Below are 55,831 nucleotides of genomic sequence, written 5' to 3' on the forward strand. Positions count from 1 at the left end.
GGTTTCCAGTTGGTTGCCGTGGTATTCGACATTGCTGGGGGACAGGTCGAAGATGCCGTTCACTTGCAGCAGCACGTCATTGAGGTGTTTGTAGACTTCCCGGGGGTGGGTGCTGGTGCCGGGGGACGCCACCAGGAAGATCGGTATATCAAAACCGGTGCGCTGAATGACGTCGAGGGAACCGGCCAGCACATCATTGACCGACACCACGGCCACGGCGACGTCGGTGAAGTCGGTGTGACCGAGCGGGACCACCTCCCGGGCGTTCAGGAAACAAGCGGATGCGCCTTCACTGGCGGCGATTTTCAGGGCTTTCATCGGTGGTGTCTCCTGGCGGGCACTCAATTGTCCGCTGCATTTTTAGAGATCAACTTCCGGGAGAGCCTTCCAGTTCCCCTGATCGGAAATCGTGTCACCACTGGTTATAGAGCATATTCCTGATCTGTCAGGCTTTTACCGCGACCTTGCACATCTTGACGCCTCGCGACCGGCCGGTCAGGCGTGTACCAGCGCAATGGTGAACGAGACCACGATCATGCACGCAAAAGCAAAATTGATATTCATGAGGTTTCCATCCGAAACATGAGTGACGGCGCCATCTTGAACAGGTCACGGGAAAATAAAAAATTCGGCGTAATGATTTGAAAAATCGAAAAAAATGATACCTGGCCGGTTCGGCACCAGATCGCGCGTTCGCTGCCGGTGGAAACCACCATTACCGGCGTGCACACGCTGATCACCGAACGGCATTTGGCGTCTGGCAATGTCGAGGACTATCGGGCGCTGGGGATTGAGGTGGTGCAGGCTTGAGTGGGGCCCTGTGGGAGCGAGCTTGCTCGCTCCCACAGGGGTTGATGTCGACCACAAATATCGAGGCCGGCAAACGAACCCTGTGGGAGCGGGCTTGCCCGCGAAGAGGGCGGCACAAACAACATCAATGCTGGATGTGCAACCAATGGCTCAGCGCAATCGCTCAAGCATCTGGTAGTACCACATGCCGGCGGCGAGCATCGGGTTGCCGAGCAGGTCGCCCATGGGCACGCGGATGTGCTGGCAGGCGGCGAAGGTGTCGAACTGTTCCAGTTTTCCTGTGATCGCCCGGCCCATGATTTCGCCCATGATGTGGGTGGTGGCGATGCCGTGGCCGGAGTAGCCCTGGCAATACCAGACGTTGTCCGACAGCTTGCCCAGTTGCGGGATGCGGTTGATCACGATGCCCATCGCGCAGCTCCACTGGTAGTCGATGGCCACGCCTTTGAGCGCCGGGAAGGTCTGCTCGATGCACGGGCGCAGTTCGGCGGCGATGTCCCGCGAATCCTTGCCGCTGTAGTTGGCGCCGCCACCGAACAACAGGCGACCGTCGGCGGTGAGGCGGTAGTAGTCGAGCACGAAACGGCAGTCGTAGACCGCCAGGTCTTCGGGGTTGATCTGCCTGGCCAGATCGCCCAGGGGCGCGGTGGTGACGATGCCGCCCATGGCCGGGAAAATCTTGCCCTTGAGCTTGCCCGGTTCCAGCTTGTGGTAGACGTCGCCGGCCAGCAGCACCTGGCTGGCGTCGATCTGCCCGTGGGCGGTGCGTACGCCCGGGCTCTTGTGCAGGCCATCGCCGTGGATGATCTCCAGCACTTCGCTGTTCTCGAAGATCAACGCGCCCAGGCTTTCGGCTGCTCGGGCTTCGCCGATGCACAGGTTCAACGGATGCAGGTGCATGTTGCGGGTGTTCTTGATCGCGCCGTGGTAGAGGTCGCTTTGCAGCAGGTCGCGCACCTGGCTGCGGTCGAGCAGGCTGACTTCGTCGCCCATGCCACGGTGTACCGCCTCTTCGTAATCCTTGCGCAAGCCGACCATGTGCGCGGGTTTGTACGCCGCGTGCAGGTGACCGTGCTTGAGGTCGCAGGCGATGCCGTATTTTTCCACGCGCTGCTGGATGATCTGGTGCCCGCGCCAGCGCAGGTTCCAGATAAAATCGTCGACCTCATCACCGATGCTGCGGCGCATCTGTTTGCGCATGGCCTCGTCGCCCGACAGGCTGCCGGTGACCTGGCCGCCGTTGCGCCCGGTGGCGCCCCAGCCGATCTTGTGGCTTTCGACGATGGCGACCTTCAGGCCTTTTTCCGCCAGCTCGACGGCGGTGGCCACGCCGGTGAAACCGCCGCCGATGATCACCACGTCAACCCGGTGCCGGCCTTGCAGCGTCGGGTAATCGGTGTCCTGGTTGAGGGTGGCGGTGTAGTAGGAATTGCAACGTTGAGTCATGTCGGTGTCCAGGCAGAATTGGGAGAAACCAATGCCGGTCAGGTGAGCGCAGTCATTGTGGGATCGCCGCACCGCCGCTCCCACAGGTTCTGTGTATGGCTGAGCTTCACGCGGACCGGGATAGCGAAGGAGGGGGCTCGCCGATCAGGCGGGCAGGATGCTATCCGGCGGACGTGCGGAGTGACGCAGTTTGGAGCGGCGCAGGGCCATGGGCAGGTTGACGATGCGCTTCATGCAATGCCGTCCACGGCCAGCAGCGAGGTGGCCAGGTTCGAGAGGTTCAGCAGGTGCTGTTCTGACGGCAAAGTACGCATGGCGCAGGTTTCCGGCGGCGGAAATCGTCGGTGGCGAGTGGAACAAGCCATCCGGGGATGGCTGGATACTAGGGAGGATTGGGCCGCGTGTAAATGTTTGATTCAGAACATCAGGTGCACGACAAGGCCGATCAATCCGCAGCCGATCAACACCTCGATCACTCCGCGCTTGAATCCAAGCAATGCAACGCCCGCCACCATCGCGATCAGCAGCGAAGGCCAGTCCAGTGCTCCTTCGAAGCCTTTGGGCCACAGCACGTGGTAGCCAAAAAAACAGGCCAGATTGAGAATCACGCCCACCACGGCGGCTGTAATGGCCGTCAGCGGCGCGGTGAACTTGAGTTCGTTGTGTGTCGATTCCACCAACGGTCCGCCAGCGAGGATAAACAGGAACGAGGGCAGGAAGGTGAACCAGGTCACCAGCGTGGCGGCCACGGCACCGGCGACAAACGCTTGATCCGGTCCGAAGACCTGAAGCACGTAGGCGCCGATGAACCCGACGAAGGCGACGACCATGATCAATGGACCTGGCGTGGTTTCACCGAGTGCCAGGCCGTCGATCATTTGCGTCGGCGTCAGCCAGGCGTAGTGACCGACCGCGCCCTGGTAGACATACGGCAGCACCGCGTAGGCGCCGCCGAAGGTCAGCAACGCGGCCTTGGTGAAGAACCAGGCCATCTGGGTCAGCGTGCCTTCCCAGCCGAACAGCGCGGTGAGCAGGGCCATGGGCAACGTCCACAAGATCGCACCGATAATGGCCAGGCGCGCCAGTTTCCAGCCACTGAAACGGGCGTGTCCGGGGGTTGGGGTGTCGTCGTCGATCACGGCCGGGCCGAAGGACTTTTTCGCCGCGCTGTGACCACCGGTCCTGAATTTTTCCGGTGCCAGGCGTCCGCCGAAAAAGCCGATGACCGCTGCGCCGAGCACGATCAACGGAAACGGCATATTGAGCACGAAGATGGCTACGAAGGACGCGGCGGCGATGCCCCATAACCAGCCGTTCTTCAGCGCCCGCGAGCCGATCCGGTGAGCTGCCTGCACCACGATTGCCGTGACCGCGGGCTTGATCCCGTAGAACAGTCCGGCGACCACGGGCACTTCGCCAAAGGCGATGTACACCCAGGACAGCGCAATCAGGATGAACAGCGATGGCAACACAAACAGCACGCCAGCGATCACACCGCCCCAGGTCCGGTGCATCAGCCAGCCGATGTAGGTCGCCAACTGCTGAGCCTCGGGCCCGGGCAGCAACATGCAATAGTTGAGGGCATGCAGAAAGCGTCGCTCGGAGATCCAGCGCCGGCGCTCGACCAGCTCCTGATGCATGATCGAAATCTGCCCGGCCGGCCCGCCGAAACTGATGAAGCCAAGCTTGAGCCAGAACAGGAAGGCTTCGCGCAGGCTGATGGACCGGGGTTGCGGCACATCCTGTTGGGTGATCGGGGAGGGCGTGGGGCTCAAGCGGAAATTCCTTGTGCAGAAAGCTTGGAGCCAATGACTGTAGCTACGCCGGGGCGCGTTGCATAGTCGTCTGATACTGCGTATCTGCCCAGCGCTCGAGGGCCGAGCGGTCGCTGTCACGGGCATCGACCCAGCGCGCGCCGCTCGCCACGTCTTCGCGTTTCCAGAACGGCGCGTCGGTTTTCAGGAAGTCCATGATGAACGCACAGGCCTCGAAAGCCGCTTGACGATGAGGGCTGCTGACACCGACAAACACGATCGGCTCGCTGACCGACAACGGGCCGATCCGGTGCACGATCTCCACGGCCCGGAGTGGCCATCGGGCCCTGGCGTTGTCGATGATTGTTTGCAGCGAGCGTTCGGTCATGCCCGGGTAGTGCTCCAGAAACAACCCGGTGACCGCCTCACCCTGATTGATGTCGCGCACGTAGCCGACGAAGTTGACCACGGCACCCACCCCCGGATCGTTCGCCTGCAGGCTGTCGATCAAGCGGCCGACGTCGAACATTTCACGCTGGACCCGAACCGTCATGCCTCAACCCCCGGTGACCGGCGGAAAAAAGGCGATCTCGTCGTAGTCCTCGATCACCCGGTCCGGATGGCACAGCTCCTGGTTCAGCGCACACATCAGGTTGTTTTCACCCAGCACATGGCTCCACAGCTCACCGCGAGCCATCAGCAGTCGGCGCACGTCCTCGATGGTCTTGAGGCTGTCGGTCAGGGGCAGTTTTTCGCCGCCCAGGTTGAGCTGCTCGCGGTAACGGGCGAAGTAATTGATCAGGATCATTGTGCGTCCTCGAACTTGAAATGACCGGAGCGGCCACCTTGTTTGCTCTGCAGGCGGATGTCGTCGATGACCATGCCGCGGTCTACCGCCTTGCACATGTCGTAGAGGGTCAACGCCGCCACGCTGACGGCGGTCAGGGCTTCGAGTTCGACCCCGGTCTGGCCCTCGACGCGGCAGGTGCCGACGATTTTCACGCTGTCCGGTGTGCAGGCCTTGAGTTCGACGTGGATCGAACTGAGCAGTAGGGTGTGGCACAGCGGGATCAGCTCATGGGTTTTCTTCGCCGCCATGATTGCGGCGATCCGCGCCACGGCAAATACATCGCCCTTGGGGTGGCCGTCGCTTTGAATCAGTTTCAGGGTTTCCGGGCGCATGCGCACCCAGGCCTGGGCCTGGGCTTCGCGCTGCGTCGGGGCTTTTTCGCTGACATCGACCATGTTGGCGCGACCCTGGCGGTCGAGGTGGGTCAGGCCATCGGGGGATGCATCTGCAATGTCTGTCATGGAAGGTTCCTGCGCTTGCCGGCGCGGTGATCGGGTGAAGGCATCATGCCGGGCTGTAAATGCGTGGTGCGTTGCGGTGGGGGACGTGAATCAGGTTGAGGCGTCGCCTGACAAACTGACGCGGCATTGTCGTATTCGCGAAAGTTCACACCCGATGGTTTTGGCGCGGGAGCGTTAGTACCGCTTCGAACATCGGCTTGTTCAACTTTGCACAACATGAAAAGAACCTCGAAGCGCTGGATTAAGTTCAGGCTACGGGTAACTTTTAAACGCGTCTAATCGCTTGTTCCGATGTGCTGATTGGTGATGTCTATCAAGCCGGGCAAACATGTCCGGCTCGGTTTATATAAAACCGAAACTCGATCAGTCGGTCCGGCTGAATAACGTTCGTGCTTCGGCGAAACACTTCTCGGCAATCGCCGAGCGCGGTTCGGTCTTGCGCATCACCAGACCCAGGGGCGCGAGCACGCTGGCATCCGGCAATTCGATGAACGACAGGTGTTCGATGGGCTCTTCCAGGCCGCTGTCCAGTGGCATGATCGCGCAGCAGAAACCCTCGTGGATCGCCTGCAGCAACTGGTAGGTCGAATCGCTTTCGAGGATCGGCTGCGGGTCCAGTCCGCGGCTGCGAAAGCTCAGGTCGATGGATTTGCGGTAGTGCATGCCGTTGCTGAGCATCCCCAGCGGCAGCTCGGCGGCGTCCTCCCAGCTCATTTGCGTGCCGTCGAAATGGAAGTGGCGATTGTCGTACAGCAGGCCGACGCGGGTCTCGCCGATCTCGAAAAACTCGAAATAGCTCGGGTTGACGTGATCGAGGTAGCACACGCCCAGGTCCAGCTGATTGTTGCCTAGGCCCTCGATGATCTGGTCGGAACTCAAGGACGACAGGCTGTACTTGAGCTCGGGAAAGCTGCGGGACAGGCCCTGGATGTAGGTGACCGGGTTGAAGCTGCTCAGCGGCACCAGCCCCAGGCGCAGGTTGCCGACGAGCTGGCCCCGGCACGCGGCGGCCTCGGCGAAGAGCCCGTCGTGGGCGGCCAGCAGGGTCCTGGCCCACGCCAGCACGCGCTCGCCGGCCTCGGTAAAGCCCTCAAAGCGCTGGCCCCGGGTGACCAGCACCAGGTCCAGTTCATCCTCCAGATTGCGCAGGCGCATCGACAGCGTGGGCTGGGTGATGTGGCAGCGCGCGGCCGCCTGGCCGAAGTGGCGGGTCTGCTCCAGGGCGATCAGGAACTTGAGTTGTTTGATGTCCATGACGGCACCTGCTGGAGTGGGAGTGAGGGGGTAAGTATTGACTCAGGTGCGCAAGACACAAGGCGAGGCAGCAATCGTGAGGTGCAGACGATCTCATTGTCCTTGGCGGGCGTCCAATCACTACTATCTAAGGGGTTATCGATGGGCTCTATCATTGATGTGGTTCGTGGTCTTTTTATATTGATAGATCGGCTCGATAGTCTGGTTGGTTAGAGTGATTAGACAGGGCTTTATTTGTCGAATTAGTCTCCGGAAGTCTTTTAATCAATATCTGCCGGAGAACCCCATGAGCGTCAAACCGGATGCATTGTTTATACCTTTGAATATTGCCGTGCTGACCGTCAGCGATACCCGTGAATATGCCAATGACACCTCCGGCCAACTGCTCGTCAGTCGCTTGCTGGAAGCCGGCCACACCCTCAGCGAACGCAACCTGCTCAAGGACGACCTGTACAAGATCCGCGCGCAGGTGGCGAACTGGATTGCCGACGACGGCATCCAGGTGGTGCTGATCACGGGCGGCACCGGCTTCACCGGCCGCGACAGCACGCCCGAGGCCGTGGCCTGTTTGCTGGATAAGCAGATCGATGGCTTCGGTGAGTTGTTCCGGGCGATCTCGATTCTCGACATCGGCACCTCCACGGTGCAGAGCCGGGCCCTGGCCGGGCTGGCCAATGGCACGCTGGTCTGCTGCCTGCCGGGTTCCACGGGCGCCTGCCGCACCGCCTGGGAAGGCATCCTCGCCGAGCAGCTCGACGCGCGCCACCGGCCGTGCAATTTCGTACCGCACCTCAAGCCGATGCAAGCCTGCGGGACGCGGGGATGAGCACTTCACCGCTGATGTCGGTGGAGCAGGCCATCGACCGGCTGCTGACCATGGCTGAGGCGCAGTGGATTGAAGACAGTGAGGCGGTGCCGCTGAGTGCTGCCAGGCAACGGGTGTTGGCCAGTGATCTGGTGGCGAGCCTCGATCTGCCGCCGTGGCCGAACAGCGCCATGGACGGCTATGCCCTGAATCTAGACGGTTGGGGCGGGGAGCCACTGATCGTGTCGCAGCAGGTATTTGCCGGTCACGCCCCTGAAGCCCTGGCACCAGGAACCTGCGCGCGGATCTTCACCGGCGCGCCGGTTCCGCCGGGTGCCAACTGCGTGGAGATGCAGGAGAACACCGAGGTGCTGGATCGCGGACGTATCCGCTTCAAACAGCCCCTGAGCGCCGGCAGCAACATCCGCGCGCAAGGCCAGGAGAACCGCGTCGGCGATGTGCTGTTGCGCGCCGGCAAGCGCCTCGGCCCCTTCGAACTGGCGGTCGCGGCGGCGCAGGGCTGCACCCATGTACAGGTCGTGCGGCGACCACGGGTGGCGTTGTTGTCCACCGGCGATGAACTGGTCGAGCCGGGCACGCCACTCAAGCCCGGCAGCCTCTACAACAGCAACCGCACCTTGTTGAGCCATTGGTTGAGTGCGTTGGGTTGCGAGGTCATCGAGGCCGGCATTCTCCCCGACGAGCCACGCCAGACGCGGCTCAGGCTTGAACAGCTGCAACACACGGCGGACCTGATGCTCAGCACGGGCGGCGTGTCCGCCGGCGACGCCGACTGCCTCGGCCAGGTGCTGCGCGAGTGCGGCAAGCCGTTGCTGTGGAAACTCTCGATCAAACCAGGCAAGCCGTTGACCGTGGGCCACTTCGGTCGCGTGCCGGTGATTGGCCTGCCGGGCAATCCGACATCGGCGTTGGTGACTTTCGGCCTGTTGGCCCGGGCTTATCTGTTGCGGATTCAGGGGGTCGAAGACGTCGAGCCTTTGAGCTTCCCGGTCAGTGTCGGCTTTGCCTGGCCCAAACCCGGAAGCCGCCGCGAGTACCTGCGGGCGAAACTCGAAGGCGGTCAAGCGGTGCTCTATCCGAACCAGAGCTCAGGCGTTTTGCTGGGGGCATGCTGGGCCGATGGACTGGTGGAGGTGCCGGAAGGCTGCACCCTGGAAGCGGGCGACACGGCGCGATTCATACCCTTCAGCGAACTGTTCTGAATTCCGCAAACAAACTGTGGGAGCGAGCTCGCGATGAGGCTGGCAAATCCAATAGAGATGTTGGCAGGCAGACCGCTATCGCGAGCAAGCTCGCTCCCACAGGTTTTGTGTGTTTCTTGAGTATCAGTTCAACACAAAATCCACCGGCTCCAATTGTGGCGGCAACTCCGTCACACCCAGGGCCGCCAGTACATCACGCTCGATATTGCGCACGATGGCGTCGGTGGGCAGGTCGTTTTCGTCGCGGCCGAAGGGGTCTTCCAGTTCGTCGGCAATCGCATCCAGGCCGAAAAAGGTGTAGCTGACAATCGCCGTGAATATCGGTGTCAGCCAACCCAGGGGTTCAGCCATGGCAAACGGCAGGAGGATGCAGAACAGGTAGATGGTGCGGTGCAGCAACAGGGTGTAGGGGAACGGCAGCGGGGTGTTCTTGATCCGCTCACAGACGGCCTGGGCATGGGTCAGACTGGTCAGATGGTTGGCCATGAGCGTGTAGCGCCAGTCGTTGATCGCCCCGGACTCGTTGAGTGCCGAACACTGTTGACCGACCTGCATCAGGATCTGCCCGCTGATGTCGGTGGAGTTGCTCTTGGGCATCGGGTGCAGCCAGTCGCCACTGGCGGCCATTTCGTTTTCCTGGCGCAGCCGCGCGTTGAGGGCATGGGCGAAGCCGCACAGGTTGCTCAGGATCGTGTGGCGTTCAGCGGTGTCCTTGATCACCAGGGTTTCACGAATCATCGAGCGGACGTCCACGATCACATCGCCCCACGCCTTGCGCGCTTCATACCAGCGGTCGTAGCAGGCGTTGTTGCGAAAGCTCATGAAGATCGACAGCGACAAACCCAGCAGCGTGAAGGGCGTGGCGCTGACCTTGGAGAAGTAGCTGGGGTGCAAGGTTTCGATAAGCACGATGGCCGAGGCGAGCAGCGTCACCATCAGGCTGCGCCAGGCGATGCGTTTGGCAATCGAACCCTTGAGGGACGTCAGCACGCCGATCAGGTTGGGTTTGGGTCTTACGATCATGGGGTTCAGCCGCCCGTCATGTTCATGAAGCGAACAACCTGAACATCGTCGTTCACTTCGAAGTTGTGTCGATAAGGCTTGAGCTTCATCGCCTCGATAATGGCTTTCTCCAGGCGCTCGGGCTGTCCGGGGTGGCTGCGCAGGACTGCCTTGAGATCCACGGAGTGCTCATTGCCCAGGCACAGCAGCAGACGTCCTTCCACGGTCAGCCGCACCCGGTTGCAGGTGCCGCAAAAGTTGTGGCTGTGGGGCGAGATGAACCCCAGGCGAATCTGCGGCGCCTCGGCCAGGCGCCAGTAGCGCGACGGCCCCTGGGTCGACTCGGCGGAATCAATCAAAGTGTAGCGTTCGGCGATGCGTTCGCGGACCTGGCTGCTTGCGAAAAACGCTTCGGCGCGGCTGTGCTCGTCGATGGTGCCCAACGGCATTTCCTCGATGAAGGAGATGTCGAGGTTGCGGTCGATGGCGAAGCTCACCAGATCATTGATCTCATGGTCGTTACGGCCTTTCATCACTACGCAATTGAGCTTGGTGTTGCGAAATCCGGCCTGGATGGCCGCGTCGATGCCCTTGATTACCTGCGCCAGGTCACCGGTGCGGGTCAGTTCGCGAAAACGTTGCGGGTCCAGGCAGTCGAGGCTGATATTGAGGCGCTTGACCCCGGCGTCGAACAACGGCCCGGCCAGTTTGGCCAGCTGCGAACCGTTGGTGGTCATGCACAGTTCACGCAGGCCGGGCAGGGCGGCGATCTTCTCGCACAGTTGCACCACCCCCGGACGGATCAGCGGCTCGCCTCCGGTCAGGCGAATCTTGCGGGTGCCCAGCGCCACGAAGCTTTGTGCCAGTTGATAGATCTCTTCCAGGGTCAGCACCCGTTGGCGCGGCAGAAACTGCATGTCCTCGGCCATGCAATAGACGCAACGGAAATCGCAGCGGTCGGTGACCGACATCCGCAGATAGTCCACTCGCCGGGAGAAGCCATCGATCAAGACTCGTTCTGACATGACACCCTCGCTTGGCGTTTTTTTGTATGAGGTTTCCGTCACTGACGGACTTTGTTGAGCGCAGGCTAAGAGCAACTTCAGCGGGCGTCCAATCACTATTGATGACCGGCTGATCGAGCGGATCTATGATGAACTTTATTTTGTGGCTTAAAGAGTTTTAAGTAATTTCAAGTCATTGATAAGCAACGATAAAAATCCATGATAGAGCGTTTCGATAATGTGGTCATAAATAGCGATTAGACAATAATTAAACGCCATTCATATGCTTTCTCCGCAAATCGAACAATGACCTGAATCAGGTCGAAGCCTGTGTGCATTGTCACGGAGAAGTACCATGTCTCAAGTCGACCGCTACAAACCCTATAAAGGTGCCGCCGCTGGTTGGGGCGCGCTGATCGCTGTTACCAAAAACTGGCTGGGCAGTGAAAACGCGCTGAAGAACATTCGCGCCATGCTCAAGACCAACCAGAATGGCGGGTTCGACTGCCCCGGTTGCGCCTGGGGCGAGTCGCCGGAAAACGGCATGGTCAAGTTCTGCGAGAACGGCGCCAAGGCGGTTAACTGGGAAGCCACGGGCCGTTTGGTCGACCCGGCCTTCTTCAACAAATACAGCGTCTCGGCGCTGGCCGAGCAGAGCGATTACTGGCTGGAGTATCAGGGCCGCCTGACCCACCCGATGCGTTATGACGCGGCCACCGACCGTTACGTGGAAACCACCTGGGACGAAGCGTTCGCGACGATCGCCCGGCACCTCAACGCGCTGGAATCGCCGGATCAGGCCGAGTTCTACACCTCGGGCCGGGCCAGCAACGAGGCCGCCTATCTCTATCAACTGTTTGTCCGCGCCTACGGCACCAACAACTTCCCGGACTGCTCGAACATGTGCCACGAAGCCAGCGCGGTGAGCATGATCGAAAGCCTCGGCGTGGGCAAAGGCACCGTGGTGTTTGACGACCTGGAGCATGCCGACGCGATCTTCGTCATCGGCCAGAACCCCGGCACCAACCACCCGCGGATGCTCGAGCCCTTGCGCGAAGCGGTCAAGCGCGGTGCACAGGTGATCTGTATCAACCCGCTCAAGGAGCGTGGGCTGGAGCGCTTCCAGCATCCACAGCACCCGATCGAAATGCTGCTGAACGGCTCCGAGCCGACCAACACCGCGTACTTCCGCCCGGCACTGGGCGGCGACATGGCGGTCATGCGCGGCATGGTCAAGTTCCTGCTGCAGTGGGAGCGCGAAGCACAGGTCAGCGGCGGCGAGCCGGTGTTCGACCACCAGTTCATCGCCGAACACACCTCGGGAATGGGTACCTACCTGGGGGAAGTCGACGCAACCAGCTGGGAGCACATCGAGCAGCAGTCGGGCATGTCCCTGGCTGACATCGAACTCGCCGCCCGCATGTACGCCCGGTCCAAGCGGGTGATCATGTGCTGGGCGATGGGCTTGACCCAGCACACGCACTCGGTGCCGACGCTGCAGGAAGTCATCAACCTGATGCTGCTGCGCGGCAACGTCGGCCGTCCGGGCGCGGGGCTGTCGCCGGTGCGTGGTCACAGTAACGTGCAGGGCGACCGCACCATGGGCATCAACGAACTGGCGCCCGCGGATTTGCTCGATGCCCTGGAAAAGCGCTTCTCCTTCAAGCCACCGCGCGAGCATGGTCACAACACCGTGATGGCGATCGGCGCGATGGAGCAGGGGCGTTCGAAAGTGTTTATCGCCCTGGGCGGCAACTTTGCCCAGGCCACCCCCGACACGCCGCGCACCCACGCCGCGTTGCGCAAGTGCGACCTCACCGTGCACATCGCCACCAAGCTTAACCGCAGCCATCTGGTCACCGGTCGTGAAGCGCTGATCCTGCCGTGCCTGGGCCGCACCGACATCGACATCCAGGCCGAAGGGCCGCAAGGCGTCACCGTGGAAGACACCTTCAGCATGATTCACATCTCCCACGGTCAACTGAAACCGAAGTCGAAACACCTGCGCTCCGAGCCTGCGATCATTGCCGGCATCGCCGCCGCGACCCTGGGCAAGCACCCGATCGACTGGAACTGGGCCATCGGCGACTACGGCCGCATCCGCAACATGATTGCCGACACCATTCCCGGCTTCGAGGATTTCAACCGGCGTTTGCTGCATCCGGGCGGTTTCCACATGCCGAATGATGCGGCCAAGCGCATCTGGAAAACCGCCAGCGGCAAGGCCCAGTTCACCCCGAGCGTGCTGCCGGAGTACCTGATCAGCGAGGGCGTGCGCAACCTGGCGGTCAAGCCGCACCTGATCCTGCAGACCATGCGCTCCCACGATCAGTACAACACCACGCTGTACGGCCTGGATGACCGTTATCGCGGGGTATACGGCATGCGCGACGTGGTGTTCGCCAACGAGCAGGACATTCGCCGCCTGGGTTTCGAGCCGGGGCAGAAGGTCGACCTGGTGGCGCTGTGGGACGACGAGCGTGAGCGTCGGGTCAGCGGTTTCACCCTGATCGCCTACGACATTCCGGCCGGTCAGGCGGCGGCGTACTACCCCGAGACCAACCCGCTGGTGCCGCTGGAAAGTTACGGTGACCGCACCTTCACCCCGACTTCCAAGTTCATCGCCATCCGGCTGGAACAGGCGAAGGCCAGCAACCTGATTTCGACTTCCGCCGCCTGACACCGGGGGCGGCCCGATGCCGCTCGCGTAACCCTTTCGACTTGTGTTGGCTGCAGGCCCCCCGGCCTGACGGTGGCCCGGCCGTGTGCCGCCGTTTTTCAGCCGCGATGAGGATATCGACATGTTTAACCTGGAGGCACTGGACCTGGCGCGCATGCAATTCGCGTTCACGGTTTCGTTCCACATCATCTTTCCCGCCATCACCATCGGGCTGGCCAGTTTCCTGGCGGTGCTCGAAGGGCTTTGGCTGAAGACCCACAACGACACCTACCGCGATCTCTACCATTTCTGGTCGAAGATCTTCGCCGTCAACTTCGGCATGGGCGTGGTCTCGGGGCTGGTCATGGCCTACGAGTTCGGCACCAACTGGAGCCGCTTCTCCGATTTCGCCGGCAGCATCACCGGGCCCTTGCTGACCTATGAAGTGCTCACGGCGTTCTTCCTCGAGGCCGGTTTCCTGGGGGTCATGCTGTTCGGCTGGAACCGGGTAGGGCGCGGCTTGCACTTCTTCTCGACGGTCATGGTCGCCATCGGCACGCTGATTTCGACTTTCTGGATTCTTGCCTCCAACAGCTGGATGCAAACGCCCCAGGGCTTCGAGATCGTCGACGGTCGGGTGATGCCGCTGGACTGGCTGGCCATTGTGTTCAACCCGTCGTTCCCGTACCGCCTGGCGCACATGGCGATCGCCGCATTCGTGGCCACGGCGTTCTTTGTCGGCTCGTCGGCGGCGTGGCACCTGCTGCGCGGCAACGACACCAAACAAGTGCGCAAGATGCTGTCGATGGCGTTGTGGATGGCCTTGATCGTCGCGCCGATCCAGGCAGTGGTCGGCGACGCCCACGGCTTGAACACCCTGGAACATCAGCCGGCGAAGATCGCGGCCATCGAAGGGCACTGGGAAAACAACGGCAGCGAAGCGACGCCGCTGGTGCTGTTTGGCATCCCCGACATGCAGGCCGAGAAGACCCGATATGCCATCGAGATTCCCTACCTGGGCAGCCTGATCCTGACCCACAGCCTCGACAAGCAGATCCCGGCGCTCAAGAGCTTCCCGAAAGAGGACCGGCCGAATGCGACGGTGGTCTTCTGGAGTTTCCGCGTCATGGCCGGGCTGGGCATGTTGATGGTGCTGGCCGGCGTGCTCGGCCTGGCCCTGCGCCGCAGCGGCGCCATCTACCGCAATCGCTGGTTCCTGCGCCTGATGTTGTGGATGGGGCCAAGTGGCCTGATCGCCATGCTGGCCGGGTGGATCACCACCGAAGTCGGGCGTCAGCCGTGGGTGGTGTATGGCCTGTTGCGTACCGCCGATGCCGCGTCCAATCACAGTGTCGCGCAGTTGAGCATCTCGCTGGCGCTGTTCGTGGTGATCTATTTCTCGGTGTTCACGGTGGGCATCGGCTACATGATGAAACTGGTCGGCAAAGGGCCGCAGCCGCATCACGGGCATGCCGTCGACGGGCATTCCGATCAGGTCATCACACCGCGCCGGCCGCTGTCCGCCGACGCTGAAATCCTCGAAACCGACGCCCGCGTCAATTGAAGGAAGGGAGTTGAGTCATGGGTATTCAAGGTATCGATTTATCGCTGATCTGGGGCGTGATCATCGCCTTCGGCGTGATGATGTACGTGATCATGGACGGCTTCGACCTGGGGTTGGGCATTCTGTTTCCGCTGATCCCGGATGCGCAGGAACGCGATGTGATGATGAACACCGTGGCACCGGTCTGGGACGGTAACGAGACCTGGCTGGTGCTTGGGGGCGCGGCGCTGTATGGCGCGTTCCCGCTGGCCTATTCGGTGATTCTGGAAGCGTTGTACCTGCCGCTGATCCTGATGCTGTGCGGCTTGATCTTTCGCGGCGTGGCCTTCGAGTTTCGTTTCAAGGCCAGCCCTGAAAAGCGGCATGTCTGGGACATGGCGTTCATCGGTGGTTCGCTGCTGGCAACTTTTTCCCAGGGTGTGGTGATTGGTGCCTACATTGCCGGCATCCCGGTGGTCGACCGCCAGTTCGCCGGTGGTTCGCTGGACTGGCTGGCGCCGTTTCCGCTGTTCTGCGGTGTCGGGCTGATCGTCGCTTATGCGCTGCTCGGCAGCACCTGGTTGCTGGTCAAGACCGAAGGCATGCTCGAATCGCGGATGCGCCTGTTCACCCGGCCCCTGGCCTGGCTGCTGTTGGCGGTAATCGGCGTGATCTGCGTGTGGACGCCGATCCTGCATCCGGACATCGCCACCCGCTGGTTTGCCCATGCGCACCTGGCGGTGTTCGGTGGCCTGGCGGTGCTGGCCCTGCTGGCGATGTTCGGCTTGCTCAGGACCCTGCGCCAACGCCACACCCATTGGCCGTTCGCCTTCACCCTGATGCTGGTGTTCCTGGGCTACATCGGCCTGGCGTTCAGCATCTGGCCGAGCATCGTGCCGCCGTCGATCAGCCTGTGGGCAGCGGCGTCACCACCGACCAGCCAGCTGTTCATCCTGATCGGCGCACTGTTCATCCTGCCGATCATCCTGATGTACACGGTCTGGAGCTACTACGTGTTCCGCGGCAAAGTGAGGATTGGCGATGGCTACCATTGAAACGAATCAAACGGCCCCCGCGCGCTGGTACAAGCGCCTGGGGTGGCTGGTGGTGATCTGGTTGGGCAGCGTGGTTGCCCTGGGTGTGGTGGCGGGGGCGTTGCGGATGTTGATGCATGCGGCCGGGATGAGTAGCCACTGAGGTTCACTGCGAAAAAAGAAACCCGGAGCCCATGACAGGGCTTCGGGTTTTGTTGGGTAGGCGTTGTGATTTCTTCCAAAGCGGACTTGATTCTTCAGTCCTTTTCAATGGCTCTCTATGAAGTAGGCTGAAACCCTGAGTGCGATCAGGGAAAAAAACAAAACGAACAAAATAATCACCGGAATGATCAAAAGGTTCTTGTAGTGCCTTGGAAGGTCTTTCACTTCGCTGGCATCAATAACGCCCCTTCGAGCGCTGAGCGCGGGCATCATCAATACCATGGCAATAGCGCCACCGCGCATGACCTTGCCGACCAGGCCGCCAGCTGAAAATGCGTCTCTGGTGGTTTTTATAAAAGAGCAATTGGGTAGACGTTCTTCGATAGCGTCAACGTACTTGTGTGCGATGAAGGCGACAGCGAAACAAGTCAGTATCATCGGCGCCAGTATCAATCCGGCAATTAAACCTATCGGGATACTTGTCATTTTGTCACCTCTCCGTATAGAAACTCGCCAAGTTGCTCACTGAGCCCCAAACATCGCCGTCCAGTAAATCCCCGCATCGCTCTTCGGGTCGGTCGCATACGCCGCGCCCAGTTCGCGGAACTGCGGGTTCATCAGGTTGGCGCAGTGGCCGGGGCTGGTCAGCCAGCCTTCGACCACCTTGCGTACGCTGTCTTGCCCGGCGGCGATGTTTTCGCCGATCTGCTGGAAGTTGTAGCCGGCCAGTTCCGCGCGGTCACCCGGGGTGCGGCCGTCGCGGTCCTTGTGGTCGAAGAAGTTGTTGTTGGCCATGGAGCGGGAGTGGGTTTCGGCGGCCGTGCCCAGTATGGCGTTCCAGGCCAGCGGCGCGGTCGCATTGAACGACTGTGTGCCGCATTGACGCGGTTTGGCCCGTGCGGCGTTGAGTTCGATGAGCAGCTTCTGGCCCTCGGTCTGCCAGTCGCCCAGGCGCGAACTCAGCAGTGGCCGCGCCAGGACGATGCGCCACTGATTGTCCTGGCGGCTGACGCCGACATCGACGAATTGCGGGTCGAGGACGATCTGGCAAAAGCTCTCCTGGATTGCCTTCATCGCCGCGGCCGCATCGCGAGGCCCGGACAGGCTGATGGCCTGCACGTTCTTCATGGGATAACCGGCAGTGGCCATGGCCTGCTGCAGATTACCGATGCTCGGGGCGGTCAGCACCAGGCGCGGGTCGGCCGACAGCGGCGGAAGCTCCGATGAAACCTGGCCGGCGCAGCGCTGCAACTGGCTGCGGTAGACGTTGATCGATTCGATCAATTGCGCTTCGTCGGCCGCCATGGCGTTGGCGGCGAATACCAGGCCCAGTGACACCCCGGCCAAGCGCATTGCGGATGAGATGAAACCCATGAATATCCCCTTGAGCAGATTGCGTCCATGATGCGCGAAGTTGGTCCATCCAGGACAACGGATTTATCCAGAGTGTAGTGGGGTGGGCGAAATCATTTCACTACTAGACTCAATCGAACCACTCACCGAGTGACACCGACCATGCGCTTCGACTGGATCGCCACCTGCCTCGCCCTGACGTTGCTTGCCGGCCCGGTGTCCGCTGCGGATCAAGCGCAAAAGCAGCAAGAGGCCGAGAACAAGGCCGAGGTGCTGGAACACAAAGCCGCCGAGAGCAACAACCCGGCACCGGCGCCCAAGGCAGAAGCCATTACCCCGTCCGAAGTCCAGGCCGTCGACCCGGCCGGCGCCGCGCCGCTGGATGATGCGATCACCTGCCTGGCCCGATCCATTTACTGGGAAGCCAAGGGCAAGGACACCGCCGACATGGAGGCGGTGGCCAATGTGGTCATGAATCGCCTGGGCCACGAGGGCTTTCCGGACACGGTGTGCAAAGTGGTCAAGCAGGGTTCGCAGACCAAGAGTTGCCAGTTCTCCTGGTGGTGCGACGGCAAATCCGATTCGGTCCAGGAAGAGCTGCCTTACGCGATGGCCAAGGAAATCGCACGCAAGGCCCTGAACAAGGAGCTGCCGGATCGCACCCGGGGTGCCCTGTATTTCCATGACCGTACCGTCAAGCCGGACTGGGCCAGGCAATACATCAGGACCGTGGATATCGGCTTGTTCCGTTTTTACAAACCCCGTGGCGAGTCGGCCAGATAACCGGGGTGTTTTCGGCCAGATATTTTATTTTTCCGAGGTAGTGCGAGGCGTTATCCAAACTGAAATGTGTCTGTTTTATAAGCTTCATAACGCAACCGTGCGCGAATGACGCCATAAGCAGGGACTACACATGAAGTTGACGAGGGTCCGGATCAGTAACCTCGCGTCGATCGCGGCGCAGTCGCCAGCGCGTTTCCCATGACCGTCCTGGTCACCGGTGCGGCCGGTTTCATCGGCTTTCATACGGTCCAGCGCTTGTGCCGCGAGGGGCAGGAGGTCGTCGGTATCGACAACCTCAACGACTACTACGACGTGGAACTCAAGCACGCACGCCTCAAGGTGCTGGAGACGCTGCCGGGTTTTCGTTTCCGGAAAATGGACATCGTCGATAAGCCGGCCCTGATGAGCCTGTTTCAGGAGCACGCTTTTACCGAGGTGATACACCTGGCCGCCCAGGCCGGGGTGCGCTTCTCGCTGGACAACCCGGATGTCTATGGGCAATCGAACCTGGTGGGCTTCCTCAATGTGCTGGAAGCTTGTCGGCACCATCGCCCCGAGCACCTGATCTACGCCTCGAGCAGCTCGGTGTACGGCGCCAACAGCAAGCTGCCGTTCAGTGTCGAGGACCCGGTCGAACATCCCGTTTCGTTGTACGCCGCCAGCAAGCGCGCCAATGAACTGCTGGCCGAAAGTTACTGCCATCTGTATGGCCTGAAAGCCAGTGGCCTGCGCTTCTTTACCGTCTACGGCCCGTGGGGTCGCCCGGACATGGCGCTGTTCAAGTTCACTGACGCCATTCTCAAAGGCTTGCCCATCGACATCTACAACCAGGGGCAGATGTCCCGCGACTTCACCTATGTCGACGACATTGTCGAAGGGATCGCCCGACTGCGCCCAAGGCCTCCGGTGCCGGAAGGCTCGGTCGCCGGGGTCAACCGGCTCTTCAACATCGGTCGCGGCATGCCTGTGGCGTTGCTGGATTTCGTCGAGTGCCTGGAATCAGCCCTGGACCTGCAGGCCCGGCGCAACTACCTGCCGATGCAGGCCGGTGATGTGGTCAAGACCTGGGCCGATGTCTCGGCACTGGCCGAGCGGGTGGGCTTCAGCCCGCAGGTGACGCTGGAAACCGGCGTAAGAGCATTTGTGAAGTGGTATCGGCAGTTCTACCGGATTTGAAGCGTTCGCCTCTGATCTCGAAAAATCAAACAGGGCGAGAGAGACCCCATGAGCCAAGATATTTTTGTATCCGTACTGATTCCCGCCAGGAACGAATCAAACAACCTCAAGCCATTGCTGGAAGAGATCCGTGTGGCGCTGGCCGACGAGGCTTACGAAATCATCGTGGTCGACGATGGCAGCACCGACGCGACTCTGCAGGAGCTGCGGCAGATCCGCAACGACGGCTTGAACACCCTGCGCATCCTGTATCACGAGCGGTCGCTGGGACAGAGCACCTCGCTGTATCACGCGGCCCGTGAGGCTCGCGGGCAGTGGCTGGCGACGCTCGATGGCGACGGCCAGAACGACCCGGCGGACATTCCCGGCATGCTCGCGCTGGTGCGTGGCGAACCGGGCAAGGTCGACGTGCAACTGGTGGCCGGGCACCGGGTCAATCGCCGTGACACCGCGAGCAAACGCTACGCCTCGCGGTTTGCCAACAACCTGCGCCGGCGCCTGCTCAAGGACGCTACCCCGGACACCGGTTGCGGCCTGAAGCTGATCGAGCGTGCGGCATTCCTGCGCCTGCCGTACTTCGACCACATGCATCGCTACATTCCGGCGCTGATCCAGCGCCATAACGGACGCATGATCGTGCACCCGGTCAACCATCGGCCGCGCACGGCCGGAGTCTCGAAATACGGCAACCTCGACCGCGCGCTGGTCGGCATTCTTGACCTGATCGGTGTCTGGTGGCTGATCAAACGCACGCGCCTGCACACCCAGGCCCAGGAGCTCGAAGGATGATTCTGACCCGTGAAACCCTCTGGCTGCTGGTCGGCTTTGCCGGGCAGGCTGCCTTTACCGGGCGGTTTGTCTTGCAGTGGTTGTACAGCGAGTACAAGAAACGCAGCGTGATCCCGACCAACTTCTGGTACCTGAGCATCGTCGGCAGCACCTTGTTGCTCGCCTACGCCATTTACCGCCAGGACCCGGTGTTCATCGTCGGCCAGGCCTTTGGCTCCCTCGTCTATTTCCGCAACCTGCAATTGATTGCCAAAAGCCGAAGCGCAAAGGAATAAGCAATGCGTAGATCGTTGTCGCCCAGGGTCGAGTGCCTGGGCCTGATGCTGCTTGCCCTGTTGCTGATCGGCGCGGGAATGGGCCTGCGTCTGGCGCAGAATGTGGACGAAGAGCGTTTCCTCGGTGTCGCGCTGGAGATGCTGCAGAACGGCTCGTGGCTGATCCCGCACCGGGCCGCCGAGATCTATGGCGACAAGCCGCCGATTTTCATGTGGACGGTGGCGTTCTTCACCTGGCTGACCGGCAAGCCCAACATCGCCCTTTATATCCCGGGGCTGTTTTCGGCGGTAACGGTCACGGCGATGGTCTATGACCTGGGCCGGCGCCTGTGGACCCAGCGTACCGGGCGCAACGCCGCGCTGCTGTACCTGGCGACCTACCAGACCTACAGCATCCTGCGCACCGGTCAGATCGACAGCTTGCTGATTCTGTTCACCTCCCTGGGCCTGTACGGTCTGGCGCGACACCTGCTGCTGGGACCCGCGTGGCGCTGGTTCTACGCGGGCTGTGCGGCCATGGGCATTGGCGTGATCACCAAGGGCGTGGGCTTCCTGCCGGCGTTGTTGCTGATTCCTTACGCCTATGGGGTGCGCAAAGGCTGGCCCGGTGTGGTGGCGATGCCCGGCGAGGCGCGCAAGTGGTTGCTCGGGTTTGCACTGATGCTCGCGGCGATTGCGATCTGGCTGCTGCCCCTGGCCTTGTCCATCATCTTGGATGGCAGCGCAGACGAAGTGGCCTATGCGCGGGAGATTCTCCTGCGCCAGACGGCGGGCCGGTATGCCGCCGCGTGGCATCACCGCGAACCGTTCTGGTACTTCTTCACCAAGGTGATTCCGCAGTATTGGCTGCCGTTGGTGCTGGTGCTGCCATGGCTGGTGCCGGCCTGGCGCCGTCAGTTGCAAAAACGCGATGGCCGGGTGTTGGTGCTACTCGGTTGGGTGCTGCTGGTGGTGCTGTTTTTCTGCATCAGCACGGGCAAGCGCAAGTTGTACATCTACCCGGCGCTGCCCGGGCTGGTGCTGGTTGCCGCGCCGTTGGTCCCGTGGCTGCTCAAGCGCTGGTTCAAGCGTCACCCGCGTTTGCGTCGGGTGTTCCCGGCACTGGTGGCGACCTGGTTCGCGTTGTGGTTCGCCCGTGGTTTCATCGAACCGCTCAAGGACGGCACCAACGTTGATCAGGTGCTCATGACCCAGGCGGCGACCATGACCCAGGGCGCCGATCTGGTGCTGGTCAACTGGGAGGAGGGGCACTGGTTGTTCGCCCGGCAGCCGATCGTGCATTTCGGCATGGACAATTCGACCATCGAAAAGGCCGCGCTCTATTTGCGCGAACACCCCAAGGCCTACGCTTTAGTGCCCGATGACGTACTCAACCAGTGCTTCAAGCTCGAAGCGGCCCGTGAGCTGGGGGGAAACGCCCGGGCGAACTGGTCGATCGTCGGCGCGGATGCCGACAACGGCAAATGCCTGTCGCAAGAGGCCGGCAAAGCCTATCGGTTTACCTGGAACGACCCGCATATGCCAGCGTTGCCTGCTCAGGTGGCCAATCCCTGAGGAACAAAAAGGGGCCGCTGTTCACTTAGGCGCGCTCTTGGATCGTGAGTACCTTTGTGGCGAGCGAGCTTGCTCGCGCTGGGCTGAGTAGCAGCCCCAAAAATCTGACAATCATTGCCGATTTTTGTGAGTGCTACGCACTCAAGCGGGAGCAAGCTCCCTCGCCACAGGTTTCTCTGATTCAAGACGCTATTAAGTGAACAGCATTACGCTTGAACAAGCAGCCCTTTCTCTTCGTTCGTCGCCTGTCACTGACTGGCGTCCAGCACCACGCGGTAGCGCGCCTTGCCGCTGCGCAAATGATCGATGGCCTCGTTGATCCGGCTCATGGGAAACATCTCGACCTGCGGCACAATCTGGTGGCGTGCGCAGAACTCCAGCATGGTCGCGGTGTTGGCGGGCGAGCCGACCGGTGAGGCGGACATGGTTTTTTGCTGGGGAATCAGTTCGAACACGTGCATGGGGATGGCATCGGGCACGACGCCGACAAAGTGCAGGCGACCCTTGCCGCGCAGGGTGGCGAGCATGGCGCTCCAGTCGAGGTTGGCGTTGGCGGTGACCAGGAGAAAATCCAGGGTGCCGGCAATGGCATTGAGCGCATCGGTATCGGTCGAGGCGACCACCTTGTGCGCGCCCAGGCGCTTGGCTTCGTCCTGCTTGCTCAGCGATGAGGTGAACGCCGTGACTTCGCAGCCCCAGGCGTTGAGGAAGCGCAGCGCCAGGTGACCAAGACCGCCGATGCCCACCACGCCGACCCGGTCGGTGGGCTTGATGCCGAATTCCACCAGCGGGTTGAACACGGTGGAACCTGCACAGAACAACGGCCCGGCCATCGCCGGATCGAGCCCGGCCGGGATCGGCAGGGCCCAGGCCCAGTGCGAACGAATGCGGTCGGCAAAGCCGCCGTTGCTGCCGATGATGGTTGGTTGCACGGTGCGACACAGGTTATGCGAGCCTTCGATGCACGACGTGCAATGCATGCAACTGCCCTTGTACCAGCCGATGCCCACCCGTTGCCCCATTTCCAGGCCGCGCACCTGATCGCCCAGGCGCACGATACGGCCGACCACCTCGTGGCCGGGGATGAACGGGTAGTGGCTGATGCCCCAATCGTTGTCGATCAACGACTGGTCGGAGTGGCAGACGCCGCAATATTCCACGGCGACTTCCACCTCATCGTTGCCCAACGGACCGGGATCGTAGCTGTAGCGTTCCAGTGGCGCGCCCGCTGCGGTGGCGGCCCAGCCGGTAAAGGTGGTGAGTTCGCTGCTGTCGCTCATGGGATACCTCCAGATCAGAAGTCAGGGGTTTGGCCGCTTTGGTGCAGCGGCGCAGCGAGGAAAGTGTAGCGGGTTGCCGGCGTTCCATCGGGTGCGAGCCTGGAGACTGTTGATTTCAGCGTTACCTCAGATCTGCAGGTCAATCACGAAGGCCGCGTCGAAATCAGGGTTTTCGTTGATGCCATTCCTGGCATAGCCCCGGGGGTTGCAGACTACCCGGGTGTTGCCTACTCGATAGTCAAAGCTGCCATGGGTATGGCCATGCAGCCACAGTGCCGGCTGCCAGTCTTTGATCCGCGCTTCGAGGTCCGAGACAAAGCTTGAGTTGATCGGCGAACCGGCAAAGGTCGGGCTGATGCTCGACCGTGTCGGGGCGAAATGCGAGACCACCACCGTGGGTGTGCTGCTGTCGCGGCTGAAGCAGTCTTGCAGCCAGGCGACCGTCTGCAAAAATACCAGCTGGGAAATGGCCGGTGTGAACAGGTCCGGAAAGTCGGGGGCGATCTTGATGTGGCTGAAGTCACGGATCAGCCGGGTCGCCAGATCGATGCCCAGCGCCCGATCATCCGGGCTGTCGAGCAGGCGATAGTCAGACCACAAGGTGCAACCGAGAAAGCGCACGCCGTCGTGGACGTACTCCGAGCGTTCCAGTACGTGGATCCGGGTGCCTTGCGCCAGACTGTTCAATTGTTCGTAGGTGGTGACCAGGTCACTGCCATAGAACTCGTGATTGCCCGCCACATACAACAGTGGAACCGGGCAGGCTCTGGCCCACTCGATGGCCTTGGCCGGCCGTGCTATGTCCCCGGCGAGCACGACGATATCGGCCTCCACGGCGGGAAAGGGGATCGCATTGACGGACAGGTGCATGTCGGACAGCAAGGCGATGCGCATGGATCAACTCCGGCGTGTCTTGAAGGGCAGGTCATTCAAGTTACGCGTTGATAAGCGGTTGTCACAAGCCTGCTGGTCAGCAAAACAAGTGTGGGAACGGGCGTACGCCGATGCGGTGCTCACAGCCGGTACATATCCGTTTCTTCGGTAACGGCGGTTATTGGTTCCGCTCTTACAGCGGGTCACTTTGGAAGAGCGCCAAAGTAACCAAAACGCTTTGCCCCTGACGTTCGGCCCTTCGCTTAGGCTCAGGGTGCCCTCGCTCCGGTCCTGCTCCGTGGACCCGCCGCCATCGGCCATCCATGGCCGGCCGCGGCTAACCCGGCATCCATGCCGGGTTACCCACTGCGCAGAACCTGCGCTCGGCCTCACGAGGGGGCGTACACCGCAAAAGCAAAAGCAAAAGCAAAAGCAAAAGCAAAAGCAAAAGCAAAAGCAAAAGCAAAAGCAAAAGCAAAAGCGAGGCGGCCGGCCTGCTCGCGATGAGGTTGACCTGTTTACTTCAAATACCACCCCCACGGCTGGTCGCTGACGTACTCGGTCACCTGCTTGACCTCAAGATAATTGTGCAACCCCCATTGCCCCAGCTCCCGGCCAATACCGCTGTGTTTCATCCCGCCCCAGGGGGCTTCGACGAAGGTCGGTTGCGAGCAGTTGACCCAGACGATCCCGGCGCGCAGTTGGTTGGCGACCCGGGCGGTGCGCTGCAAGTCGGCGCTCATCACTGCGGCGGCCAGGCCGAAGCGGCTGGCGTTGGCCATTTGCACTGCTTGCTCTTCGGTCTTGAAGCGCTTGATGCACAGCACCGGGCCGAACACTTCTTCGCGCCACAGAATGCTGCTGTGCCCCGGCTCGTCGAAGATTGCCGGCTCAATGAAATACCCTTCAGCCAGATGCGCCGGTCGCCGTCCGCCGGTGAGCAAGCGGGCGCCGCTGGCCAGGCCCTGATCGATGAAACCGAGCACCTTGTCGTACTGGCCCTGGCTGACCAGCGGCCCGAGCAGCACGCCGGGCTGCATGCCGGGGCCGATGCTGATCTTGCGGGTTTCTTCCACCAGCCGTTCGGTCAGGCGCGGGGCGATGCTTTCCTGCACCAACAGGCGTGATGTGGCGCTGCACACCTGACCCTGGTTCCAGAAAATCCCGAACAGAATCCACTCCACGGCGGCGTCGACATCAGCATCATCAAACACGATGAAGGCTGACTTGCCCCCCAGTTCCAGGCTGATGTTCTTGATGTCCCGCGCCGCCACCGACATGATTTTCGCCCCGGTGGGCACGCTGCCGGTGAACGCCAGTTTGTCCACCCCCGGATGCTCGGTGAGCGGGCTGCCGGCGTCGGCGCCAAGGCCCGTGACCAGATTCAACACCCCGGCGGGCAAGCCGATGCGGTCGGCGGCAGCGGCCAGTTCCAGGGCGGTCAGCGGCGTCAGTTCGGACGGTTTCAACACCACCGTGGCCCCGGCGGCCAAGGCTGGCGCGACCTTCCACGCGGCCATCAGCAGTGGGTAGTTCCAGGGAATGATCTGCCCGGCCACGCCAATCGGCTCGTGACGGAGGCGGCAGCGAAAGCGCTCATCCGGCAACGCCAGCGGTTGGTCCTGTTGCTGATCCAGCTCACGGGCCAAACCGGCGTAGTACCGGAAGCAACCAATCGCATCACCAATGTCCCACTGTGCTTCGGGCAAGGGTTTGCCGTTGTCACGGACTTCCAGTTCCGCCAGCGCCTGCTGGCTACTTTCCAGTTCATCGGCCAGCGCCTCCAGCCATTGCGCTCGCTCGGTGCCACTGGTCTGGCCCCAGCCATTGTCGAAGGCACGCCGGGCCGCACGCACGGCATGGTCGACATCTTCTTCAGTGCCCGCCGCGACTCGGTGGAAGACTTGTTCGGTGGCCGGATCGATCACGTCCAGATAGCCGCCCAGGTCCGGGCTGACCCATTCGCCGTTGATGTAGAGCTGATCACGCATGGTGCGACTCCTGGACGCCGGTGCGGCGATTTTGCAGATGGCGGGAAGTGAACAGCAGGGCCAGCGACACACAGATGATCACCGTGGAAATGGCGTTGATCTCTGGCGTCACGCCGCGGCGGATGGAGGAAAAGATGTAGATCGGCAGCGTCGTTTCGGAACCGGCGACGAAGAACGCGATGATGAAATCGTCGAAGCTGAAGGTGAACGCCAGCAGGAAGCCGGCCATGATCGCCGGACTGATCTGCGGCAGAGTCACCCGCCAGAAGGTGTCCATCGGTGGCGCGTACAGGTCCGCCGAGGCTTCCAGCAAGGCCTTGTCCAGGGAATCGACACGGCTGCGCACGATCACCATCACCAGGGCCATGGTGAACAGCGAATGCGCGGCGATCACCGTAAAGAACCCCATGTTCAACTTCGGCACCGTCGGCAGCCAACTCGCCAGCAACGGGTTGATCAGGTCGAACAGGCTGATGAAGGCGATCAGTGTCGAGATGCCGATGACGATGCCCGGCACGATGATCGCGCAGTAGGTCAGGGCATCGAACAGCAGGCGTACCTTGGCACCGCAGCGCTGCAAGCCGAACACCGCCAGGGTGCCGAACAGCGTGGCGATCACCGCCGAACTCAACGCGATCAGCGCGCTGTTGCCCAGGGCTTCCATGATGAACGGGTTGCCGAACGCGGTGCCGAACCATTGCACCGAGCAGCACTGGAACGCCAGGCCACTGCGCCCGGCGTTGAAGCTGAACAGCACGATCAAGGCAATCGGCGCGTAGAGAAACAGGTACAGCGAGGTCGAATAGCTGCGCAACCACATGTCACAGGCCTCCGTCGGCAGGGCGGCCGCCATAGCGCGCCACCAGTTTCAGATACACGCCGATGATCAGCAGCATCATCGCCACCAACGTCATGGCCAGCGCACTGCCGAACGGCCAGTTGCGCGATTGCAGGAACAGATCGACCAGCGCGTTGCCGACAAAGAACACCTTGCCGCCGCCGAGAATCGCCGGGATCAGGAACTCGCCCATCAGCAGGATGAACACCAGCATCACCCCGGTGATGATCCCTGGCGCGGACAGCGGCAGGGTGATCCGACGGAAGCTTTCGAAGGCGCTGGCGCCGAGGTCCGCCGAGGCTTCGAGCAGGCGCTTGTCGAGCTTTTCCAGGCTGACGTAGATCGGGAACACCATCAGCGGCAGATAGCCATAGACGATGCCGATCAGCACCGCCCACGGCGTGTTGATCAGCCGCACATCCTCGAGACCCAGGCTGGCCAGCAGCGCCGGAATACCCTTGCCGCTGAGGATGAAAATCCAGGCGTAGGTGCGGATCAGGAAACTGGTCCAGAACGGCACGATCACCAGGGTCAGCAACAGCGAGCGGTTCCTCGTGACCTTGACCGCAAGGAAGTACGCCAGCGGATAAGCCGCCACCAGGCACACCAGGGTGCCCAGCGGCGCCAACATCAGCGTATTGCTGAACGCCGCGCCGCGAGAACCGAGGTTCAGGTAGTTGGCCAGGGTGAAGCCACCGGCGTAACCGCCCACGGCGCTGCGCTCGCCGAAACTGAAGACCAGGATGATCACCAGCGGCATCAACAACAGCAGCAGGAACCACAGGGTCGAAGGCAAGAGCATCAGCAGGGTGATGCGCCGGCCGAGGCTGCGCCGTTGGCGAACCTCGACCGACAGGGCATGGCCCGACTGCACCGTTTGCGGGTGGGCGGCGGCATTCATGGGTGACTCCTCATTGGCCATGGTCAGGCGATCAGGCGGACTTGAAACGCGCCATCAGCTCGGCGCGGGCCGGGCTGGTCAGCGTCGCGGCGGCACCGAACTCCAGCGGGCTCAGGGCCTCGGCGGCCGGGTACATGATCGGATCGTCGAGCATCGCCACCGGCAGCAGCGCGTCGACACGCTTGTCGCCACTCGGGTAACCGTGGCTTAGCACTTCGAGCTTGTTGTGCTGCGGGTCGAGCAAGTAGTTGATGAAGGCGTAGGCGGCGTCCTTGTGCTCCGAGCTTTTGGGGATGGCGAAGAAGTCGCTCCACAACTCGCCACCTTCCTTGCCCAGTTCGAACTGCATTTGCGCGTTGTCGCGGTGCAGTTGCGAGGCGTCCCCGGTCCAGGACATCGCCAGCCAGGCATCGCCGCTGCGCATCGATGGCTGAATGTCGGAGTTGATGGCGAACAGGTGCGGCTTGACCTCGATCAGCAGTTTTTCCGCGTCGGCCAGTTCTTTCGGGTCCAGGGAGTTGAAGCTGTAGCCGAAGCTTTTCAGCGCGTTGCCGATGGCGGTCAACTGGTAGTCGTGGACCATCGTGCGGCCGCTGGCCGGGCCTTGGGCGGCGGCCCAGAATTCCTTCCAGCTGGCGGGGCCATTTTTCAGCTTGCCGGTGTCGTAGAGCATGCCGGTAGTGCCCCAGTTTTTCGGCACCGCGTAGACCTTGCCATCCACCGTGCCCTGGGCCATGAACTTCTGCTGGAACGCCGAGGCATCGAAGTTGGGAATGCGCGACAGGTCCAGCGGCTCGATCAACCCCAGGCCGACGTAGGTGCTGATGGTGTAGTTGGTCGGCACCAGCACGTCCCAGCCACTGCCGCCAGCCTGCAATTTGGCGAGCATTTCTTCGTTGGAACCGAACACGCTCATCGACACCCGGGCACCGGTGGTCTTGCCGAAGGTGTCGAGGTTTTCCTGGCTGTGGTAGTTCGGCCAGGTCGCAAGCGACAGGCGATCCCCCAGCTTGGCCTGTTCGGCGGCCTCGGCGGTGGAGGTCAACAGGCCGGGCATGTTGGTCGCGACCACGGCGGCGGCGATGCCAAGACCCGTGCGGCCAAGGAACTCGCGGCGGCTGATCGAGCCGTTCTGCCAGCTGCGCAGGGTTTTTATAAAAGTCTTCTGGTCCATAGCACGCTCCACATCCGGTTGATGAAACGAATCGATGATTTACAACGCCATGGCCAGGCCATTGGCGTGATCCCAGCCGACGCGCACTGGCGCGCCGTGTTCGAATGCATTGGCGCCATGATCCTGCTGGCGCGGCACCCGCACGCAGACCACGCCGAAGGCCTGGGTGCGCACGCGGTATTCGGTGGAATTGCCCAGGTAGATGCGGTCCTCGACGCAGCCCTGCAGCTTCACTTCCCGGGCCATCTCGGCGTTGGCTCCGGCGATGCTGATCAGCTCCGGCCGCACCGCAATGCAACCGGCGGCGTTGGCGCTCAGGCCCTTGCCAGTGGGGGTGAGGGGGCTGGTCAGCTCCAGACCCTGCTCGGTACGCAGTACCACCGAGTTGCCGTTGAGCTGGCGCACAGTGCCGTCGAACAGGTTGGACTCACCGATAAAGTCGGCCACGTAACGGCTGGCCGGGGCTTCGTAGAGTTGTTCCGGGGTGGCGGTCTGGATGATCGAGCCGTTGTACATCACGCTGATGCTGTCGCTCATCGACAGGGCTTCCTCCTGGTCATGGGTGACCAGCACGAAGGTGATGCCGACCTCGCGCTGCAAACGCAGCAGTTCCGATTGCATCTCCTTGCGCAGCTTGCGGTCCAGCGCCGCCAGCGGTTCGTCGAGCAGCAACACCGTCGGCTTGTTGACCAAGGCGCGGGCGAGGGCGACACGCTGTTGCTGACCGCCGGACAATTCACTCGGCTTGCGCTGGCCGAAGCCGCTGAGGCGCACCATCTCCAGCGCTTCATCGGCCATGCGCATTTGCTGCTTTTTGTCCGGGCGCGGCGTGCGATAACGCAGGCCGTAGGCAATGTTTTGCGCCACGGTCAGATGCGGGAACAACGCGTAATGCTGGAACACCATGTTCACCGGCCGCTCGAACGCCGGCACACCGGCCACGCTTTTTCCGGCCAGACGAACCTCGCCGCTGGTGGGCTGCTCGAAGCCGGCGATCATGCGCAGGGTGGTGGTCTTGCCACAGCCCGAGCCGCCGAGAAAGGAATGAAACGAGCCACGCCGCACCGCGAAATCCAGACCACTGACGGCCTGCACCTCGCCATAGCGTTTGACCACATTGCAGAATTCGATATCGCTTGGCGGGGTGTTATTCACGAGGCGGGCTCCCTTGCAGTGATGAATCAGTGCGTCGGGGGCCAAACTAGCAATCGGGGTTTTGCGGTGTATATATCCCTTGGGGGATAGGAGGGGGGCGTTTCAAGTTTTCAGTAGGTGTGGGGCGTAGAGATCACACACGGCTGGCGGCATTCACCCTTACATTTATTTGAGCAACCGAGTGTCCAGCCCAAAACGCTCCTGCGAAACAAGCTTGAACTGATCCGCAGCCAAGTCACAACTCACTAGCAGGTTCCACGAATGGCGGGAAACTGCAGACGGGATAAGCACGAAAGGATGTTCGGAAAGTAACTCATCGGCAAAGTGCTGCTGATTGGGCGAGAGCTCAGACGGGATGAGCCAGTTCGGGTTTGGCACGTCTTCGGGTTGAACAACTTTTATGAAGTTGGAATCCAGTACTTCGAAACACGTGAGCACGTGGGGCACCGTATCGAGCGTATCGAAACCAGCGTGGGTTGCGACTTCCAAAATGGCGGTGGCCGGGTCGGCCGAAGCGTAAATAACCCGGCGACCGGGAGGGTTCCACCGGCCACCGGATCGCTGAGCACCCAAGCCACTATTCCACGTGTCCTTGTAGACCTCGCGGTCAAGGCGCCAAGCGTGCCACTTCCCATCCCACGGTAAAGGATTCATTGATAAACCCCGTGTTCAATCCGGGTCAAATAATCCTCCACCACCTGGAAACCAAGCGAGTTGTCGATCAGTTCCAGCGGGATATGATCTTCCAGGTACTTGCAGGGTTTCTTCAGCCAGTTCTCAGCCAACTGTAGATTGCCGAACACGTTGATGGCGTGCTCCAAGGCCTGAGCATATTGAAAGGCGACGGTACTTTGCTGCTGATTTAATCGCACCGGTTCTGTCTCCTTTGCCAAGCGTTGTACAGTCCTGACGGACTTCCCTGTGATGCGCTCAACAAGGCCGTGCTCCATGTACAGTTCGGAGGTAGAAAGCATCTCCCTCACGTCGCTCAGATCAAAGCCTTCTTGTGTGTATTGGATGATCATCATGCGCGTATTACCTTCGCGGCCATGTAACAGCACCTCAGTCGGCTTTCGGGTGACAGGTTTTGTCTCCGTCGTGACGACTGTTCTTCCTTTGGATTTGACGGCGGGCATACCGAATACCTCCATGCGACATTTGACGCGATCATAACGCCAAATGTCGCTGTTGGGGCAATTAGCTTTGTCGACTAGTGTCCTGCTCATGCAATCGTTTCACCCTCAATGTCTGAGAGAGCGCCTGCATCAGGCGAAGAATCTCTCGTCTCTGTTTAGGGCTGCAAAGTTAACCCTCGTGCTTCCGGTCGCCAACCTTAAAAATACGTCAGACATTTCCTCTGGCTTCCTAAGAAATTCAACGCGAGTAGCCTGCGTAAATTTTCGGTTGGATATACGTGTTTAATCGCTGTCAGCGTTACTTCATGAAAGCTACAACGCCTTGCGTCGTTGCCTACAGGTACGCCAGAATCCGCCGGCTTGTGCGCCTTGGGGCTGGGTTTTATCGTTCCCGGGTCGCTGCCAATTCAGCGACCGGGCTTGGAACCCCGAGGAGTAAACGGCACAAGGCGTGCCGCTTAACATATGCTGCGCACCTTCAAGTGTGCACTCCGTAATGGCGGCTGTGCGCGGGAGACCTTAGGGTCTGCCGGGTTCCGTTTACCCCGGGTTCCAACCTGCGTACAGCTGCCACCCCTTCGCTTGGAACCGAATGGAGCAGCTCCAACTCGTAGACGGAGACTTGCCATGTTCAAGGTCACACCCAACCCGCCGGACACCGATCCAGCATCCCCATACGAAAGCCTCGACTCCAAAAAACTCCACGAAGCCGCCGAGCGCGCCCTCGATCATTACCTAAACCCCGGCCCTGCAATCATGGCCACCCCGCGCACACCCAGCACGATGTTCATCGTCAATCCCGAACTCAGTGCCGAAACCTTGCTGGTGCACGCCTGTGAATCGCTGGCGTCGGCCAATGTCATGGCCAACGATCTGGTGGATCATCTGGAAGGAACGAGCCGCAATGCGCTGCTCGGGATTGCGCAGGTGATCATGCTGGGGGAACTGGCCGTAAACCGCGTGCTGGATCAACTCGATCCGCCTGAATAACCGCTTATCTGCGGATCACCAATAGACCTGTGGGAGCGAGCTTGCTCGCGATGGCGGTGTGTCAGACACATCAATGTTGAATGTGCTGCCGCTATCGCGAGCAAGCTCGCTCCCACAAGGATATGCGTATACCAACGGGCATCAGGCCTGCAGCTTGAAACCGGGAGCCTGCAACGGATCCTCCGTCAACTCCCGAATAAACAACCCCAGCAACTCCGACTGGCTGCCAATGCCCAGCTTGGCGTAGATGTTCTTGCGGTGAATCTTCACCGTGCCGGGGCTGATGTTCAGTTGTTCGGCCACCGAGGCGCTGGAGTGGCCACGCAGCAACAGTTGAACGATTTCCTGCTCGCGCCCGGTGAGGATGTGCGCGCCGAAGTGGTCGAAGGCTTCGCGGATCTTGAAGTCCAGGTCCTGCGCCGGTCGCGGCTCCTGAGCCTGACGCAAGCGCCAGGCTTCATTGATGACTTGTTCGACCACCGCTTGCGCACACTCGACCAGTTGCATTTCGTCCCGGCTGAATGCACAGCTGGCGCTCGATCGCATCAATGACAACACCGCCGTGGCACCACCACCGAGGTCGACGAAAAACGCCACTTCTTCAGCCAGACCCGTCTGCTGGTAATAGGTCAGGAAGTACTCGCCGAGGTAGAAGTGGTCGGGGGCGAACTGGCGCAAACGCCACAGCCCCGGCGCCTGCCCGCGTGTACAGGCCAGGTAGAACGGATCGAGCAGGTAAGGCCCGCACTGATAGTCGTCGACATACACCGCCCGCTTGTCCGCCGAGAAGGTATCGAACAACGCCAGTGGCCGGTGATTGCCTTCGTAGACGAACAACACGAAATGATCGACCGGGCAGATTTGCCGGATCCAGTGGCTCAACCCCGACAGCCGCCCATGCCCGGCAGGCAGCTCGAGCAAGTGGGCGACACCGGTGGTCCAGAGTTTCAGTTCCTTGGGGCGCATGGCGGCTACAGGCAGAAGAGGATGGCCATTGGATGCACAAAGTACGCCATGGCGGGTGGCCCCGTGTGGAGCAGGGTGGGTGGCGGCGCGTCGTTGAAAAGACGCACCGCAACAGGGCCGGGTGTTACCGAGTGCTACAGAGTGGGTAGCAAAAGTGATCGGCTGAATCCTTCAGCGAGCACTCCGGGTCGAAGGCAACAGGATCGTCAAAATTCCCAGCAACGGCAGGAACGAACACAAGGTGTAGACATATTCGATGCCATGGATATCCGCCAGGTGCCCCAGCAGCGCGGCACCGATCCCGCCAAAACCGAACATCAGGCCGAAGAACACCCCGGCGATCATGCCGACGTTGCCGGGCACCAGTTCCTGGGCGAAGACCACGATGGCCGAGAATGCCGAGGCGAGGATGAAGCCGATGATCATGCTCAGCACGCCCGTCCAGAACAGGTCGACGTAGGGCAGGGCGAGGGTGAAGGGCGCGGCGCCGAGGATGGAGAACCAGATCACCTGCTTGCGGCCGATCCGGTCGCCGATCGGGCCGCCAAAGAAGGTGCCTGCTGCGACAGCGCCAAGAAACAGGAACAGGTACAGCTGCGAACTGGCCACCGACAGGTCGAATTTCTCGATCAGGTAGAAGGTGAAGTAACTGGTGAAGCTGGCCATGTAGAAGTATTTGGAGAACACCAGCAGCGCCAGCACCACCAGGGCGAAGGTCACCCGCCGTTTCGACAGGCCGTGGGTGGCCTTGCTGCCTTGCTTGAGCTTGAACAGGTTCAGGTGATTGCGGTACCAGCGGCTCAGGCCGTATTGCACGAGAATGGCGAACACCGCGAACAGGCCGAACCAGGCGACGTTGCCCTGGCCGTAGGGAATGATGATCGCGGCGGCCAGCAACGGGCCGAAGGCGCTACCGGCATTGCCACCGACCTGAAAGGTCGATTGCGCCAGGCCGTAGCGACCGCCCGAGGCCAGCCGCGCCACCCTCGAGGTCTCCGGGTGAAAGGTCGACGAGCCAACCCCTACCAGCGCCGAGGCCACGAGAATCGCCGGGAAGCTGCCGACCATCGACAGCATCAGAATACCGATCAGGGTGCAGACCATGCCGGCCGGCAGCAGCCACGGCTTGGGATGACGGTCGGTGTAGAAACCGATCCAGGGTTGCAGCAGTGAAGCGGTGAGCTGGAAGGTCAGGGTGATCAGGCCGACCTGGGTGAAGCTCAGGCCATAGCTGGCCTTGAGCATCGGGTAGATCGACGGCAGCACGGCCTGGATCAGGTCGTTGATCAGGTGCGCCAGCGCGCAGGCGCCGATGACGCGCATGACCAGCGGGCTGGCCTGGCTGGCCACCGAAGCGGTGGGTGACGGTGAACTGAGGGTGGTGGTCGACATGGGCGAGCTTCCGGATAAATAACGCGAACTGCGAACGCAAGGCGCAGCCAATTTCAGGGTTCGGCGTTATCCTAGGGGCCTCAAGGGCGCCCGTCTCGCGCAACTCGGGCATGGACCATCGCAAAAAGGGCGTCATGATCAAACCATTGCAGACATTTCTTGCTGAGATCGACCTGGGCGGCTGGAGCGTTCGCAGCAGTGCGACCGACTACCCGGAAAACTGGTTCATCCCTCCGCATTCCCATGAAAAGCACCAACTGATCTATGCCATCGAAGGCGTGATGGTGGTGCACACCGCCATCAGCCAATGGACGGTGCCACCCAGCCGTGGCATCTGGATGCCCAGTGGTGAGGTGCACTCGATTCGCTGTGTGGGGGCGATCAAGATGCGCAGCGTATTCGTGCGCCCTGACCCGAGCCTGAACCTGCCCGCCGAAACCCGGGCGGTGAGTGTTTCGGCGTTGCTGAGCGAGTTGATCAAGGTCTCGGTCGATTTCGACTTTGCCTGTGAGCCGGACTCGCGGGAGGCCCGGGTGCTGCGGCTGATCCTGGATGAACTGACGATCCTGCCGACCTTGCCCCTGAACCTGCCGCAGCCCGCCGATCAGCGTATCAACCTGATTTGTAGCGCGTTGCAGCGTGATCCCGGGGATGGCTCGACCTTGTCGGACTGGAGCGCCCGCTTGAGCCTCGACGCCAAAACCATCCAGCGCAGGTTCCGCAAGGAAACCGGCATGACGTTCGGCCAATGGCGCCAGCAAGCGCGACTGTTGCTGGCGCTGGAACGCATAGCCGTCGGGGAGAAGATCATCGACATCGCCGGGGAGCTGGGATACGACAGCCCGAGCGCGTTCACGACCATGTTCAAGAAGCAGTTCGGCAAGACGCCGAGTGATTTTTTCAAGTGAGGCGGCCGCCCGTGGGACGGCCGCTTGATGCCTGAATCGGATCAGGACCCTTGCGGTGTTTCACCTCGCGCCAGTCGCGCATTGATGTCTTCGATGACCGCCGGCAAATCGACGATGGTGTCGATCAGGTAGTGCGGGCGGGAGCCTTCGAACATCTTGACGATACGCGCCCGTTCGCTGTCCAGCCTGTCGGAAGGCAGGGCCTTGTATTGCTCGTAGGTCAAGCCCAGGGCATTGCCGGAGCAGGTCAGCGCCACCGTCCACATCCCGGCGGCCCGGCCTTCGAGTATGCCGGGCCAGGTGTCGTCGACCTTGACGCAGGCGGCGACGTCGCTGATACCCAGGGCAATCACGTTGGCCAGGGCCTGGGCCGGGTAGGGGCGGCCGTTCGGCACTTCGTCGGTGGCCACCACATGGTCGGCCACGTAGCCATTGTGCCGCGCCAGTTCGACCACTTTTTCCATGACCACGGCCGGGTAACCGGAGCAGGAACCGATTTTCAGGCCCTTGTCGCGCAAGGCATCGATGGTGTTAAGCGCGCCGGGAATCAGGGCCGAGTGCAGGGCAATTTTCTCGATCTGCAGCGGCATGAACCGTTCGTACAGTGCGGTGACATCGTCATCGGTCGGCAGGCGATCAAACACCGCACGGTAGCGTTCGGCGATCTGCGGTTGATTGCACAAGGTGCGGATGTGATCCCACTTGCCCATGCCCATCGGACCCCGCGCTTCTTCCAGCGAAACGGCGACGCCGAACTCGGCAAAGGCCTCGACGAAAATCTGCGTGGGGGCGAAGGAGCCGAAATCGACGACGGTGCCGGCCCAGTCCAGGACCACGGCTTGCAGTTGGGTCGGTTGTTGGTAGTTCATGGTATTTCTCCATTTTTTGTTGTGTGCAGGCCGTCCCTCCTGTCGCCAGGAAGTAGGCCTATGGATTGCTCAAGGGTGAGACGAAATCAGGTGGCCGGTATCGGGCTCGAGTCGAACAGCTCCGCGATCATTGGCCGGTTTCGGCGAATACCCAGGCAGCACAGGTGGTAGTCGATGGAAAACGGGTGATTGACGAAGGTGATCGGTTTGGTGCCCGGGGTTTCGGCGTACTCGACCGCCGAGACGAAACCGATGCCGATGCCCTTGGCGATGGCATGCACGATGGCCTCGCGGCTGTTCAACTGCATGACGCAGTTCAGTGCGACGCCCAGGTGCTTGCAGCTTTCCTCCACCAGTTGACGAGTGCGTGAGCTTTTTTCCCGCAGCACCCATTTCTCTTCGCTGATCTGCTCGACATGCACTTCTTTCTGCCGGGCCCAGGGATGGTCGTCACGCACCACGGCAATGATCGGGTAGCGCCGGTAAAGCTGCGTGTCAAAACGCTGGTCGAATTCGGACAACGCCAGGATCGCCACGTCGATATCGAAGTTGAACAGGCGATCCAGGGTCTCCTTTTCCGGGGAGAACGAGGTTTCCAGCTCGATGTCCGGATGCCGTTGCATCAGTTCGTAGGTCAGGTTCATGGCAATCGGTGGCGACACCGCGCCGAGGCGCAGCATGCCGGTCTTGCGTTGCTTGAAACTTTGCAGCAATTGCACGGCTTCATCCTCCTGGCCGAACAGGCCCTGGGTGATCGCGTAGAGCTGGTGCCCGGCGGCACTCATTTCGATAAAGCGGCCGCGGCGATGGAACAGCTCCACGGAAAACTTCTTTTCCAGGGCATTGACCTGCTCACTGACCGTGGGCTGGCCGACGCTCAAATACTCGGCGGCGAGGGTGAAGCTGCCGGTCTTGGCCACTGCATGAAATGAACGTAGCCACTTGTGGTACTGGTACATAGACGATCCTGTTCCTGAGCCGCTGCCGTTGATTCAATCTGTCCAGCCGGGCCATCAGCGCCTGATGAACAGCGCCACCGACGCGCTGCACAGACAGGCCGCGGTGACCACGATGAAGATCAGCGAGGTGTTGCCGGTACTGTCGAGCATACTGCCGATCAGCGGTTCCGCCAGGCCGGCGAACAGGTAGGACGAGAAGTTCATCACCCCGGTCGCCGTGCCGGCGCGTTTGGCGCCGACCAGGTCCGGGCATAGCGCCCAGAAGCTGGAGGCGGGGCCGTACACGAAGAAGCCGCAGAGAAACAATGCCACCAGACCGGTCGCGCTGTGGGGGGCAAGGGTCCACATCCACAAACTGGTCGCCGCACCGAGGAACATGTAAAGCATGATCGCCAGGTAGCGTTTGGAGCCGAACAGCTTGTCCGAGATCCAGCCGTTGCTCAGTGCGCCGATGGCCATGCCGACGGGAAGGGCCACGGTGATCCACTTCGGATCGATCATGCTGTCGCCGGTCTTCCAGTTGGCACCCAGGAAGTGCACCGGCACCCAGACGATCAAACCGTAGCGGGCGGCGTTCTGGAAACCCAGGGACACGGCGGCGATGATCAGGCGGAAGTTTTTCAGAACAGCTTTGTAGCGTTGCGCGGAGGTTTCGACTTCGTCATGGGCCACTTCATGGCTTTTGTCCTCGGCGTTGGCCACGCCCGTGTCGGCAGGCGGTTCGAAACCCAGGTCTTGCGGACGCTCGCGGGCCACCAGGTAGAAGATGATGCCGCCCGCCAGCATGAGCAATACGGGCAGGCGGAAGATCCAGCGCCACTCCAGATGCATCACCTCCAGCACGATGATCGAGGTCACGTAGGAAAGCACCGACGCGCAGCCGGCCGCGAACACATAAAAGCCGTAGACCTTGCCGCGTTCGCCCGCGCTCCACCAGTTGGAGATCAGCCGGCTGCCCGGTGCCCAGCCCAATGCCTGGAAGTAGCCATTGATGCCCCAGGGCAGGATCAGCCCGGCGAATCCGCTGGCGAAACTGGTCACCCAGTTGGCGCCACAGGACAGCACGGCGCCCATGGTCATGATGCGTCGACCACCGAACTTGTCGGCGAGGTTGCCGTTGATGGCCTGGCCAATGGCGTAGGCCCAGAGCATGGCGGCCGATGCCCAGCCAAGGTGCTCTTTGGTAAAGCCGAACTCGGCCTGGATACCGGGAATGGCGAAACCGAACGTTTGTCGCCCGGTATAGAAAAACAGATAGCAAAACATGGCAGCCAGCAGCATGCGCCACTGGGCGACGCGAAACGATGCGGTATGTACAGCGAGACCTGGCATGGCTTGGGCACGATTCATGATCTTTTCCTTATTCTTGTTCGGTCCCTGCGAGTTGCATCGCAGGGTGCACTCTTTTTCAGGTGCAGCAGGAAATCGTCGCGGCTCGTTTCGCCGCTGGCAGGGTAGTGTCTTTGGGGGGCTGGCGAGCCCTAGGCTGCTCGTGAGCCGATGAAGTTCTTGCCGCGTGCGCCCTGCAGGGCGAAGTCGATCATGGTTTGGGCCTCTTCGGCCGTCACGCCGTAGTCGGCGAACTCGGTTTTCACCTCGAGGCTGTGCAGGAAGGCGCGCAAACGGGCCTGGGCTTTATCCAGGTCTGGCCCGAAAACCCGTTGCAGGGTCTTGTCGCGCGTTGCGTCGTGGCCCCAGGCAAGGCCCAGAACCAGTGGCAGGGTGAAGGAGCAGGCGATGCCGTGGGGCAGGCCGAAGCGCAAGGTCATCTCATAGGAAATGGAGTGGGCCAGTGCAGTCTTGGTGTTGGAGAACGCCATGCCGGCCTTGAGTGCGGCGAGGGCCATCCGTGAGCGCAGCTCCTGATTGGACAGGTCACTCCGCAGCAAGGGCAGGCATTCGAGGATGTCCTCGATGGCAGAGATGGCGAAGGTGTCGGAAAGCGGGTTGGCATTGATGTTCCAGATCGACTCCAGCGCGTGGGACAGTGCATCCAGCCCGGTGGAAACGGTGACGCTGGCCGGTACCGTGAGCATTAGTTGCGGATCGATGATCGCGACCTTTGGCCAGGTGCAGTCCAGGTGCAGGGAATACTTCTTGTGGTTGGCCGCGTCCCAGATCGTCGCCCAGGGCGTGACCTCACTGCCGGTGCCCGCCGTGGTCGGGGCAGCGATCAGCTGTTTACTGCGAACCGGAACGAAGGGTTTGCCGCTTGCCAGCAAGGCCAGCAGCTCATCGAAGCGACCTGACTCGGTGCCGACAATCAGTGCCTTGGCAGTGTCGATCGCACTGCCGCCACCGACGGCAATCACGGCGTGGCATTCGCCGGCCTCTTGCCAGAAACGTTCATAGGTCGCGCGAAGTTGCGCGACATCGGGATTGGGCTGGACATCTTCGATCACGTAGACCAGGCGGTCGCCCAGCAGCGCTTGAAGGCGATCCACCAGCCCCAGGCCACGGGCTTCGGGAAAGGTCACGACGGCAACGTTCTGGTGTTCGGTGATGGCGGTAAGCTCTTGCAGGCTGCCCCAGCCGAAGCGGGTATCCACTGGATTGTGAAATCGGGCGGTCATGGCGGGTCCTTGGTTTTTGTTGTTGGAAGTGATGCCATGCTCGCGGTCCACGGACCACTGCACAAATCGATAATTCGCAGGTTTGAATCGGCTGGGCCGATAATGGCCGGTAGCTGATGCTTCGCTTTTTCAATCCCAATAAAGAAACTACCTAGAACACTGCGGCAAATGCCGTTGCCGATGGGGTTCGTCTCAATATCCCGCTGGCGGGGGCTGCCCTAGGCTGTGTGCTTTTGGCAAACCGGTGGGCGGAGTCGCTATGCGTTTATTTGAACTGATCACTTTTACCGTGCGGGTGCGCACAGTGACTGATGCGCTGGTACGCATCGAGGCAGAGTTGGCGAAGCCGGAAGTCGGCGGGGTGTTGATGGGCTGCTGGGCCTCGGAAATCGGTCAGTTGAACCAGATCGCCGTACTGCGCGGCTACGCCGACGAACACCTGAGGCAAGCGGAGCGCGAGCGTTTCCTGCTGGGAGGCGGGGCGTTTGGTATCAACGAGTTGATCACCGATCTGCGCATCGAAAACTACACACTGTTTCCCTTCCTCGAACCCTTGAGCGCGGGCCAGCACGGTCCATTCTACGAACTGCGCGTCTATGACCTGGTCAGCAGCGGGTTGCAGCCCACCCTCGAGGGCTGGAGCAACGCCATCGAAGCGCGGACCGCCGAACAATATTCGCCGGTGTACGCGGCGTTCTACGCCACCGACGGCGCGCTGCCGCGCTATCTGCACATCTGGCCGTGGAGCACCCTGGAACAGCGCCTGCAAGTACGCACCCAGGCGGTCGCCGATGGCGTCTGGCCGCCGGAAAACTCCGGCCCGCAACTGCGCGACATGCGCTCGACGATCTACCTGCCCGCGACGTTCTCGCCCTTGCAATGACCCGGGTGTGGCTCGACCGGGGCTCAGAAACGATCCAGCCGGTACGGTGCAGTCGCCGGCAGGCCATGAGGCTGGGTCACGAGCAGCCGTCCGGCCTGGATTAGCGACGGACCGCCAATGGCCCTGTAAACTGGCCGCGCAAAGGCACCAGCCTCATCACTTCAAGCAAGAGAGTCCCCATGGCAAACCACGACCTGACCTTTACCCCCGACCCCGATGCGGATTCGATTTCCTCCGACGTCGTCGGTTTCGCCGGTGTGCTGGTCTCCACCCAGATCCCCACCCGCGCCGACGGCAGCCTGGAACTGGGCGACATCACCCTGCAAAGCGAATGCACCCTGCAAGCGCTGAAGGTCGCGCTGGAGCGTGCCGGCAGTTCCATGGACCGCGTGATGCACCTGACCATCTACCTCACCGACATGGCCGACCGCGCCGCTTTCAACGAAGTCTACAAGCGCTACTTCGCCAAGCCATGGCCGGTGCGCGCCGCTGTCGGGGTTGCCTCGTTGGCGGTGGAAGGCATGCGCGTGGAAGTGACCGCGATGGCGGCCAAGGCCTGATCTCAGCCAGACATACACAAAACCCTGTGGGAGCGGGCTTGCTCGCGAAGACGGCGTGTCAGGTGGCACAAGTGTTGACTGACCCAGCCCTTTCGCGAGCAAGCCCGGTCCCACAGGGGTTGAGGCGCGCCAGGCCTACCCAAATCGCCACCCGGCAGCATTCGGGTGCCGGTCAGGCGTTTCGCCGCTACAATGCACGCCTCGACCGTGACAAGCCTGACTAAAAAAATTATGTCTTTGCCCAAACATCACCTGGAATTGCTCAGCCCTGCCCGCGATGTCGCCATTGCCCGCGAGGCCATCTTGCATGGCGCCGATGCCATCTACATCGGTGGCCCGAGCTTCGGCGCCCGCCACAACGCCTGCAACGAAGTGAGCGATATCGCCCAATTGGTGGAGTTCGCCCGTCGCTACCACGCCCGGGTGTTCACCACCATCAATACCATCCTGCACGACAACGAACTGGAGCCGGCGCGCAAGCTGATCCACCAGTTGTACGACGCTGGCGTCGATGCGCTGATCGTCCAGGACCTGGGGGTGATGGAGCTGGACATTCCGCCGATCGAACTGCATGCCAGTACCCAGACCGACATCCGTACCCTGGAGCGGGCGAAGTTCCTCGATCAGGCCGGTTTCTCACAATTGGTGCTGGCCCGCGAGCTGAATCTCCAGGAGATCCGCGCCATCGCCGACGAAACCGACGCGGCCATCGAGTTCTTTATCCATGGCGCGTTGTGCGTGGCGTTTTCCGGTCAGTGCAACATTTCCCACGCGCAAACCGGGCGCAGCGCCAACCGTGGCGACTGCTCCCAGGCCTGCCGTCTGCCGTACACCCTCAAGGACGAAAAGGGCGGGGTGATCGCTTACGAAAAGCACCTGCTGTCGATGAAGGACAACAACCAGAGCGCCAACATCCGCGCCCTGGTCGAGGCCGGCGTGCGTTCGTTCAAGATCGAGGGCCGCTACAAGGACATGGGCTATGTGAAAAACATCACCGCCTACTACCGCCAGCGCCTCGACGCCGTGCTCGAAGACCGCCCGGACCTGGCCCGCGCCTCCAGCGGCCGCACCGCGCACTTCTTCCTGCCCGACCCGGAAAAAACCTTTCACCGTGGCAGCACCGATTACTTCGTCACTGACCGCAAGATCGATATCGGCGCCTTTGACTCGCCGACCTTCACCGGTCTGCCGGTGGGTGTGGTCGAGAAAGTCGCCAAGCGTGACATGCAGGTCGTGACGCACGAGCCGCTGTCCAACGGCGACGGTCTCAACGTGCTGGTCAAGCGCGAAGTGGTGGGTTTCCGCGCCAACATCGCCGAACCGAAGGGCGAGTTCGAGGAGGACGGCGAGAAGCGCTATCGCTATCGCGTCGAGCCCAACGAGATGCCGGAGGGGATGTACAAACTGCGCCCCAATCACCCGCTGAATCGCAATCTCGATCACAACTGGCAACAGGCGCTGCAAAAGACCTCAGCCGAGCGTCGCATCGCCCTGAACTGGGTCGCTCGCCTGCGTGAAGACCAGTTGGAACTGACCGCTACCAGCGAAGAGGGCATCAGCGCCAGCGTCACCCTGGCGGGCCCGTTCGGCGCCGCCAACAAGCCGGAACAGGCGCTGGAGCAATTGCAGGATCTGCTCGGCCAACTGGGTACCACGCAATACCACGCCATCGATATCAAGCTGGACGCGCCGCAGGCGTACTTCATCCCGAACTCGCAGCTCAAGGCCTTGCGCCGTGAAGTGATTGAAGCCTTGACCGAGGCGCGGATCGCCGCCCACCCGCGTGGCAGCCGCAAGGCCGAGACCACGCCGCCGCCGGTGTACCCGGATTCGCACCTGTCGTTCCTGGCCAACGTCTACAACCAGAAAGCCCGGGACTTCTATCACCGCCATGGCGTCAAGCTGATCGACGCGGCCTACGAGGCCCACGAGGAAACCGGCGAGGTGCCGGTGATGATCACCAAGCATTGCCTGCGTTTCTCCTTCAACCTGTGCCCGAAACAGGCCAAGGGCGTGACTGGCGTGCGCACCAAGGTTGCGCCGATGCAGCTGATCCACGGCGATGAAGTGTTGACGCTGAAGTTCGACTGCAAGCCTTGCGAGATGCACATCATCGGCAAGATGAAGGGCCACATCCTCAACTTGCCGCAACCGGGTAGCGTGGTCGGTCACATCAGCCCCGAAGACCTGCTCAAGACCATCCCGCGCGCGCCGCACTGAGTGGCAGGCGAGTGCGTCGCAACGGCGCACTCAGCTGTTCCTGCTTGAAACCTGCTTTTGCTGAAGTCTGGACGCTGGCGACAAGCGTGGCGCTGGCGGTCGACACTATCCGCAGGTGTCGGCGACGGCCTTTTCAGCGCGTTTGAATTCCTGTTTGACGTCGGTGGGGATGCGTTGCTTTTTCAGTTCCTGACCGAGGAAAGGTTGTTCGCCTCGGGACTGGACCTCAGCGTCCTCGGCCGATATCTGCGCCTCGATGGCAGCGGCGTGCTTGTCGATGACGGCATCGACCTCGGCTTCATTCCTGGCGGTATCGAGTGCCATGACCAACTGGCCGGCCTCGGCTTTTTCGGCTTCGGCATAGGCTTCGACCGACAACCCGGAGGCCAGGGCTCGCGCCTGGGTTTCCAGGTTATTGAGATGCTCCCGGGCGGCCTTGCAGACCGCTTCCTGTCGCTGGTCCTGGATGTGCTCCCAGGTGTTCAACCCATAAATCGCGGCCCCGAGTACCAGAAGGGTTGCAGCGGCCCCCAGTAATTTGCCTTTCACTTTTGGCGCCCTCAAATGGCAAGGGAAGGGTGTTGCATAAACGATTCCCGATTCAATTCGAGTAAGCAAAAGCGTAGCAGAGCTGTTCGGGGTGAATGTGCGCCGATAGCACCCCGAGATTCGGCTCGACACTAAGCGTCTGTTTTAATAAACAATTTTTTTTGTTTGGGCTTCCCAGATGAAGGAAAAGTTGGTAAATTTGCGCCCACTCTTGCAGCGGTCCTCAGGGAACCAGTCGTGCAGGCAGGCAACAGGTCTTGTTGCCACTCAAGAAAGCGAGTGCCAGGCACTCATTGCAACAGATACAGGGGCGTCGCCAAGCGGTAAGGCAGCAGGTTTTGATCCTGCCATGCGTTGGTTCGAATCCAGCCGCCCCTGCCATTTTTTATTCCTGCCTAATCAGAAAACACTCTACCGACGGTAATTATTCGTCGATTCATTGTTTTTTGCCTCCCGTTCCCCGCTAGCACTGGCGCCACTACCGAAAGCGCTCCGGGATGGCCTCGGCAAACGGATACCAGGAAAAGTACGGCCTTGCCTCGTCGATCACCCGCTTGACCGAGGGCCTTTGGGTCAACCTGTCGAAATAAACACTCAAGTGGCGATGTTCGGCGGGAAACGGCACGAGGGTACTGGCATAGAACAGCGCCGGGGCGGCGGCGCAATCGGCCATGCTGAATGCGGCGCTGGCTGCCCAGGTGTTTGCGGCCAACTGACGTTCAAGCATGCCGTACGCCGTCAACAGCGCGGCGCGTTCGCGGGTCAGGTCGCCGTTTGCGGCATTGATTCGGTCAGCGACTATCTTCTGCATCGGCACCTGGACGTGCAGGTCGAAAAAGCGATCCCACAGGCGGACTTCCAGCGCGGTTTCCCAATCATCCGGAATCAGATGTGCCTGGCTGGGGTGAAGCCGGTCCAGGTACTCAATGATCACACTCGACTCGGGTACGTCCCGTTGGCGGTCGTGATCGCGGATCACCGGGAATTTGCAGAGTGGCCAAAGTGCTTGTAGCTCGGCCCTGTCAGCCTCGTCTCCCAGGTCGATGATCCTTTTTTCAAACTCGATTTCCAGTTCATAGAGCGCGATGAGCGCTTTGTGGCAGAACGATGAGAGCGGATGGAAATAAAGAGTCAGCGGCATCCTTCAATTCCTCGGTGAGATGAAAACCAGTTGATTATCCGTCGCCATCGGCCAAGGCGCGAGGGGCTCCATTCTGGTGTTTTTTGCGTTTCAGCGACGCCAGATGAAACGCGCCAGCAGCGCATCGATGCTGAACTTGCCGGCGCCCGACAGCAGCAGCGGCGTGAGGGCCACAAGGTAGATCAGCGGCAGCTTGAAGTTGCCGTAACCCTTGTTGCTGATGGCATAGCCTTGGGCGAGTTCACTGAGGCTGTGCCAGTCGGCGGGCCAATGCACGGCGGCGGTTGCGACGAGGGTCACCACCATCAGGCTCAACGCCGAAAAACGTGTGCCCAGGCCCACCAGCAAGGTCAAGGCGAAGATCAGCTCCGCCCACATCGACAGTTCCCAGTTCAGCGTCGCTGGAAGGTGGTCGAACGGAAAAGGGAAGCGCGCCTGGATATCGGCGAACCAGTTCTCGCCGTTGTATTTTTCCAGGCCGGACTCGAGGAATTCCCAGGCGAGGAACACCCGCAACGCCAGGGGGGCAACCCAGTCGCCGGCACGGTCGAGGTTCAGGTGCAGGCCTTTGACGGCCGAAGAAATGGAGGTGCTCATGGACGTTGCTCTCTTTCAGGTCGGGGGAGGTGGGGCAACGACATGCCCCGTGAGTTGAGCGCTTTGATCGGCGTGGCCAATCGACAGGCGCATTTCATCAACGGGGTGTATCTGCGGTGTGTCGTTGTGACGGGGTTTTGAGTGTGGGGTGTGTCTGGGGCGGGGCTGTATACATTGAGATACGTAACCGCCACTCCTGTGGGAAAGAGCCTGCCCGGGGCAGCGATCCGACGATGGCGGAGTGTCAGGCGCGATGGACGTTGGATGGAAAGGCCTCTTCGCGAGCAGGCTCGCTCCCACAGGGAAATTGCTATACATTTTCCGGCCGCCCCCTGCATGGTGATACTGCTTCATGTCCCTCGCGCTCGAACGTCTAGTCGCTGGCACGCCAATCCCTTTCGCCGGCAATCGTGTCACTGTCGTCAGTCCCGAACTGGCGCAACGTTTCCAGCCCGGTGATCACCTGCTGGTGGAGCAGGTCAGTGGCGAGTTGCTGCTGATCCCCGTGGCGGACCAGCAAGCGGCCAACGTCGCGATCGAGCGCGCCCAGGCGGCATTCACCGCGCTATCGGCGGTGTCTGACCAGGCGATCAGCGCTTTCTTCGACCTGTTTGCCAAACGCCTCGAAACCCCGGAAAGCTGGGCCTTGATCGAAGCTGCCAACCTGGCCGACATCGAACGGGCCAAGGCGCGCGGTCGCTCGACCACCCGGTTGCTGGCCGATGAGCGCATGCGTCGCGACATGATCGCCGGCCTGCGCGCCTGGCGTGATGCGGCGGCCAGCCGTGGCAAGGTGATCAGTTGCGTCGAGCACGATGGCTGGAAGGTCGAGCAAGTGGTCTCGCCGTTGGGCATCGTCGCGTTTGTCTTCGAAGGCCGTCCGAATGTGTTTGCTGACGCGGCCGGTGTGTTGCGCACCGGCAACACCGCCGTGCTGCGCATCGGCAGTGATGCGTTGGGCACGGCCCAGGCGATCGTCACCCATGCACTGAACCCTGCACTGAGCGACGCCGGCTTGCCGGTCGGTGCCGTATCGCTGGTGGAAAGTGTCAACCACGCCGCCGGTTGGGCGATGTTCGCCGACCGGCGCCTGTCATTGGCGGTGGCCCGTGGTTCGGGTCGTGCCGTCAGCCAGTTGGGCAGCATCGCCCAGCAGGCCGGCACGGCGGTCAGCCTGCACGGCACCGGTGGTGCGTGGCTGATCGCCAACACCGATGCCGACGCCCCGCGCTTTGCCGCCGTGGTGCGCAACTCCCTGGACCGCAAAGTCTGCAACACCCTGAACGTCTGCCTGATTCACCGCGACCGCGCCGCTGAACTGGTGCCGCTGTTCTTGGGCGCGCTCAAACAGGCCGGCGCCGCACGGGGGCAGGGCTGCAAGCTGCACATCGTCGAAGGCAGCGAGTCGTGCCTGCCGCAAGACTGGCTGGCTGCAACGGTCCAGGTGTACCGCGCCGAAGGCTATCAGGGCGAAGCGCAGGCCGAGCCGTTGCCGGAAGATCAATTGGGTCGTGAGTGGGAGTGGGAAGAAACCCCGGAAGTCAGTCTGAAGATTGTCGACGACCTGGACGATGCCATTACCTTGTTCAATCGTTATAGCCCGCAATTCACGGTGTCTTTGATCAGTGACAGTGCCGAGGTCCAGGAGCGTTTCTACAACGCGGTCAACGCGCCTTTTGTCGGCAATGGCATCACCCGTTGGGTCGACGGCCAGTACGCGCTGAACAAGCCGGAACTGGGGCTTTCGAACTGGGAGAGCGGGCGCCTGTTTGCTCGCAGTGCGATTCTCTCCGGCGATGGTGTGTTCACCATTCGTAGCCGCATGACCCAGGTCGATCTGGGCGTCAAACGCTAAACCCTGTGGGAGCAGGCTCGCTCCCATATCCGGTTTTCGTTCCAGCATAAAAAAGGCCTGCTCCTTATCGGGAGCAGGCCTTGTTTATCTATAAGTCAGTAATGACTCATTTCAATTAGTAGAACCGGTCAATCACCCGAACTTCGTTCTGATTCTGCATCGAGGCCCAGGCCTGTTTCAGGGTTTGCAGAACATTACCGATGAAGTCCTTGTCGGCTGCGGCCTTCTTGCCGACATAGCCCTGGCCGCGACGGTACATCTTCAGTCGGGCCAGCAGGTTCTGGTTGTTCTGGTCGAACTCTGCTTCATGGGCGTGCGGCGACAGGCAGTCGATATGAACCTGGCCACACTTGCTGATCCAGAGAATATGGTTGTCGTGGCTGTCTTTCTTTGCAGCGAAGATACGAGCCAGTTCATCGATAGTTGGTTGATTGTTCAGATTCATCATAAAGCCCCTTGACCAATTGGTGATCTTTCAAAGTTGATTCGCTAATACAGGTAGCCCATCGGTTAGTTGATCCCTGGCACCGAAACCAGGACGTCAGCGTTCGGCCGCCTTATCGGGCGGGGTCCTGCGTCTGTTGCATGTAGTCGTGTTGAATAACTGCTACGCAATAGCGTCACAACGAAGAGAAGCGGCGAAAACCTTAAGGCCACTGCCGACGTTTTCAGGGTCGGCCACAAGCTTCATGAGGATTGCTCGCCAAGTCTTCTCGCCCTTGTACTGGACGTTCAGGCCAGGTCAGCTTCTTCAATCTGCCTTGTGGGCAGCGTGTATCCGGGAAAAACAGCTCGGCGGTCAGACGAGCTTGCTCAAACGTGTTGCCTGTACTCCCGATCGGGGAGACGTCTGCATCATGCAAGGGCAAATCGGAGGCGTCAACGGTTTTGTAGTGAATATTTTAAGTCACTACATATTGTCGGACAAAGCTGTTGGGAATTAGCAGGCGGAGTCGAAGGTGTGTCGGTCAGGACGACAGGGACGGACACTCAAAGCGGTAAAAAGTGCAGGGATAGCGGTCAACCACCTGCTGATGCAAGGTGAAACCGTCAACGTTGAGCCCCGGCATCACGGCGGCCCAGAACTGGCGTGCTGGCTGGTTCGCCTCGATGTGGAAAATCTGCCATTGACCGGGGAATTGACTCAAGAGGGTGGAAACGACAAATCGCGCGACACCCTGGCCACGGAAGCGTCGGCTGACAAACAGATAGCCGATGTTGTAGTCGGCACCGGGTAGATGGACCTGGTTATCCACGGTGACGAAGCCGGCCAGTTCACCGTCGACCTTGATCAGGAAGGGGCGGGTGGCCGGGTTTCGCCAGTAGTCGGGCATGGGCAGGATGTTGAACAAACCGTATTCGCCCAGTTTCAGCGGCAACCATTCGCTGAAGTCGTAGGTGTAGAACTGCATCAGGTTCTCGATGGTTTCCAGTTCATCGCGTTGGGCGGCGTGCAGTTCTATCGAAGGCATTCGAAGTGGCTCCTGATCGGCCAAGGGACACAACTGATTATGGCCGGCGTCGCACGATCCGTGGCGAGGGAGCTTGCTCCCGCTGGACCGGTCCGCGTTCGGGCGCAGCAGTCCCATTCACGTTGTTGGAGAGAAGGGCCGCTTTGCGGCCCAACGGGAGCAAGCTCCCTCGCCACAGGGTTCGGTGCCGGGTTCAGGTTTTGCTTGCAGGTTTTGCCCTGCGCTTGGTGCCGCTTGCTGGTTTACGCGGGGCGCCTTTTCGTTTTTTCTTCCAGGGGGCTGCAGCGGAGCCGCCGGGCGGTGGGCCGCTGATGGTCAGGCTCAGCCCGGCACAGCGACTGACCTGCTTGCTCATCCAGGCGGCCTGTTTGGTGACGAACTCTTCCAGGCTCATTTCGCCGCTTTGCACCATGTCCAGGGCCTGCTCCCAGATCGCCGTGGTACCCGGATCGGCGATGGCCCGCGGTACCGCGTCGATCAGGCTGAACGCGGCCGGCGTGGCGGCCAGGGCCTTGCCGTTCTTGACCAGGTAACCACGGTCGAGCAGGCCCTGGATGATCGACGCACGGGTCGCTTCGGTGCCGATGCCGGTGGTGTCCTTGAGCTTTTGCTTGAGCAGCGGGTCTTGCACCAGTTTGGCGACATTCTTCATGGCCTTGATCAGGTCGCCTTCCGTGAACGGCTTTGGCGGTTGCGTCCACAGGTCCTTGAATTGCACGCCGGCCACTGTGCAATCGATGCCTTCGGCCAGGTTGGGCAGTGTCTGCGGTACCGGGGCTTCGCGCCCCTTGGCCGGAGCCAGCGCTTCGGGCAGGGCGCGTTTCCAGCCCGGCTCGATGATCTGCTTGCCGACAGCGCGCAGGGCCTCGCCGGCACAGTCGAAGTCGGCCTGGGTGCGATCGTATTCGTGATTGGGCAGGAACTGCGCCAGGTATCGCGCGCGGATCAGGGTGTAGACCGCACGCTGTTTGCCCGCCAGCTTGTCGAGATTCTTTGCCGCAGAGGTGGGGATGATGCCGTGGTGGGCGCTGACCTTGGCATCGTTCCAGGCCCGTGAGCGCCGTTGCGGATCAAGGTGATCGTGCAAGGCGTTCAGCGCTGGATCGGCCTGGCGCAGTGCCGCCAGAATGGCCGGTGCCTCGCTGTGTTGACTGATGGGCAAGTAGCCGCAATCACTGCGCGGATAGGTGATGACTTTGTGGGTTTCGTAGAGCGCCTGGGCGATGTCCAGGGTTTCCTGGGCGCCGAGGCCGAGCTTCTTCGAGCAGACTTCCTGCAGGGTGCCCAGGTCGAACGGCAGCGGGGCCACTTCGCGCATCCGTTCGGTGCGCAGCTTGATCACCCGCGCACAGGCCGCGCCGCTCATGGCGGCCGCCGCTTGTTGCGCCAATGCCTGGTTCAGGCAGCGGTCCTGATCGTCGCAAAGCTGCGACGGCGCGCGCCATTGCGCCGTGAACGCGGTGCCGTTGTGCTGTAGCTGCACGTCGATGGCCCAATAGGGGACGGGCACAAAGTCGGCAATGCTGCGATCGCGATCCACTACCAGGCGCAAGGTCGGCGTTTGCACCCGGCCCACCGGCAACACGCCTTGATAGCCGGACTGGCGCCCCAGCAGGGTGAACAGCCGACTCATGTTCATGCCGATCAGCCAGTCGGCCCGGGAACGCCCCAGCGCCGAGTGATAGAGGCTGAAGGTCTCGCTCCCCGGTTTGAGCGCCGCGAGGGCCTTGCGAATGGACGCATCGTCCAGCGCCGACAACCAGAGGCGGCGGATCGGCCCGCGATAGCGGCAATGTTCCACCAGTTCCCGGGCGATCATCTCGCCCTCGCGGTCGGCGTCCGTGGCGATGATCAGTTCGCAGGCTTCACCGAGCAGGCGCTTGACCGCCTTGTACTGGCTGGCGGTACGCGGCTTGACGGTCATTTTCCATTTTTCGGGAATGATCGGCAGGTCCGCCAGCACCCAGCGCTTGTAGCGCGCGTCGTAGGCATCCGGCGGTGCGGTTTCCAGCAGGTGGCCGATGCACCAGGTCACCGTGACGTCCGTTCCCAGCCAGCAGCCATCGCCCCGGCGCCGGGCGCCGAGGACTGCCGCGATGTCTTTGGCCTGGGAAGGTTTTTCACAGAGGTACAGCCGCATAACCACCATCGTCGATCAATGTGCCAAGGGTGCACAGAATGGCGCTTGATGGGCGATGGAGCAATCTTTATCTGTATGGATGTACAGCTTTGTGTGTCGCTCCCGTTCGGCTGCGAAGCAGTCGCGAGGGTAAAACTTGGGTTATACCTGATAAATCGTGGTTTCAGGTTTTGGGGCTGCTGCGCAGCCCATCGCGGGCCAGCCACGCTCCCACATCGATTTGCAGGTCCATCACCGTCATGAGGAACGTTTTCCATGAAAAGCTCCGGTCCTAGTCCTGTCATCACCATCGCCGAGCAGCCTGGCTGTCTGCTGGTGAGATTTCACGGTATTCAAGTGGCCGCCTCGGCGCGGGCCCTGGTGTTGCTGGAGGCCAACTACCCGCCGGTGTACTACGTGCCGCGAGAGGACATCGACGAGAAGTATTTCGCCCGCACCGACCACACCAGTTATTGCCCGTACAAAGGCGATGCCAGCTATTTCAGCCTGCAGGTACCGGGACATGAAAGCGCCAACGCGGTGTGGAGTTACGAAGACCCCAAGGTGTCGGTGGAGCAAATCCGCGGTTACCTGGCGTTCTATCCGGATCAAGTGAAGTTCGAGTTGCTCGATGCCGAAGTTTGATTGTCGTTTTCAAGCGATAAAACAATCACGATTCAACGGTTTTTCCCCTGATCGGCAAATTCCGGAATGTCCTTCCACTCACACGGACATTCTGGATTGCCCCTCCATGGCTATTGCCAATCAGCTGTTACAAATATGACAATGCGAGTCATTACCATTCGCGAATTATTCCATCGTCATGTCCGCCAACGATTTATCCCTGCGCAGCGCCGTCAACGACCTGTATTGCGACCATCACGGTTGGCTCCAGGGCTGGCTGCGCAAGCGTCTGGGGAACGCGTTCGATGCCGCGGACCTGGCGCAGGACACCTTTGTCCGGGTAATCAAGGCACGCAGTGCGCTGGAGATCCGAGAGCCGCGGCCTTATCTGTCGATGATCGCCAAGGGCCTGTTGATTGATCTGTTTCGCCGCCGCTCGCTGGAGCAATCCTATCTTGACGCGTTGGCCGCCACTCCCGAACAGGAACAGCCGTCGCTGGAGGAGCAGGCGATCATGTTGCAAGCACTGATGGAGATTGATCGGTTGCTGCAAGGACTGGGGCCGAAGATCAAGCAGAGTTTCATCCTCTCGCAGTTCGATGGCCTGACCTACCCACAGATCGCCGAGCGGCTGGGCGTCAGCGTGCGTACGGTAAACAACCACATGGCCAAGGCCATGGAGCATTGCTGTCTGATGCAAATCCGGTTGCAACTCGGATGAGCCTGTCGCCCGCCGAACTCAAAGCGATCAGCAGCGCCGCGCAGTGGTATGCGCGGCTTCACTCCGGCGTTGCGACGGATGCCGATCAGGTGGCCTGGCGCGCCTGGCTGGCGGCTGATCCAGGGCATCACCAGGCCTGGCAGCGCATGACCGACGTCGGTGAGCAAATGGCTCGGGTTCCGGGGGCACTGGCTGCGCCGGCCTTGCGCGCAGCTGATCAATCCCGTCGCCAGGTGCTGCGCAGCGTGTTGGTGCTGGCGTCGGCAGGTTCCCTCGGGTGGTTGGGCTGGCGCAGTGAAGTAACCCGGGACCTGTTCGCCGACTACCGCACGGCAGTCGGCGAGCGTCGGGAATTTCGCCTGGCCGATGGCAGTTCGCTGCTGCTCAACACCGAGACGTCGGTCAACCTGCGATTCGATGGCCGGCAGCGGGTGCTGGAGTTACTGGCGGGGGAAATTTTCGTTTCGACCGCCGTCGACCCTGCGCAGCGACCGTTCAAGGTGGTCACTCGAGATGGCGAGGTCCGGGCGTTGGGCACGCGGTTTATCGTCCGCTCCCAGGCCCGCGGCAGCGAAGTGGCGGTGCTGGAAAAGGCCGTGGAGGTGAGCGTAGCGCTGTCGCAGTCGCGGCTGGAGGCCGGTCAACGCATGGCCTTTGGTCCCGCCGGGTTGGGTGTAGTGCAATCGAGCGATGCCTCGGTCGGGGCGTGGCGCCAGGGCAGCATTATCGCGATCAACCGCCCCTTGGCCGAGTTGCTGGCTGATCTTTCGCGCTATCGCAGGGGTGTTTTGCGCTGCGATTCGAACATCGCCGATCTGAAGGTATCCGGTGCTTTTCCGATTGACGACACGGACCAGGCGCTGGCCGCGCTGGAGAGTGGCTTGTCGTTGCGTGTCACCCGGTACAGCCGCTATTGGGTCAATGTTTCCGGCGGTGCCAAGAGCTGATCCGTGACGCCGATAAAAATAATTTCTGCTCCATTGCACTATTCGTGCGCATCGTTCGGCTCATCCCTCAATGGGTTTTTATTGATCGTTTGGGGGAGGGTAAGCATGTCTCGGGTGTACCAGCCAGGTCGTCTGGCGACCGCAGTGAAGTTCGGATTATTGGCGGTTACGACAACCGGTTTATGGTCTGCTGCAACGTACGCCGCGCCGGTGTCGGCGCAACAACAACGTTCGGTGCAATCCTTCGATATCGCGGGCGGCAGCCTGACTGAAGTCCTCAGTCGCTTTGCCAGCGCCGCAGGCGCGGCCATTTCGTTCGATGCGCGGCAGACCGAGGGTTTCAGTTCGCTCGGGCTCAAAGGCTTTTTCGGCGTCAGTGAAGGCTTCGCACGAATACTCAGTGGTAGCGGCCTGCAAGCCGAACCGCAGGGCAACGGTACTTACATCCTGCGGGCGGCGCCTGTGTCCGGTTCGGCGCTGGAGTTGGGCGCCACCAACATCAATGGGCAGGAACTGGGCGCGACGACCGAGAACAGCGGGTCTTACACCACCGGGGCGATCACCATCGGCAAAGGCGAACATTCCCTGCGGGAAACACCGCAATCGGTGACGGTGATGACCCGCAAGATGCTTGATGACCAGAACCTCAACACTATCGATCAAGTGATGGAGAAGACCCCGGGCATCACCGTCTACGACTCGACCATGGGCGGCAAATACTTTTATTCGCGCGGTTTTCGAATGTCCGGCCAGTACCAGTACGACGGCGTGCCATTGGACATGGGCAACCTCTACGTCCAGGCCGACAGTTTCAGCTCAGACATGGCGTATTACGACCGGGTAGAAATCCTGCGCGGTGCCGCCGGCATGATGAAAGGTGCGGGCGGCACGGCGGGCGGGGTGAACTTCGTGCGCAAACGCGGGCAAGCGATACCTCACACCGAGATCACCTTGTCGGGCGGCAGTTACGACAACTATCGCGCACAGGTCGACACCGGGGGCCCGCTGAACGATTCCGGCACCATTCGCGGCCGCGCCGTGATTGCTGAGCAGAGCCGGCATTATTTTGTCGACGATGCCAGTCGCAAGGACCAGGTGTATTACGGCGCGCTCGATGTCGATCTGAGTCCTGACACCACACTTGGGGTGGGCCTGGCGTACGAAGATGTCGACGCCAATCCATGCTGGGGCGGGTTGCCGCGCTACAAGGATGGCAGTGACCTCAAGCTCAGTCGCTCAACCTGCCTCGATCCGTCGTGGAACACCTGGCGCAGTAAACGCACCACGGTCTTCAGCGACATCAGGCACCAGATCAACGAAGACTGGGCATTGAAAGTCGCCAGCGTTTACACAACAAACACCCAGGACATCAAATATGCGTTCGCCTCCGGGGCGGTCACGCCTGGCATGGATACCACCGGTGTGCTGGGCAGCATGTACGACTACGATCAAGTCGACTACGGCATCGATGCCTACGTGGATGGCAAGTTCGATGGGTTCGGCCTGCAACACGAGCTGGTGGTGGGCTTCAATGCCAGTCGTTCGAACAAGAACGACTTCTACTCGGTGGCGTTTCTGCCGCAACGGCAAAATGTGTTCAATCCCGACAAGCATATCCCGGAGCCGGACGACAGTTTCTTCATCGACAACTCGTCCCGTGGCGGTCCGGTCGATAGCGTGACCAAACAGAGGGGCGCTTACTCGACTTTGCGCCTGAAACTGGCGGAACCGTTGACCTTCGTCGTTGGCAGCCGCGTTAGCTGGTACAGCTCCGATACCGATTCGGTGTTCATCAGGTCGGGTACCTCCGAGCACGCCAGCACCAGGGAAACGGGGCAGGTCACACCTTTTGCCGGGCTGTTGCTGGACCTCAATGAAAACCTCACGGCCTATACCAGCTATGCGGAAATCTTCACGCCCCAGGGTAACTTGCGGGCCGAAGACGGCTCTGCCCTCAAGCCTCTGGTGGGCCAGAGCTATGAACTGGGGATCAAAGGGGCGTGGTTCGACGGTCGCCTGAACAGCTCTTTCAATCTGTTTCGCACGATCCAGAAAGACCAGGCGCAAACCGACTACAACTCTTCCTGCCCATCCTCTGACGGCTATTGCTATGTCAATGCCGGCAAGGTCCGGGCCCAGGGCTTCGAGGCGCAAATCAGCGGTGAAGTCATTGAGCGATTGCAATTGCTGGCGGGTTACAC

The 55,831-nt window shown here is 61.2% G+C and carries 53 protein-coding genes, 1 tRNA gene and 1 pseudogene (1 of these 55 cut by a window edge); 23 read left to right on the forward strand and 32 right to left on the reverse strand.

The annotated features are described in order from the left end of the window. On the reverse strand, positions 1 to 318 hold a 318-nt coding region (locus ACM6IT_RS23170; RefSeq protein ID WP_414918759.1), incomplete at its 3' end, for an Orn/Lys/Arg decarboxylase N-terminal domain-containing protein. Between the two features lie 405 nt (positions 319 to 723). On the opposite strand from ACM6IT_RS23170, the pseudogene ACM6IT_RS23175 reads away from it, so the two are divergent. Next, positions 724 to 810: pseudogene (locus tag ACM6IT_RS23175) on the forward strand (DeoR/GlpR transcriptional regulator); the annotation flags it as partial. 150 nt (positions 811 to 960) lie between these two features. Here ACM6IT_RS23175 and ACM6IT_RS23180 read toward each other — a convergent pair. The 6 genes from ACM6IT_RS23180 to ACM6IT_RS23205 all read right to left on the reverse strand — a co-directional run bounded on the left by ACM6IT_RS23180 (position 961) and on the right by ACM6IT_RS23205 (position 6,575). Further along, the gene (locus ACM6IT_RS23180) at positions 961 to 2,256 is read right to left on the reverse strand and encodes an NAD(P)/FAD-dependent oxidoreductase (protein WP_056728103.1); all 1,296 of its coding nucleotides are present in this window, start codon (positions 2,254 to 2,256) and stop codon (positions 961 to 963) included. A gap of 416 nt (positions 2,257 to 2,672) precedes the next feature. Continuing rightward, the gene (gene chrA / locus ACM6IT_RS23185) at positions 2,673 to 4,031 is read right to left on the reverse strand and encodes a chromate efflux transporter (protein WP_056727929.1); all 1,359 of its coding nucleotides are present in this window, start codon (positions 4,029 to 4,031) and stop codon (positions 2,673 to 2,675) included. Positions 4,032 to 4,074: 43 nt separating this feature from the next. After that, a complete protein-coding gene (moaE, locus tag ACM6IT_RS23190; RefSeq protein WP_414918760.1) occupies positions 4,075 to 4,563 on the reverse strand; it encodes a molybdopterin synthase catalytic subunit MoaE in 489 nt (162 codons plus the stop codon). Positions 4,564 to 4,566: 3 nt separating this feature from the next. After that, positions 4,567 to 4,818: a molybdopterin converting factor subunit 1 gene (gene moaD, locus ACM6IT_RS23195; RefSeq protein ID WP_046044028.1), complete on the reverse strand. Its 252-nt coding sequence runs from the start codon at positions 4,816 to 4,818 to the stop codon at positions 4,567 to 4,569. Next, positions 4,815 to 5,321: a cyclic pyranopterin monophosphate synthase MoaC gene (gene moaC, locus ACM6IT_RS23200; protein ID WP_414918761.1), complete on the reverse strand. Its 507-nt coding sequence runs from the start codon at positions 5,319 to 5,321 to the stop codon at positions 4,815 to 4,817. Before moaC ends, moaD begins: the two co-directional genes overlap by 4 nt. 363 nt (positions 5,322 to 5,684) lie before the next feature. After that, positions 5,685 to 6,575, reverse strand: a complete 891-nt coding sequence (locus tag ACM6IT_RS23205) for a LysR family transcriptional regulator (protein WP_056727923.1) — start codon at positions 6,573 to 6,575, stop codon at positions 5,685 to 5,687. 286 nt (positions 6,576 to 6,861) lie between these two features. Here ACM6IT_RS23205 and moaB point away from each other — a divergent pair, with 286 nt between their 5' ends. Next, a complete protein-coding gene (moaB, locus tag ACM6IT_RS23210) occupies positions 6,862 to 7,401 on the forward strand; it encodes a molybdenum cofactor biosynthesis protein B (RefSeq protein ID WP_056727922.1) in 540 nt (179 codons plus the stop codon). Next, a complete protein-coding gene (gene glp / locus ACM6IT_RS23215; protein WP_414918762.1) occupies positions 7,398 to 8,603 on the forward strand; it encodes a gephyrin-like molybdotransferase Glp in 1,206 nt (401 codons plus the stop codon). The genes moaB and glp overlap by 4 nt, the downstream gene beginning before the upstream one ends. Positions 8,604 to 8,726: 123 nt before the next feature. Here the strand turns inward: glp and ACM6IT_RS23220 are convergent, their stop codons facing one another. After that, positions 8,727 to 9,626 carry a bestrophin family protein gene (locus tag ACM6IT_RS23220; protein ID WP_414913742.1) on the reverse strand — a complete coding sequence of 300 codons (900 nt, stop codon included), beginning with the start codon at positions 9,624 to 9,626 and terminating at the stop codon, positions 8,727 to 8,729. 5 nt (positions 9,627 to 9,631) lie between these two features. After that, positions 9,632 to 10,630, reverse strand: a complete 999-nt coding sequence (gene moaA, locus ACM6IT_RS23225; protein WP_056727916.1) for a GTP 3',8-cyclase MoaA — start codon at positions 10,628 to 10,630, stop codon at positions 9,632 to 9,634. A 334-nt stretch (positions 10,631 to 10,964) separates the two neighbouring features. Between moaA and ACM6IT_RS23230 the strand changes: the two genes are divergently transcribed. The 4 genes from ACM6IT_RS23230 (at position 10,965) to ACM6IT_RS23245 (ending at position 16,008) form a co-directional block, all read left to right on the forward strand. After that, a complete protein-coding gene (locus tag ACM6IT_RS23230; protein WP_414918763.1) occupies positions 10,965 to 13,289 on the forward strand; it encodes an FdhF/YdeP family oxidoreductase in 2,325 nt (774 codons plus the stop codon). Between the two features lie 121 nt (positions 13,290 to 13,410). After that, complete coding sequence (locus ACM6IT_RS23235; protein WP_056728101.1) at positions 13,411 to 14,832, forward strand: cytochrome ubiquinol oxidase subunit I; 1,422 nt, start codon at positions 13,411 to 13,413, stop codon at positions 14,830 to 14,832. Between the two features lie 17 nt (positions 14,833 to 14,849). Then, on the forward strand, positions 14,850 to 15,866 hold the full coding sequence (cydB, locus tag ACM6IT_RS23240) for a cytochrome d ubiquinol oxidase subunit II (protein ID WP_414918764.1): 1,017 nt from the start codon (positions 14,850 to 14,852) through the stop codon (positions 15,864 to 15,866). Then, positions 15,853 to 16,008: a DUF2474 domain-containing protein gene (locus ACM6IT_RS23245; protein WP_151214959.1), complete on the forward strand. Its 156-nt coding sequence runs from the start codon at positions 15,853 to 15,855 to the stop codon at positions 16,006 to 16,008. Before cydB ends, ACM6IT_RS23245 begins: the two co-directional genes overlap by 14 nt. Positions 16,009 to 16,112: 104 nt before the next feature. On the opposite strand, the gene ACM6IT_RS23250 is transcribed toward ACM6IT_RS23245, so the two are convergent. After that, complete coding sequence (locus ACM6IT_RS23250; RefSeq protein ID WP_056727910.1) at positions 16,113 to 16,493, reverse strand: hypothetical protein; 381 nt, start codon at positions 16,491 to 16,493, stop codon at positions 16,113 to 16,115. 36 nt (positions 16,494 to 16,529) lie between these two features. Then, the gene (locus tag ACM6IT_RS23255; protein ID WP_414918765.1) at positions 16,530 to 17,381 is read right to left on the reverse strand and encodes a CAP domain-containing protein; all 852 of its coding nucleotides are present in this window, start codon (positions 17,379 to 17,381) and stop codon (positions 16,530 to 16,532) included. A gap of 141 nt (positions 17,382 to 17,522) precedes the next feature. Between ACM6IT_RS23255 and ACM6IT_RS23260 the strand changes: the two genes are divergently transcribed. The 5 genes from ACM6IT_RS23260 (at position 17,523) to ACM6IT_RS23280 (ending at position 21,937) form a co-directional block, all read left to right on the forward strand. Continuing rightward, positions 17,523 to 18,143, forward strand: coding sequence for a cell wall hydrolase (locus ACM6IT_RS23260; RefSeq protein ID WP_414913737.1), 621 nt, complete (start codon positions 17,523 to 17,525; stop codon positions 18,141 to 18,143). 198 nt (positions 18,144 to 18,341) lie between these two features. Then, a complete protein-coding gene (locus tag ACM6IT_RS23265) occupies positions 18,342 to 19,319 on the forward strand; it encodes an NAD-dependent epimerase (RefSeq protein ID WP_056727901.1) in 978 nt (325 codons plus the stop codon). Between the two features lie 48 nt (positions 19,320 to 19,367). Next, positions 19,368 to 20,108, forward strand: coding sequence for a glycosyltransferase family 2 protein (locus tag ACM6IT_RS23270; protein ID WP_414918766.1), 741 nt, complete (start codon positions 19,368 to 19,370; stop codon positions 20,106 to 20,108). Then, positions 20,105 to 20,383: a lipid-A-disaccharide synthase N-terminal domain-containing protein gene (locus ACM6IT_RS23275; protein WP_095945709.1), complete on the forward strand. Its 279-nt coding sequence runs from the start codon at positions 20,105 to 20,107 to the stop codon at positions 20,381 to 20,383. Before ACM6IT_RS23270 ends, ACM6IT_RS23275 begins: the two co-directional genes overlap by 4 nt. A gap of 3 nt (positions 20,384 to 20,386) precedes the next feature. Then, positions 20,387 to 21,937, forward strand: coding sequence for an ArnT family glycosyltransferase (locus ACM6IT_RS23280; RefSeq protein ID WP_414918767.1), 1,551 nt, complete (start codon positions 20,387 to 20,389; stop codon positions 21,935 to 21,937). Positions 21,938 to 22,185: 248 nt separating this feature from the next. On the opposite strand, the gene ahr is transcribed toward ACM6IT_RS23280, so the two are convergent. From ahr to ACM6IT_RS23325, 9 genes are all read right to left on the reverse strand, one after another. Beyond that, entirely contained in the window at positions 22,186 to 23,217 is a 1,032-nt protein-coding gene (gene ahr, locus ACM6IT_RS23285) for an NADPH-dependent aldehyde reductase Ahr (RefSeq protein WP_056727894.1), read from the reverse strand. A gap of 126 nt (positions 23,218 to 23,343) precedes the next feature. After that, positions 23,344 to 24,111, reverse strand: a complete 768-nt coding sequence (locus tag ACM6IT_RS23290; RefSeq protein WP_409078752.1) for a metallophosphoesterase — start codon at positions 24,109 to 24,111, stop codon at positions 23,344 to 23,346. A gap of 497 nt (positions 24,112 to 24,608) precedes the next feature. Next, a complete protein-coding gene (locus tag ACM6IT_RS23295) occupies positions 24,609 to 26,081 on the reverse strand; it encodes an aldehyde dehydrogenase family protein (protein WP_414918768.1) in 1,473 nt (490 codons plus the stop codon). Further along, positions 26,074 to 26,901: an ABC transporter permease gene (locus ACM6IT_RS23300; protein WP_056728099.1), complete on the reverse strand. Its 828-nt coding sequence runs from the start codon at positions 26,899 to 26,901 to the stop codon at positions 26,074 to 26,076. The genes ACM6IT_RS23295 and ACM6IT_RS23300 overlap by 8 nt, the downstream gene beginning before the upstream one ends. Before the next feature lies 1 nt (position 26,902). Continuing rightward, positions 26,903 to 27,820: an ABC transporter permease gene (locus ACM6IT_RS23305; RefSeq protein ID WP_223542620.1), complete on the reverse strand. Its 918-nt coding sequence runs from the start codon at positions 27,818 to 27,820 to the stop codon at positions 26,903 to 26,905. Positions 27,821 to 27,851: 31 nt separating this feature from the next. Beyond that, positions 27,852 to 28,994 (reverse strand): ABC transporter substrate-binding protein, encoded by a 1,143-nt coding sequence (locus tag ACM6IT_RS23310; protein ID WP_056727887.1) that lies wholly within the window; start codon positions 28,992 to 28,994, stop codon positions 27,852 to 27,854. A 39-nt stretch (positions 28,995 to 29,033) separates the two neighbouring features. Then, on the reverse strand, positions 29,034 to 30,149 hold the full coding sequence (locus tag ACM6IT_RS23315) for an ABC transporter ATP-binding protein (protein WP_414918769.1): 1,116 nt from the start codon (positions 30,147 to 30,149) through the stop codon (positions 29,034 to 29,036). 165 nt (positions 30,150 to 30,314) lie between these two features. Beyond that, positions 30,315 to 30,803, reverse strand: a complete 489-nt coding sequence (locus ACM6IT_RS23320; protein WP_414918770.1) for an RES family NAD+ phosphorylase — start codon at positions 30,801 to 30,803, stop codon at positions 30,315 to 30,317. Beyond that, positions 30,800 to 31,285 (reverse strand): antitoxin Xre/MbcA/ParS toxin-binding domain-containing protein, encoded by a 486-nt coding sequence (locus ACM6IT_RS23325; RefSeq protein WP_056727882.1) that lies wholly within the window; start codon positions 31,283 to 31,285, stop codon positions 30,800 to 30,802. The genes ACM6IT_RS23320 and ACM6IT_RS23325 overlap by 4 nt, the downstream gene beginning before the upstream one ends. A 627-nt stretch (positions 31,286 to 31,912) precedes the next feature. On the opposite strand from ACM6IT_RS23325, the gene ACM6IT_RS23330 reads away from it, so the two are divergent. After that, positions 31,913 to 32,275: a DUF6124 family protein gene (locus ACM6IT_RS23330; protein ID WP_223542618.1), complete on the forward strand. Its 363-nt coding sequence runs from the start codon at positions 31,913 to 31,915 to the stop codon at positions 32,273 to 32,275. Between the two features lie 141 nt (positions 32,276 to 32,416). Here the strand turns inward: ACM6IT_RS23330 and ACM6IT_RS23335 are convergent, their stop codons facing one another. Further along, positions 32,417 to 33,241, reverse strand: coding sequence for a response regulator transcription factor (locus tag ACM6IT_RS23335; RefSeq protein ID WP_414918771.1), 825 nt, complete (start codon positions 33,239 to 33,241; stop codon positions 32,417 to 32,419). A 171-nt stretch (positions 33,242 to 33,412) separates the two neighbouring features. Continuing rightward, positions 33,413 to 34,633, reverse strand: a complete 1,221-nt coding sequence (locus ACM6IT_RS23340) for an MFS transporter (protein ID WP_056727878.1) — start codon at positions 34,631 to 34,633, stop codon at positions 33,413 to 33,415. A gap of 134 nt (positions 34,634 to 34,767) precedes the next feature. On the opposite strand from ACM6IT_RS23340, the gene ACM6IT_RS23345 reads away from it, so the two are divergent. Further along, positions 34,768 to 35,541, forward strand: coding sequence for an AraC family transcriptional regulator (locus tag ACM6IT_RS23345; RefSeq protein ID WP_414913729.1), 774 nt, complete (start codon positions 34,768 to 34,770; stop codon positions 35,539 to 35,541). Positions 35,542 to 35,582: 41 nt separating this feature from the next. Here ACM6IT_RS23345 and phnX read toward each other — a convergent pair whose 3' ends face one another. The 4 genes from phnX to psrA all read right to left on the reverse strand — a co-directional run bounded on the left by phnX (position 35,583) and on the right by psrA (position 39,942). Next, complete coding sequence (gene phnX, locus ACM6IT_RS23350) at positions 35,583 to 36,410, reverse strand: phosphonoacetaldehyde hydrolase (protein ID WP_007980567.1); 828 nt, start codon at positions 36,408 to 36,410, stop codon at positions 35,583 to 35,585. 86 nt (positions 36,411 to 36,496) lie between these two features. Continuing rightward, the gene (locus tag ACM6IT_RS23355; protein ID WP_056727874.1) at positions 36,497 to 37,369 is read right to left on the reverse strand and encodes a LysR substrate-binding domain-containing protein; all 873 of its coding nucleotides are present in this window, start codon (positions 37,367 to 37,369) and stop codon (positions 36,497 to 36,499) included. Positions 37,370 to 37,423: 54 nt separating this feature from the next. Further along, entirely contained in the window at positions 37,424 to 38,719 is a 1,296-nt protein-coding gene (locus tag ACM6IT_RS23360) for an MFS transporter (RefSeq protein ID WP_414913728.1), read from the reverse strand. Positions 38,720 to 38,850: 131 nt separating this feature from the next. Continuing rightward, on the reverse strand, positions 38,851 to 39,942 hold the full coding sequence (gene psrA / locus ACM6IT_RS23365) for an iron-containing alcohol dehydrogenase PsrA (protein WP_414918772.1): 1,092 nt from the start codon (positions 39,940 to 39,942) through the stop codon (positions 38,851 to 38,853). Between the two features lie 259 nt (positions 39,943 to 40,201). Here psrA and ACM6IT_RS23370 point away from each other — a divergent pair, with 259 nt between their 5' ends. The 3 genes from ACM6IT_RS23370 (at position 40,202) to ACM6IT_RS23380 (ending at position 43,605) form a co-directional block, all read left to right on the forward strand. Then, positions 40,202 to 40,825 (forward strand): NIPSNAP family protein, encoded by a 624-nt coding sequence (locus ACM6IT_RS23370; protein ID WP_056727868.1) that lies wholly within the window; start codon positions 40,202 to 40,204, stop codon positions 40,823 to 40,825. Positions 40,826 to 41,004: 179 nt separating this feature from the next. Further along, the gene (locus ACM6IT_RS23375) at positions 41,005 to 41,385 is read left to right on the forward strand and encodes a RidA family protein (RefSeq protein ID WP_414913726.1); all 381 of its coding nucleotides are present in this window, start codon (positions 41,005 to 41,007) and stop codon (positions 41,383 to 41,385) included. Positions 41,386 to 41,616: 231 nt separating this feature from the next. After that, positions 41,617 to 43,605: a peptidase U32 family protein gene (locus ACM6IT_RS23380; RefSeq protein WP_056728097.1), complete on the forward strand. Its 1,989-nt coding sequence runs from the start codon at positions 41,617 to 41,619 to the stop codon at positions 43,603 to 43,605. Positions 43,606 to 43,710: 105 nt separating this feature from the next. Here ACM6IT_RS23380 and ACM6IT_RS23385 read toward each other — a convergent pair whose 3' ends face one another. Continuing rightward, on the reverse strand, positions 43,711 to 44,139 hold the full coding sequence (locus ACM6IT_RS23385) for a hypothetical protein (protein ID WP_414918872.1): 429 nt from the start codon (positions 44,137 to 44,139) through the stop codon (positions 43,711 to 43,713). A 321-nt stretch (positions 44,140 to 44,460) separates the two neighbouring features. On the opposite strand from ACM6IT_RS23385, the gene ACM6IT_RS23390 reads away from it, so the two are divergent. Next, positions 44,461 to 44,535: transfer RNA gene (locus tag ACM6IT_RS23390), tRNA-Gln, on the forward strand. Positions 44,536 to 44,632: 97 nt separating this feature from the next. Here ACM6IT_RS23390 and ACM6IT_RS23395 read toward each other — a convergent pair. Together ACM6IT_RS23395 and ACM6IT_RS23400 are read right to left on the reverse strand one after the other, a co-directional pair. Continuing rightward, a complete protein-coding gene (locus ACM6IT_RS23395) occupies positions 44,633 to 45,295 on the reverse strand; it encodes a glutathione S-transferase family protein (protein WP_414918773.1) in 663 nt (220 codons plus the stop codon). A 90-nt stretch (positions 45,296 to 45,385) separates the two neighbouring features. Next, a complete protein-coding gene (locus ACM6IT_RS23400; RefSeq protein WP_409078756.1) occupies positions 45,386 to 45,892 on the reverse strand; it encodes a DoxX family protein in 507 nt (168 codons plus the stop codon). Between the two features lie 352 nt (positions 45,893 to 46,244). Here ACM6IT_RS23400 and ACM6IT_RS23405 point away from each other — a divergent pair, with 352 nt between their 5' ends. Continuing rightward, on the forward strand, positions 46,245 to 47,747 hold the full coding sequence (locus ACM6IT_RS23405) for an aldehyde dehydrogenase family protein (RefSeq protein ID WP_414918774.1): 1,503 nt from the start codon (positions 46,245 to 46,247) through the stop codon (positions 47,745 to 47,747). Between the two features lie 115 nt (positions 47,748 to 47,862). Here ACM6IT_RS23405 and ACM6IT_RS23410 read toward each other — a convergent pair whose 3' ends face one another. The 3 genes from ACM6IT_RS23410 to ACM6IT_RS23420 form a co-directional block, all read right to left on the reverse strand. Continuing rightward, positions 47,863 to 48,192: a hypothetical protein gene (locus tag ACM6IT_RS23410; protein WP_032829393.1), complete on the reverse strand. Its 330-nt coding sequence runs from the start codon at positions 48,190 to 48,192 to the stop codon at positions 47,863 to 47,865. Between the two features lie 523 nt (positions 48,193 to 48,715). Then, positions 48,716 to 49,219, reverse strand: a complete 504-nt coding sequence (locus tag ACM6IT_RS23415; protein ID WP_056727858.1) for a GNAT family N-acetyltransferase — start codon at positions 49,217 to 49,219, stop codon at positions 48,716 to 48,718. A gap of 193 nt (positions 49,220 to 49,412) precedes the next feature. After that, positions 49,413 to 51,359, reverse strand: coding sequence for a DNA topoisomerase III (locus ACM6IT_RS23420; protein WP_414918775.1), 1,947 nt, complete (start codon positions 51,357 to 51,359; stop codon positions 49,413 to 49,415). A 255-nt stretch (positions 51,360 to 51,614) separates the two neighbouring features. Between ACM6IT_RS23420 and ACM6IT_RS23425 the strand changes: the two genes are divergently transcribed. The 4 genes from ACM6IT_RS23425 to ACM6IT_RS23440 form a co-directional block, all read left to right on the forward strand. Then, positions 51,615 to 51,983: a DUF427 domain-containing protein gene (locus ACM6IT_RS23425; RefSeq protein ID WP_008046975.1), complete on the forward strand. Its 369-nt coding sequence runs from the start codon at positions 51,615 to 51,617 to the stop codon at positions 51,981 to 51,983. Between the two features lie 178 nt (positions 51,984 to 52,161). Further along, positions 52,162 to 52,683: a sigma-70 family RNA polymerase sigma factor gene (locus tag ACM6IT_RS23430; RefSeq protein WP_414913680.1), complete on the forward strand. Its 522-nt coding sequence runs from the start codon at positions 52,162 to 52,164 to the stop codon at positions 52,681 to 52,683. Next, entirely contained in the window at positions 52,680 to 53,630 is a 951-nt protein-coding gene (locus ACM6IT_RS23435) for a FecR domain-containing protein (RefSeq protein ID WP_414918776.1), read from the forward strand. The genes ACM6IT_RS23430 and ACM6IT_RS23435 overlap by 4 nt, the downstream gene beginning before the upstream one ends. Positions 53,631 to 53,735: 105 nt before the next feature. Continuing rightward, on the forward strand, positions 53,736 to 55,831 hold the 5' portion of the coding sequence (locus ACM6IT_RS23440) for a TonB-dependent siderophore receptor (protein WP_414918777.1). The gene runs 385 nt beyond the window's last position; only the first 2,096 of its 2,481 coding nucleotides appear in the window; it begins with the start codon at positions 53,736 to 53,738; the stop codon falls past the right edge of the window.

Origin of the sequence: Pseudomonas sp. IT-P4 (genome assembly GCF_949767755.1) — a bacterium.
GTDB lineage: Bacteria > Pseudomonadota > Gammaproteobacteria > Pseudomonadales > Pseudomonadaceae > Aquipseudomonas > Aquipseudomonas monachiensis.

Excerpts from the sequence above, each read along its gene's own strand:
- ACM6IT_RS23180 (WP_056728103.1), bottom strand. The coding sequence starts at position 2,256 with ATGACTCAACGTTGCAATTCCTACTACACCGCCACCCTCAACCAGGAC.
- moaE (WP_414918760.1), bottom strand. The coding sequence starts at position 4,563 with ATGACGGTTCGGGTCCAGCGTGAAATGTTCGACGTCGGCCGCTTGATC.
- moaD (WP_046044028.1), bottom strand. The coding sequence starts at position 4,818 with ATGATCCTGATCAATTACTTCGCCCGTTACCGCGAGCAGCTCAACCTG.
- moaC (WP_414918761.1), bottom strand. The coding sequence starts at position 5,321 with ATGACAGACATTGCAGATGCATCCCCCGATGGCCTGACCCACCTCGAC.
- ACM6IT_RS23205 (WP_056727923.1), bottom strand. The coding sequence starts at position 6,575 with ATGGACATCAAACAACTCAAGTTCCTGATCGCCCTGGAGCAGACCCGC.
- moaB (WP_056727922.1), top strand. The coding sequence starts at position 6,862 with ATGAGCGTCAAACCGGATGCATTGTTTATACCTTTGAATATTGCCGTG.
- glp (WP_414918762.1), top strand. The coding sequence starts at position 7,398 with ATGAGCACTTCACCGCTGATGTCGGTGGAGCAGGCCATCGACCGGCTG.
- ACM6IT_RS23220 (WP_414913742.1), bottom strand. The coding sequence starts at position 9,626 with ATGATCGTAAGACCCAAACCCAACCTGATCGGCGTGCTGACGTCCCTC.
- moaA (WP_056727916.1), bottom strand. The coding sequence starts at position 10,630 with ATGTCAGAACGAGTCTTGATCGATGGCTTCTCCCGGCGAGTGGACTAT.
- ACM6IT_RS23230 (WP_414918763.1), top strand. The coding sequence starts at position 10,965 with ATGTCTCAAGTCGACCGCTACAAACCCTATAAAGGTGCCGCCGCTGGT.
- ACM6IT_RS23235 (WP_056728101.1), top strand. The coding sequence starts at position 13,411 with ATGTTTAACCTGGAGGCACTGGACCTGGCGCGCATGCAATTCGCGTTC.
- cydB (WP_414918764.1), top strand. The coding sequence starts at position 14,850 with ATGGGTATTCAAGGTATCGATTTATCGCTGATCTGGGGCGTGATCATC.
- ACM6IT_RS23245 (WP_151214959.1), top strand. The coding sequence starts at position 15,853 with ATGGCTACCATTGAAACGAATCAAACGGCCCCCGCGCGCTGGTACAAG.
- ACM6IT_RS23250 (WP_056727910.1), bottom strand. The coding sequence starts at position 16,493 with ATGACAAGTATCCCGATAGGTTTAATTGCCGGATTGATACTGGCGCCG.
- ACM6IT_RS23255 (WP_414918765.1), bottom strand. The coding sequence starts at position 17,381 with ATGGGTTTCATCTCATCCGCAATGCGCTTGGCCGGGGTGTCACTGGGC.
- ACM6IT_RS23260 (WP_414913737.1), top strand. The coding sequence starts at position 17,523 with ATGCGCTTCGACTGGATCGCCACCTGCCTCGCCCTGACGTTGCTTGCC.
- ACM6IT_RS23265 (WP_056727901.1), top strand. The coding sequence starts at position 18,342 with ATGACCGTCCTGGTCACCGGTGCGGCCGGTTTCATCGGCTTTCATACG.
- ACM6IT_RS23270 (WP_414918766.1), top strand. The coding sequence starts at position 19,368 with ATGAGCCAAGATATTTTTGTATCCGTACTGATTCCCGCCAGGAACGAA.
- ACM6IT_RS23275 (WP_095945709.1), top strand. The coding sequence starts at position 20,105 with ATGATTCTGACCCGTGAAACCCTCTGGCTGCTGGTCGGCTTTGCCGGG.
- ACM6IT_RS23280 (WP_414918767.1), top strand. The coding sequence starts at position 20,387 with ATGCGTAGATCGTTGTCGCCCAGGGTCGAGTGCCTGGGCCTGATGCTG.
- ahr (WP_056727894.1), bottom strand. The coding sequence starts at position 23,217 with ATGAGCGACAGCAGCGAACTCACCACCTTTACCGGCTGGGCCGCCACC.
- ACM6IT_RS23290 (WP_409078752.1), bottom strand. The coding sequence starts at position 24,111 with ATGCGCATCGCCTTGCTGTCCGACATGCACCTGTCCGTCAATGCGATC.
- ACM6IT_RS23295 (WP_414918768.1), bottom strand. The coding sequence starts at position 26,081 with ATGCGTGATCAGCTCTACATCAACGGCGAATGGGTCAGCCCGGACCTG.
- ACM6IT_RS23300 (WP_056728099.1), bottom strand. The coding sequence starts at position 26,901 with ATGTGGTTGCGCAGCTATTCGACCTCGCTGTACCTGTTTCTCTACGCG.
- ACM6IT_RS23305 (WP_223542620.1), bottom strand. The coding sequence starts at position 27,820 with ATGAATGCCGCCGCCCACCCGCAAACGGTGCAGTCGGGCCATGCCCTG.
- ACM6IT_RS23310 (WP_056727887.1), bottom strand. The coding sequence starts at position 28,994 with ATGGACCAGAAGACTTTTATAAAAACCCTGCGCAGCTGGCAGAACGGC.
- ACM6IT_RS23320 (WP_414918770.1), bottom strand. The coding sequence starts at position 30,803 with ATGAATCCTTTACCGTGGGATGGGAAGTGGCACGCTTGGCGCCTTGAC.
- ACM6IT_RS23325 (WP_056727882.1), bottom strand. The coding sequence starts at position 31,285 with ATGCCCGCCGTCAAATCCAAAGGAAGAACAGTCGTCACGACGGAGACA.
- ACM6IT_RS23330 (WP_223542618.1), top strand. The coding sequence starts at position 31,913 with ATGTTCAAGGTCACACCCAACCCGCCGGACACCGATCCAGCATCCCCA.
- ACM6IT_RS23335 (WP_414918771.1), bottom strand. The coding sequence starts at position 33,241 with ATGCGCCCCAAGGAACTGAAACTCTGGACCACCGGTGTCGCCCACTTG.
- ACM6IT_RS23340 (WP_056727878.1), bottom strand. The coding sequence starts at position 34,633 with ATGTCGACCACCACCCTCAGTTCACCGTCACCCACCGCTTCGGTGGCC.
- ACM6IT_RS23345 (WP_414913729.1), top strand. The coding sequence starts at position 34,768 with ATGATCAAACCATTGCAGACATTTCTTGCTGAGATCGACCTGGGCGGC.
- phnX (WP_007980567.1), bottom strand. The coding sequence starts at position 36,410 with ATGAACTACCAACAACCGACCCAACTGCAAGCCGTGGTCCTGGACTGG.
- ACM6IT_RS23355 (WP_056727874.1), bottom strand. The coding sequence starts at position 37,369 with ATGTACCAGTACCACAAGTGGCTACGTTCATTTCATGCAGTGGCCAAG.
- ACM6IT_RS23360 (WP_414913728.1), bottom strand. The coding sequence starts at position 38,719 with ATGAATCGTGCCCAAGCCATGCCAGGTCTCGCTGTACATACCGCATCG.
- psrA (WP_414918772.1), bottom strand. The coding sequence starts at position 39,942 with ATGACCGCCCGATTTCACAATCCAGTGGATACCCGCTTCGGCTGGGGC.
- ACM6IT_RS23370 (WP_056727868.1), top strand. The coding sequence starts at position 40,202 with ATGCGTTTATTTGAACTGATCACTTTTACCGTGCGGGTGCGCACAGTG.
- ACM6IT_RS23375 (WP_414913726.1), top strand. The coding sequence starts at position 41,005 with ATGGCAAACCACGACCTGACCTTTACCCCCGACCCCGATGCGGATTCG.
- ACM6IT_RS23380 (WP_056728097.1), top strand. The coding sequence starts at position 41,617 with ATGTCTTTGCCCAAACATCACCTGGAATTGCTCAGCCCTGCCCGCGAT.
- ACM6IT_RS23395 (WP_414918773.1), bottom strand. The coding sequence starts at position 45,295 with ATGCCGCTGACTCTTTATTTCCATCCGCTCTCATCGTTCTGCCACAAA.
- ACM6IT_RS23400 (WP_409078756.1), bottom strand. The coding sequence starts at position 45,892 with ATGAGCACCTCCATTTCTTCGGCCGTCAAAGGCCTGCACCTGAACCTC.
- ACM6IT_RS23405 (WP_414918774.1), top strand. The coding sequence starts at position 46,245 with ATGTCCCTCGCGCTCGAACGTCTAGTCGCTGGCACGCCAATCCCTTTC.
- ACM6IT_RS23410 (WP_032829393.1), bottom strand. The coding sequence starts at position 48,192 with ATGAATCTGAACAATCAACCAACTATCGATGAACTGGCTCGTATCTTC.
- ACM6IT_RS23415 (WP_056727858.1), bottom strand. The coding sequence starts at position 49,219 with ATGCCTTCGATAGAACTGCACGCCGCCCAACGCGATGAACTGGAAACC.
- ACM6IT_RS23420 (WP_414918775.1), bottom strand. The coding sequence starts at position 51,359 with ATGCGGCTGTACCTCTGTGAAAAACCTTCCCAGGCCAAAGACATCGCG.
- ACM6IT_RS23425 (WP_008046975.1), top strand. The coding sequence starts at position 51,615 with ATGAAAAGCTCCGGTCCTAGTCCTGTCATCACCATCGCCGAGCAGCCT.
- ACM6IT_RS23430 (WP_414913680.1), top strand. The coding sequence starts at position 52,162 with ATGTCCGCCAACGATTTATCCCTGCGCAGCGCCGTCAACGACCTGTAT.
- ACM6IT_RS23435 (WP_414918776.1), top strand. The coding sequence starts at position 52,680 with ATGAGCCTGTCGCCCGCCGAACTCAAAGCGATCAGCAGCGCCGCGCAG.